General features: G+C 56.8%; 48 protein-coding genes and 1 tRNA gene. 36 read left to right on the top strand and 13 right to left on the bottom strand.

The features are described from left to right. From ABEV74_RS07525 to ABEV74_RS07515, 3 genes are all read left to right on the top strand, one after another. Positions 1-574: type 2 periplasmic-binding domain-containing protein (locus tag ABEV74_RS07525; RefSeq protein WP_488168581.1), on the top strand; the 574-nt coding region annotated here is incomplete at its 5' end. Positions 575-822: 248 nt separating this feature from the next. Beyond that, positions 823-1,815, top strand: coding sequence for a LacI family DNA-binding transcriptional regulator (locus ABEV74_RS07520; protein ID WP_062494588.1), 993 nt, complete (start codon positions 823-825; stop codon positions 1,813-1,815). Between the two features lie 403 nt (positions 1,816-2,218). Next, positions 2,219-4,012, top strand: a complete 1,794-nt coding sequence (locus ABEV74_RS07515; RefSeq protein WP_430144796.1) for an L-fucose isomerase — start codon at positions 2,219-2,221, stop codon at positions 4,010-4,012. A gap of 82 nt (positions 4,013-4,094) precedes the next feature. Here the strand turns inward: ABEV74_RS07515 and ABEV74_RS07510 are convergent, their stop codons facing one another. Then, a complete protein-coding gene (locus ABEV74_RS07510) occupies positions 4,095-5,027 on the bottom strand; it encodes a TauD/TfdA dioxygenase family protein (protein WP_430144793.1) in 933 nt (310 codons plus the stop codon). Between the two features lie 415 nt (positions 5,028-5,442). Between ABEV74_RS07510 and ABEV74_RS07505 the strand changes: the two genes are divergently transcribed. The 7 genes from ABEV74_RS07505 (at position 5,443) to ABEV74_RS07475 (ending at position 15,580) form a co-directional block, all read left to right on the top strand. Next, a complete protein-coding gene (locus ABEV74_RS07505; protein WP_430144790.1) occupies positions 5,443-6,345 on the top strand; it encodes an ABC transporter permease in 903 nt (300 codons plus the stop codon). Between the two features lie 13 nt (positions 6,346-6,358). After that, on the top strand, positions 6,359-7,225 hold the full coding sequence (locus ABEV74_RS07500) for a carbohydrate ABC transporter permease (protein ID WP_430144788.1): 867 nt from the start codon (positions 6,359-6,361) through the stop codon (positions 7,223-7,225). 46 nt (positions 7,226-7,271) lie between these two features. Continuing rightward, on the top strand, positions 7,272-7,820 hold the full coding sequence (locus tag ABEV74_RS07495) for an extracellular solute-binding protein (RefSeq protein WP_430144786.1): 549 nt from the start codon (positions 7,272-7,274) through the stop codon (positions 7,818-7,820). After that, entirely contained in the window at positions 7,730-8,785 is a 1,056-nt protein-coding gene (locus ABEV74_RS07490; RefSeq protein ID WP_430144808.1) for an extracellular solute-binding protein, read from the top strand. Before ABEV74_RS07495 ends, ABEV74_RS07490 begins: the two co-directional genes overlap by 91 nt. Positions 8,786-9,052: 267 nt before the next feature. Next, entirely contained in the window at positions 9,053-12,916 is a 3,864-nt protein-coding gene (locus ABEV74_RS07485; RefSeq protein ID WP_430144784.1) for an Ig-like domain-containing protein, read from the top strand. 165 nt (positions 12,917-13,081) lie between these two features. Further along, on the top strand, positions 13,082-14,170 hold the full coding sequence (locus ABEV74_RS07480) for a cation diffusion facilitator family transporter (protein ID WP_430144782.1): 1,089 nt from the start codon (positions 13,082-13,084) through the stop codon (positions 14,168-14,170). Between the two features lie 183 nt (positions 14,171-14,353). Then, entirely contained in the window at positions 14,354-15,580 is a 1,227-nt protein-coding gene (locus tag ABEV74_RS07475) for a sn-glycerol-1-phosphate dehydrogenase (RefSeq protein ID WP_430144780.1), read from the top strand. A gap of 18 nt (positions 15,581-15,598) precedes the next feature. Here the strand turns inward: ABEV74_RS07475 and ABEV74_RS07470 are convergent, their stop codons facing one another. Then, entirely contained in the window at positions 15,599-16,447 is an 849-nt protein-coding gene (locus ABEV74_RS07470) for an AraC family transcriptional regulator (protein ID WP_430144778.1), read from the bottom strand. A 198-nt stretch (positions 16,448-16,645) separates the two neighbouring features. Between ABEV74_RS07470 and ABEV74_RS07465 the strand changes: the two genes are divergently transcribed. The 18 genes from ABEV74_RS07465 (at position 16,646) to ABEV74_RS07380 (ending at position 37,132) form a co-directional block, all read left to right on the top strand. Then, complete coding sequence (locus ABEV74_RS07465) at positions 16,646-17,572, top strand: phytanoyl-CoA dioxygenase family protein (protein ID WP_430144775.1); 927 nt, start codon at positions 16,646-16,648, stop codon at positions 17,570-17,572. 59 nt (positions 17,573-17,631) lie between these two features. Further along, positions 17,632-18,516 (top strand): AraC family transcriptional regulator, encoded by an 885-nt coding sequence (locus ABEV74_RS07460; RefSeq protein ID WP_062494565.1) that lies wholly within the window; start codon positions 17,632-17,634, stop codon positions 18,514-18,516. A gap of 139 nt (positions 18,517-18,655) precedes the next feature. Next, a complete protein-coding gene (gene melA, locus ABEV74_RS07455; protein ID WP_430144773.1) occupies positions 18,656-20,161 on the top strand; it encodes an alpha-glucosidase/alpha-galactosidase in 1,506 nt (501 codons plus the stop codon). A 155-nt stretch (positions 20,162-20,316) separates the two neighbouring features. Then, the gene (locus ABEV74_RS07450) at positions 20,317-21,096 is read left to right on the top strand and encodes a helix-turn-helix domain-containing protein (protein ID WP_062494561.1); all 780 of its coding nucleotides are present in this window, start codon (positions 20,317-20,319) and stop codon (positions 21,094-21,096) included. A 179-nt stretch (positions 21,097-21,275) separates the two neighbouring features. Beyond that, positions 21,276-22,160 carry a phytanoyl-CoA dioxygenase family protein gene (locus ABEV74_RS07445; protein WP_430144770.1) on the top strand — a complete coding sequence of 295 codons (885 nt, stop codon included), beginning with the start codon at positions 21,276-21,278 and terminating at the stop codon, positions 22,158-22,160. A gap of 305 nt (positions 22,161-22,465) precedes the next feature. Then, positions 22,466-24,268: a sensor histidine kinase gene (locus ABEV74_RS07440; protein ID WP_430144806.1), complete on the top strand. Its 1,803-nt coding sequence runs from the start codon at positions 22,466-22,468 to the stop codon at positions 24,266-24,268. Further along, on the top strand, positions 24,265-25,893 hold the full coding sequence (locus ABEV74_RS07435; RefSeq protein WP_430144767.1) for a response regulator: 1,629 nt from the start codon (positions 24,265-24,267) through the stop codon (positions 25,891-25,893). Before ABEV74_RS07440 ends, ABEV74_RS07435 begins: the two co-directional genes overlap by 4 nt. Positions 25,894-25,982: 89 nt before the next feature. Further along, entirely contained in the window at positions 25,983-27,698 is a 1,716-nt protein-coding gene (locus ABEV74_RS07430) for an extracellular solute-binding protein (RefSeq protein ID WP_430144764.1), read from the top strand. A gap of 71 nt (positions 27,699-27,769) precedes the next feature. Next, positions 27,770-28,666: an ABC transporter permease gene (locus ABEV74_RS07425; RefSeq protein ID WP_213529257.1), complete on the top strand. Its 897-nt coding sequence runs from the start codon at positions 27,770-27,772 to the stop codon at positions 28,664-28,666. 17 nt (positions 28,667-28,683) lie between these two features. Next, positions 28,684-29,562 carry a carbohydrate ABC transporter permease gene (locus ABEV74_RS07420; RefSeq protein ID WP_430144762.1) on the top strand — a complete coding sequence of 293 codons (879 nt, stop codon included), beginning with the start codon at positions 28,684-28,686 and terminating at the stop codon, positions 29,560-29,562. A 57-nt stretch (positions 29,563-29,619) separates the two neighbouring features. Further along, entirely contained in the window at positions 29,620-30,678 is a 1,059-nt protein-coding gene (locus ABEV74_RS07415) for a glycoside hydrolase family 53 protein (protein ID WP_062494552.1), read from the top strand. A gap of 254 nt (positions 30,679-30,932) precedes the next feature. Continuing rightward, positions 30,933-32,132: a methyl-accepting chemotaxis protein gene (locus tag ABEV74_RS07410; protein WP_430144759.1), complete on the top strand. Its 1,200-nt coding sequence runs from the start codon at positions 30,933-30,935 to the stop codon at positions 32,130-32,132. A gap of 121 nt (positions 32,133-32,253) precedes the next feature. Further along, on the top strand, positions 32,254-33,252 hold the full coding sequence (locus tag ABEV74_RS07405; protein ID WP_430144803.1) for a PstS family phosphate ABC transporter substrate-binding protein: 999 nt from the start codon (positions 32,254-32,256) through the stop codon (positions 33,250-33,252). 214 nt (positions 33,253-33,466) lie between these two features. Continuing rightward, complete coding sequence (gene pstC / locus ABEV74_RS07400) at positions 33,467-34,318, top strand: phosphate ABC transporter permease subunit PstC (protein ID WP_430144801.1); 852 nt, start codon at positions 33,467-33,469, stop codon at positions 34,316-34,318. A 3-nt stretch (positions 34,319-34,321) separates the two neighbouring features. Next, on the top strand, positions 34,322-35,197 hold the full coding sequence (gene pstA, locus ABEV74_RS07395) for a phosphate ABC transporter permease PstA (RefSeq protein WP_062494548.1): 876 nt from the start codon (positions 34,322-34,324) through the stop codon (positions 35,195-35,197). A gap of 24 nt (positions 35,198-35,221) precedes the next feature. After that, positions 35,222-35,977, top strand: coding sequence for a phosphate ABC transporter ATP-binding protein PstB (gene pstB, locus ABEV74_RS07390; protein WP_062494546.1), 756 nt, complete (start codon positions 35,222-35,224; stop codon positions 35,975-35,977). Between the two features lie 31 nt (positions 35,978-36,008). Beyond that, positions 36,009-36,668, top strand: a complete 660-nt coding sequence (phoU, locus tag ABEV74_RS07385; protein WP_062494544.1) for a phosphate signaling complex protein PhoU — start codon at positions 36,009-36,011, stop codon at positions 36,666-36,668. A gap of 110 nt (positions 36,669-36,778) precedes the next feature. Then, positions 36,779-37,132: a hypothetical protein gene (locus ABEV74_RS07380; protein ID WP_213529253.1), complete on the top strand. Its 354-nt coding sequence runs from the start codon at positions 36,779-36,781 to the stop codon at positions 37,130-37,132. 8 nt (positions 37,133-37,140) lie between these two features. On the opposite strand, the gene ABEV74_RS07375 is transcribed toward ABEV74_RS07380, so the two are convergent. Next, positions 37,141-37,314: a hypothetical protein gene (locus ABEV74_RS07375; protein ID WP_430144812.1), complete on the bottom strand. Its 174-nt coding sequence runs from the start codon at positions 37,312-37,314 to the stop codon at positions 37,141-37,143. 35 nt (positions 37,315-37,349) lie between these two features. After that, a complete protein-coding gene (locus tag ABEV74_RS07370; protein ID WP_430144755.1) occupies positions 37,350-38,423 on the bottom strand; it encodes an AI-2E family transporter in 1,074 nt (357 codons plus the stop codon). A gap of 189 nt (positions 38,424-38,612) precedes the next feature. On the opposite strand from ABEV74_RS07370, the gene polA reads away from it, so the two are divergent. The 5 genes from polA (at position 38,613) to ABEV74_RS07345 (ending at position 44,312) form a co-directional block, all read left to right on the top strand. Next, positions 38,613-41,282 carry a DNA polymerase I gene (polA, locus tag ABEV74_RS07365; RefSeq protein WP_430144752.1) on the top strand — a complete coding sequence of 890 codons (2,670 nt, stop codon included), beginning with the start codon at positions 38,613-38,615 and terminating at the stop codon, positions 41,280-41,282. Positions 41,283-41,426: 144 nt separating this feature from the next. Continuing rightward, complete coding sequence (gene mutM / locus ABEV74_RS07360) at positions 41,427-42,296, top strand: DNA-formamidopyrimidine glycosylase (RefSeq protein ID WP_062494532.1); 870 nt, start codon at positions 41,427-41,429, stop codon at positions 42,294-42,296. Between the two features lie 116 nt (positions 42,297-42,412). Next, positions 42,413-43,111: a sporulation membrane protein YtaF gene (gene ytaF / locus ABEV74_RS07355; protein WP_430144749.1), complete on the top strand. Its 699-nt coding sequence runs from the start codon at positions 42,413-42,415 to the stop codon at positions 43,109-43,111. 38 nt (positions 43,112-43,149) lie between these two features. Beyond that, a complete protein-coding gene (gene coaE / locus ABEV74_RS07350; protein ID WP_430144799.1) occupies positions 43,150-43,746 on the top strand; it encodes a dephospho-CoA kinase in 597 nt (198 codons plus the stop codon). Further along, complete coding sequence (locus ABEV74_RS07345; protein WP_430144747.1) at positions 43,743-44,312, top strand: lytic transglycosylase domain-containing protein; 570 nt, start codon at positions 43,743-43,745, stop codon at positions 44,310-44,312. The genes coaE and ABEV74_RS07345 overlap by 4 nt, the downstream gene beginning before the upstream one ends. 81 nt (positions 44,313-44,393) lie before the next feature. On the opposite strand, the gene ABEV74_RS07340 is transcribed toward ABEV74_RS07345, so the two are convergent. After that, positions 44,394-44,612 (bottom strand): alpha/beta-type small acid-soluble spore protein, encoded by a 219-nt coding sequence (locus ABEV74_RS07340; RefSeq protein WP_062494525.1) that lies wholly within the window; start codon positions 44,610-44,612, stop codon positions 44,394-44,396. Positions 44,613-44,742: 130 nt separating this feature from the next. Between ABEV74_RS07340 and nrdR the strand changes: the two genes are divergently transcribed. Both nrdR and ABEV74_RS07330 read left to right on the top strand, forming a co-directional pair. After that, the gene (nrdR, locus tag ABEV74_RS07335) at positions 44,743-45,231 is read left to right on the top strand and encodes a transcriptional regulator NrdR (protein ID WP_062494522.1); all 489 of its coding nucleotides are present in this window, start codon (positions 44,743-44,745) and stop codon (positions 45,229-45,231) included. Positions 45,232-45,534: 303 nt separating this feature from the next. Continuing rightward, positions 45,535-45,610: transfer RNA gene (locus ABEV74_RS07330), tRNA-Ala, on the top strand. Between the two features lie 255 nt (positions 45,611-45,865). Here the strand turns inward: ABEV74_RS07330 and ABEV74_RS07325 are convergent. The 4 genes from ABEV74_RS07325 to ABEV74_RS07310 all read right to left on the bottom strand — a co-directional run bounded on the left by ABEV74_RS07325 (position 45,866) and on the right by ABEV74_RS07310 (position 48,270). Next, positions 45,866-46,993: a site-specific integrase gene (locus ABEV74_RS07325; protein ID WP_430144745.1), complete on the bottom strand. Its 1,128-nt coding sequence runs from the start codon at positions 46,991-46,993 to the stop codon at positions 45,866-45,868. A 78-nt stretch (positions 46,994-47,071) separates the two neighbouring features. Then, positions 47,072-47,293, bottom strand: coding sequence for a hypothetical protein (locus tag ABEV74_RS07320; protein WP_430144743.1), 222 nt, complete (start codon positions 47,291-47,293; stop codon positions 47,072-47,074). Between the two features lie 13 nt (positions 47,294-47,306). Further along, positions 47,307-47,504: a helix-turn-helix domain-containing protein gene (locus ABEV74_RS07315; protein WP_430144740.1), complete on the bottom strand. Its 198-nt coding sequence runs from the start codon at positions 47,502-47,504 to the stop codon at positions 47,307-47,309. A 1-nt stretch (position 47,505) separates the two neighbouring features. Further along, positions 47,506-48,270: a helix-turn-helix domain-containing protein gene (locus ABEV74_RS07310; protein WP_430144737.1), complete on the bottom strand. Its 765-nt coding sequence runs from the start codon at positions 48,268-48,270 to the stop codon at positions 47,506-47,508. A 173-nt stretch (positions 48,271-48,443) separates the two neighbouring features. On the opposite strand from ABEV74_RS07310, the gene ABEV74_RS07305 reads away from it, so the two are divergent. Beyond that, positions 48,444-49,418 (top strand): phage/plasmid replication domain-containing protein, encoded by a 975-nt coding sequence (locus tag ABEV74_RS07305; protein ID WP_430144734.1) that lies wholly within the window; start codon positions 48,444-48,446, stop codon positions 49,416-49,418. A gap of 417 nt (positions 49,419-49,835) precedes the next feature. Here the strand turns inward: ABEV74_RS07305 and ABEV74_RS07300 are convergent, their stop codons facing one another. The 4 genes from ABEV74_RS07300 to radC form a co-directional block, all read right to left on the bottom strand. After that, on the bottom strand, positions 49,836-50,150 hold the full coding sequence (locus ABEV74_RS07300; protein WP_430144732.1) for a hypothetical protein: 315 nt from the start codon (positions 50,148-50,150) through the stop codon (positions 49,836-49,838). Then, positions 50,131-50,631 (bottom strand): hypothetical protein, encoded by a 501-nt coding sequence (locus ABEV74_RS07295; RefSeq protein ID WP_430144730.1) that lies wholly within the window; start codon positions 50,629-50,631, stop codon positions 50,131-50,133. The genes ABEV74_RS07300 and ABEV74_RS07295 overlap by 20 nt, the downstream gene beginning before the upstream one ends. A 34-nt stretch (positions 50,632-50,665) precedes the next feature. Further along, positions 50,666-50,926 carry a hypothetical protein gene (locus tag ABEV74_RS07290; protein WP_430144728.1) on the bottom strand — a complete coding sequence of 87 codons (261 nt, stop codon included), beginning with the start codon at positions 50,924-50,926 and terminating at the stop codon, positions 50,666-50,668. A gap of 104 nt (positions 50,927-51,030) precedes the next feature. Next, a partial coding sequence (gene radC / locus ABEV74_RS07285; protein ID WP_430144725.1) for a RadC family protein occupies positions 51,031-51,648 on the bottom strand: 618 nt, incomplete at its 5' end.

Genomic DNA, 51,648 nt, shown 5'->3' with positions numbered 1-51,648 from the left:
CGCACTTTCGAAATTCAGGTTCATGATCACCGACAAAAACAAAAATCCGGAGCGGACGATCAAATGGATCGACTTCTGGTACGGGGAGGAAGGGGCGAACTTCGGATTTTTCGGCAAGGAAGGCGTAACCTACAATATCGTCGACGGCAAGCCGAAATATATCGATGAAATCGCCAATTACGAAGGCGGCCAGCAGCTCGGCGCGCTGCAGTACGTCGACAACGTGTACGGCGGCTATTACCCGTACCTGGAGCCGGATGCCGAAATGCGCCGCACCGTCAAAGGGATGACGATGATGGACGAATTCCGCCAGACGCCGGAGGACGCCGAGAAATACGCGACGGCCGAGCGCTGGCCGAGATTCATGCCGTCCGCCGAGGAAAGCGCGGAGCTGATCCCGATTTTGACGGACATCAACCAGTACATCTCGGAAGCCCGCGTCAAATTCGTCACCGGCGAATGGGATATCAACGGCGCGCAGTGGGACGATTATGTCAAGACGCTGAATCAGATGGGCGCCGAGCGCTATCTCGAAATCAAGAAAGGACAATACGAGCGTTACGCCAACTCGTAACGGGACGGACAGCCGCCGCGGTCGCGCACCGGGCGGCTTTCGTTTTCATGACCGCGAGAGACGGGCGTCGGTGAAATGACGGTTTGCGGATATATAACCGGAGCGCCGAGCATAGCGATATAACGGTTGCGGATTTATAACCGGAGCGCGTGGCACGGTGAAATGACGGTTGCGGAAATCGCGAAGGCGTGTTATTGTGAATGTGTAAACGTTATCCTACAGGCGACAGAACCGAAAGGCAGATTGTGATGCAATCGATAACGATCAAGGACGTAGCCCGCGAAGCCGGCGTGTCGACCGCCACCGTATCCCGGGTGCTGAACCGGAACGGTTACGTCAGCCATGAAGTGCGGCAGCAGGTATTGGCCGTCGTCAAGCGGCTCAATTATCAGCCGAACGCGCTGGCCCGCAGCCTGAAGCAGGAGCGGACAAGGACGGTCGGCATGGTGCTGCCGGACATGACCAATCCCTATTTTATGGCTGTGGCGCGTACGATTCAGCGGCGTCTGCTCGCGCACGGATACCGGCTGTTCTATATGGATTGCGACGAGGACGCCGAACGCGAGCGCGAGGCGATTCGCGTGCTGCAGGAAATGCGGACCGAAGCGGTCATTCTGGCGGGCACCGGCGGCAATGCCGACGCGGTCGCCCGGATGATCGAAGCCGGCCGAACGGTCGTGCTGATCGACCGGACGATCGACGGGATTCGCGCCGATGCCGTAACCGACGACAACGCGGGCGCCGCGGACGAAGCGGCGGCCCATCTGCTCGGCAAGTACGGCCCCCGCTTCGGGATCATTACCGGACCGCGAAGCACGAGCACGTCGCGCGAACGTGCGGCCGGCGTGAAGCGGGCGTTGGAACGGGCAGGCTGTCCGTCCGATCCCGCGCTGTGGTACGAAGGCGACTACACCCGGCGTGCGGGTATGGAAGCGGGGCATTATTTTCTCGGTATGAACGAGCCGCCGCTTGCCGTGTTCTCGTTCAATAACGAGATGACCTACGGCTTCTATCTCGCGATGAAGCAGCGCGGCCTGCCGCTTGACGCGCTTGAAGTCGTATCGTTCGGGGAGCTGGACGCCGCCCCGCTGTTCGAAAACCGGCTGTCGGTCATCCGCCAGCATCCCGACCAAATCGGCGAAGCGGCGGCGGACATCGTCGTCAGCCGTCTGGAAGGCGGAGCGGAGGGCGAGCCCGTGCAGCGGGTAATTATGCCGGCGCTCGAGACGGCTTCCCGCTGAAGAGCGGCATGATGCAACGAAAGGCCGAGTGGCTGAAAAGCCATTTGGCAGCGCTTTGATGTAAACGGTAACACAAGGCGGAGCGATTGCGGAGAAAGGTGCGGGGCGAAGCGTCATGCGGACGGCTTTTCGCGCCGTCTTCTACGCCGGCATCTGTGTCGGCTTCTGAGTCGGCAGTCCCGGCCCCGGCTACGACGCCGGCTTGTGCGCCGGCTGTCCTGGCCCCGGCTGCGACGCCGGCATCTGTGTCGACATCTGAGTCGGCTTTCCGCGCCGGCTTCTGCACCGGCTTCCAGGCCGGCATCTGTATCGGCAGTCCAGACCCGGTCGTTCGCCACTTCGCCATCCCTCTTGTGTAATCGTTAACATATCAATCCTAATCCATGGTTTGGAGGTTGCGACTATGATCAAGAAGCATATTGGCAATCGGCTTGTCGGCGACATGCCCAAGATCGGCATTCGTCCGATCGTGGACGGGCGCAGAGGCGGAATCCGGGAATCGCTGGAAGAGGTAACGATGAACATGGCGCGCGCCGTCGCGGAGCTGCTCTCTTCGCGGCTGCGCCACTCGAACGGCTTGCCGGTGGAATGCGTCGTGGCCGACACCTGCATCGGCGGCGTTGCGGAGGCGGCGCAGACGGCGGCCAAGTTCGAGCGGGAAGGCGTCGGCGTGTCCATCTCGGTAACGCCGTCCTGGTGTTACCCGCTGGAGACGATCGACACGCATCCGACGATGCCCAAAGCGATCTGGGGATTTAACGGCACGGAACGGCCCGGCGCCGTCTATCTGGCGGCCGCGAATTCGGCCCATAACCAGAAAGGGCTGCCAACCTTCAGCATCTACGGCCGCGATGTGCAGGATATGGGCGATACGACGATTCCGGCCGACGTGGAGGAGAAGCTGCTGCGCTTTGCCAAGGCGGCGCTTGCCGTCGCCACGATGAAGGGCAAATCTTACCTGTCCCTCGGCTCCGTGTCGATGGGCATCGCGGGATGCATCGCCGACGAACCGTTCTTCCAGCGGTACCTCGGCATGCGCAACGAATACGTCGACATGTCGGAGTTCGTCCGCCGCATCGAGCGCGGCATCTATGATGCCGAGGAATTCGAACGTGCGCTGGCATGGGCGAAAGCGAACTGCCAGCCGGGCCAGGACGTCAATTCGCCGCATCTGAAGCGGAGCGACGAGCAGAAAGAGCGGGATTGGGAAACGGTTGTCAAAATGGCGCTGATCGCCCGCGACCTGATGGTCGGCAACCCGAAGCTGGCCGAGATGGGCTACGGCGAGGAGGCGCTCGGCCGCAACGCGATCGCCGCAGGCTTCCAGGGACAGCGCCAGTGGACCGACCATTTCCCGACAGGCGACTTCATGGAAGCGATTCTGTCTTCCTCCTTCGACTGGAACGGCATTCGGGAGCCTTACATTTTATCTACCGAAAACGATACGTTGAACGCGGTTACGATGCTGTTCGGGCATCTGCTGACCGACGCGGCGCAAATTTTCGCCGACGTGCGCACATACTGGAGTCCTGAGGCGGTCAAGCGGGTAACGGGCAAACAGCTCGAAGGGCGCGCCGCCGGCGGCGTCATTCATCTGATCAACTCCGGACCGGCCGCGCTCGACGGCACCGGCTGCATGACGAAGAACGGCGAACCGGCGATGAAGCCGTTCTGGGAAATTGAGGAGCATGAAGTCGAGGCGTGTCTGAAGGCGACGAAATGGTGCCCGGCGGTCGATTTCTTCCGCGGAGGCGGCTTCTCCACCGATTTCCTGACCAAAGGCGGCATGCCGGTGACGATGGCCCGCATCAATCTGATTCACGGTCTGGGCCCTGTGCTGCAACTGGCCGAAGGCTATACGGTCGATCTGCCGGAGGACATCCATGATGCGCTCGACAAGCGGACCGATCCGACGTGGCCGACGACATGGTTCGTGCCGAACTTGACCGGAACAGGCGCGTTCCGCGACGTCTATTCCGTCATGGCGACCTGGGGCTCGAACCATTGTGCGCTCAGCTACGGGCATATCGGCGCGGATCTGATCACGCTCGCCGCCATGCTGCGCATTCCGGTCAGCATGCATAACGTATCCGCTGACCGCATCTTCCGCCCGAGCCTGTGGTCGGCCTTCGGCACGTCCGATCCCGAATCGGCCGACTATCGCGCCTGCGCCCAGCTCGGACCGCTGTACGGCTGAACCGGATACCTTCATCTCCGCATCCCGTTTCTCCGGCACAGGAGAAACGGGATGCTTTATCCTCGTACGAACCGGGGCGCCGTCAGGCGCCTTTTTCTTCGATAACATGCGGCTTCGGCGTGCGGCTTACGCTGCGCTTGCCGTCGATGCTGACGGGCACCTCGCCGACAATGGTGACTCTGCGCACGACGCGATGCTGGTTGCCGTAATCGTTGATCGCATAGTGCTGGGTGGCCCGATTGTCCCATATGACGACATCGCCGACTTCCCAATGCCAGCGGACCGTATTTTCCAATCGGGTAACATAATCCTGCAGAATGGCATAAAGCCGGGCCGAATCGGCTTGCGGCAAACCTAAAATCCGTTTTACAAAGTGGCCGAGCACCAATGTTCGTTCCCCGGTTTCCGGATGGACCCGCACCACCGGATGCTCGGTCTCGTATATCGTCGAAGCGAATACTTCCTTGTGCCGGCGCAGCGCATCTTCCGACGGCTGCAAATGGCGCGCCGCATAATCGTAATCGTTCGTGTGCAGCGCCCACAGTCCGTCGGCCAAGCTGCGCAGACTGGGAGGGAGATGCTCGTAGGCGGCTGCAGTATTGGCCCAGACGGTATCGCCGCCTGCTTCGGGAACGACAACCGCCCGGAGAATGGATGCCTTGGGGTAAGCGTCGATGAACGTGACATCCGTATGCCAGGAATCCGCGCGTCCTCCGCCATGAGACGAATCGAGCTCCATAATATAATCCGTTCCCTGTCTGACAGGCACTGTCGGGTGGGCGATCGGCTCGCCGAACAGCCGGGCGAATGCTTCCTGCGATGCGTCGTCCAGATGATGCTGTCCGCGGAAAAACAACACTTTATATTTCAGCAATGCTTCCCGAATCTTGTTCAATTCCGCAGCCGGCAAATCCGCCGAAAGACGGATGCCCCTGATTTCCGCGCCGATTCTGCCGGCCACAGGGTGAATGCTGAACGGTAATGCGCCTCGATCGTTCACAGCAGTTTCGCTCATAAAAAATACCTCCCATACAAAATTATAGTAAAGACCCGATTCCGGCGAACAAAGCGGACTAACGGGCCGTTTACCCGTACCCCGGACCGACCGCCAACGAAAAAACGCCATACTCGGCCGAAAGATTCCTGCCGGACATGGCGTCTCTAGTGGTCTAGTCAACACACGTTAAATCACATTAAACAACTCGGATATATAGAATTAATCACATCATACTTTTGCGAACTTTTGGCGTCAATACTTTTTTCAAAAAATTTTTGTGTTGACATTTGCCGCGGATGACGTAATATAATTCATTGTAATCAAATCGGATTAATAAAAAACTATCATATTCCGTCGACCGGTTTACTGGAGACACAGCCGCAGCTTGCCATGCTGCCTGTGTCTTTTTTTGTTTTAGGAGGGGAGCGAAACGATGTCCTGGTGGGGATATGTCTGGCGTCGCCGGTACTTGTATTTGATGATTGTGCCGGCGATCGCATACTATGCCATTTTTCATTATCTTCCGTTGTACGGGGCGATCATTGCGTTTAAAGATTTCAATATTACGAAAGGGATCATCGGAAGTTCGTGGGCGGGATTTCGGCATTTCGAATATTTATTTTCACTGGACAAGTTTTGGCAGGTGATCGGCAATACGATTATCATCAGCCTGAACCGGCTCGTTTTCGGGTTCCCTTTTCCGCTGATCGTCGCGCTGCTTCTGAATGAAGTACGGCTGGCGGTGTTCAAGAAAACCGTGCAAACCGTCATTTATCTCCCTCACTTCATCTCGTGGGTCATTCTCGGAGGCTTGATGGTCAACTTGTTGACGATCGACAACGGAGTCGTCAACAACGTGATTCGCGCCTTGGGCGGAACGCCCGTCGGATTTATGAGCGATGAATCGGTATTTCGCCAAACGCTCGTCTTTTCGATGATCTGGAAGGAGTTCGGCTGGAATTCCATCATCTATATGGCGGCATTGGCGGGCGTAAGTCCGCATTTGTACGAGGCCGCGATGATCGACGGGGCGAACCGATGGCGCCGCATGCTTCATATTACGCTGCCGTGTATTCGCAACACGATTATCATTTTGCTTATTCTCATGCTGGGCGGCATCATGGAAGCCGGCTTCGAGCAAATTTTCGTGCTGTACCACCCGGGCGTCTATTCGGTGGCGGACATCATCGATACGTACGTTTACCGGACAGGTCTGTCGGAAGGAAGATTCAGTCTGGCGGCGGCGGTCGGGCTGTTCAAGTCGATGATCAATTTCGCGCTGCTGCTTATCGCCAACAAGCTGGCCAGAATGATGGGCGAACAAGGTGTCTATTAGGAGGGATGCGCAGATGAGACCAAGAGGCGCTGCCAGTCTGGTGTTCGATACGGCCAACTATATCTTTCTCGCTCTTCTCGGCTTTCTCACCTTGTATCCGTTCTGGGATACGCTGATCGTGTCGATTATTCCGATGGGCGAATATTTGAAGTCGAGCGTTCATCTGTGGCCTGAAACCGTTACGTTCGAAGCTTACGCCTATTTGCTGTCCATGGGAGAGCTGTGGAAGTCGTACTCGGTCACGATTACGATAACCGCTGTCGGTACGCTTATCAATATGATTTTGACGATACTGGCCGCATATGCGCTGTCGAAAACCGAACTGAAGGGCCACCGGGTCATCATGTTTCTCATTTTGTTTACGATGCTGTTCAGCGGCGGCATCATCCCCACTTACATCATCATTAAAAATTTGGGCCTGATGAATTCGCTGTGGGCGCTCATGATCCCGAACGCTCTGAATACGTACAACCTGATCGTGATGAGAAGTTTTTTCGGCTCCATTCCCGCCGGTCTGGAAGATTCGGCCAAAATAGACGGGTGCAACGAACTGGGGGTGCTGTTCCGGATCGTGATCCCGCTGTCCATGCCCGGGATTGCGACGATCGCCCTGTTTTATGCCGTCGCCCACTGGAATGAGTTTTTTCACGCCGTATTCTATATCACCGACAAAAATTTGTGGCCGTTGCAGTTGTTTCTCAGAGGCATGCTGTTTGAAAATGAATCGGCTTATTCAGGCGGCGGGGACAGTCCTTTTCTGCTGGGTCCGGCCATTAAGATGGCCACGGTCATGATCGCGACGATCCCTGTCATGCTCGTCTATCCGTTCTTTCAAAAATATTTCGCCAAGGGCGCATTGCTCGGGGCTGTGAAAGAATGACAGCGGAGCGGCTTAAGGCCTAAACTTTTCGGGAGGCGATAATGAGATGAAAAAGTCGGTGTGGTGGATGATGGTTGCGGCGGCGATTTTGCTGGCGTCATGCTCGGGCAAAGGGGGCGGGATTTCGGGCGGGAACGAGGAGGGCATCGTCGAACTGACTTATTTGACGACAGGCGACCAGGCGGCCAAACCGCTGCAGCCGGGCGACCGGATTATTGCGGAAATCAACAATCGGCTCGGCATCCGATTGAACGTGCAGATCGTTCCGGAAGGAGCGGTGGACAAAATCAACGCGGCGTTTGCATCCGGCGATTTGCCCGACGTCGTGACGACGAAGTTTCCGGCCGAATCCGTCTCCCAATGGATCAGCGAAGGCATCATGATCCCGATTGATGATTATCTGGATGCGATGCCCACGGTGAAGCAAAAGCTGGAAAACGGACTGCAGTGGACGGCGATAGACGGCAAATATTACGGGTATCCGTTCATTAGTCAAACCGACAAATCCAATTATACGATCAATTCAGAGCGGATTGGCTGGAGAAGCTGGGCATTGAGCCTCCGACGACGCTGGACGAATTTTACGAAGCCTTGAAGGCGGTAACGACGCAGGACCCCGACGGCAACGGCAAGGACGATACATACGGATTTTCGACGAACAAACCGAATCCCGGAGAGACGTTCAATGCATTTCAATTCGTCTTCTTCGCGTACGGCTTGCCGTATGCCGACTGGGCGCTGGACGAGCAGGGCAAGGTCATTCCGATTTTCGAACATCCCGCCTTCCGGCAAGGGATGGCGTACTTGCGGAAATTGATGGAGGAGAAGCTGATCGAACCGGAGTTTATGGTGAACGACCGGCCGATGAAAGAACAGAAATTTTTCCAGGGGAAAATCGGATTTATGGAAGGGCCGCTTTTCAGACATGTGAGCAGAATCGAGGGCGGACTGCAGAAAGTGAACCCGGAAGGGAAATTGGGCTGGACGGCGCCGCCGGCCGGACCGGACGGCAAGCGGGGCATGCCGGTCAAGCCGAAAGGCGGACTGCTGACATCGATTACGAGCGCTTCGAAGCATCCCGAAAAAGCTGCCGAGCTGATCGAGTTTCTGCTCTCGAAGGAAGGCCGCGATCTGCTGCAGCTAGGTATCGAGGGCATTCACTACACCGGAGAAGGCGATCAAATCGTGTACAACGAGGCGGAGCGGGAAAAGGACGGATTCGCCGCCAACGGCTGGGCCCATCCGCTGGCTTGGGGAAACGTCACCTGGCCGATCGACGAAAATTATTTGCCGCTGATCGAGCCTCAGCGGGAGCGGGCGCAGCAATCCGTGCAGCTCGCTTCCCAATATATTATGCCGAATCTCGTCAACAAGAAGACCGAAGCGGAAATTCGGTACAGCTCCGTATTGAACGACATTTACAATCAATATTTCCTGGATATGCTGAGCGGGAAAAAAGATATCGATACGGGGATCGAAGAGCTGTCGCGCAAATGGCGGGAGCAAGGCGGAGACGAAATATTGAAGGAAGTGAGCGAAGCCTATGAAAGCGGGCAATAACGAGCAACGACAAGGCTGCCGGTCCAAGTGTGCCGGCAGCCTTGTCGTTTGCGCATTAAGACTAGCCAATGGAGCGGACGCACGCTATAATGGTTTTGTACATCTTAGAAACAGGTATGATACATGTTTATGTTTTTTCATTTCGTTCGGGGAGGTGACGGCAGGCACCCGCTCGTTTTCAAAGGTTTTGTAAAGCTGTGGCGAGCGCATCGAGAATCGACTCATGTTTCCGTTGCATCATCTATTCCATAACGGGAGGGAAGAATTGTGAGCTTATCGTTTCGACGTTCGCTTTGCATTGTGATCTGCTTTGTACTGACGGCCACCGTTCAACCGGCCGTATCGTCCGGGACCGCCTCGGCCGAGCTGCCGGGGGCGGACTTTACGATGCCGGACACGACGGTATACCGGTTCGGCAGCGTTCCCCCGGGCGAGCCTGCGGTTACGCTTGTCGGCGATCCGGACGCGGCTCCGCGGGTGACGAATGCCGCCAGCGGCGTCAAAATCGCATCGACGTTGACGGAGAATGCGCGAACCTTCGAATTTCACGTCCCCCGCGCAGGCACGTATATGCTCAAGCTCGGCGGCATGACCGCTACCGACGGCGGCACCGCCGAAGTGAGCGTCGACGGGGTGGCGGCCGGGCGGTACGGTTTTTACAGCGTGACGGGGCAATATCCGCGTCCCGATCAATATATCGGGCAGCTGCCCCTCGACGAAGGCGTCCATACGTTAACGCTGACGGTGAAACACGCGGGCAATGCCGCCGGCAACGGAACGGGGACGTCGATGTATCCGGCCCGGCTGACGCTGACCGATCTGGATGCGGTAACGAACAGCAAGCAGCGCCGGACGTTCTTTACCGACGAGAAGCTGGCTGCGGCCCGGCAGAACGTGCAGCAATACGATTGGGCGGCTGACATGCGGGACAGCGTGCTGGCCAAGGCGGACGAGTATGTCGCCCTCGGCTACGAAGGGCTGTGGCGCCTCGTGCCGACCCAGGCGATTCCGCGCAGCTACAATACGAACCAGCTGACCGGCAACTTCAGCCCGGTTTCCGGCGATCTGAAGAGCTACGGCAACTATCCGTGGCAGGCCGATCCGCTGAACGAGCCGTGGAAAATCGTTGATCCCGCCAGCGGCTACAAGTTCCCGACGAACGATTTTGCCGCCTATTACGAGAGCGGACTCGATGCGCACGGCAATTTCGATCCGGCGCTGGCCGACCGCAGCCTGCTGGTCAACACGCTGTATCCGGAGAAAGGTCCGACCTGGGGTGTGGACGACGGATACGGCTGGGTCGACCCGGAAACGAACAGGCGGTACACGTTCGTCGCCTATTACGCCCACTGGTTTTCCTGGTATGGCGGGACGGCCGTCATTTATTCGGCGCTGAACAGTCTGCAGAACGCTTATATTTATACCGGTGACGAGAAGTACGCCAAAGCGGGGGCCGTCTTGCTCGACCGCATTGCAGACGTCTATCCGTCGATGGATGTCGCCGAATTCAGCAACGCGATATACGTCAATTCCCACGGCGGAACGGGCGACGGCAAAATCGTCGGTTCGATATGGGAAACCTCGCTCGTCAAAATGTTTATTACCGCTTACGATGCCTTCTTTACCGCCTTCGACGATCCCGAGGTCATCGCGTTTTTGCAGGACAAAGGACAGCAATACGGCTTGCCGCTCAAGCAGAGCGGCGCCGGGATCCGCCGCAACATCGAAGACGGCATATTGCGGCAGGTCGCGCCGGGCATGTACTGGGACCAGATTCGCGGCAATAACGGGTTCCACCAGAGCGCCGTCGCGATGGCGGCCGTCGTCCACGATACGCTGCCGGAAACGAAATATTGGCTCGATTTCGTCTTTCAGCCGGGCTCGTTCGTGAACACGATTCCGCGCCGGGTCACCGGGGGGAATGTGCTGTTCAGCCTCGTGAACGACATCGACCGCGACGGTCACGGCAACGAGGCGGCGCCGGGCTACAACCGGCTCTGGATTGGCAGCTATCTGTCGGTGGCGGACGCGCTGGACGGCTATGACAAATACCCGGCAGCCGACCTGTACCGGAATGTGAAGTTCCGCAAAATGTTCCAGGCGATGTACCCGCTCATCATGCTCGGCAAATATACGCCTTCGATCGGGGACAGCGGAACGACCGGCCAGCCCGGCATGATGGTCGACAAAGCCCAGTCGATCAAAGCGTTCGAGAAGTTCGGAGATCCCGTCTTCGCGCAGCTTGCCTATATCCTCAACGGCAATACGGCGGAGGGCATCCATTCGGACGTGTACACCGCCGATCCGGACAAGGTCGCCCGCGATATCGAAGCGGTAATCGCGGAATACGGGCCGCTCGATCTGGACAGCGCCAATTTGACCGGTTACGGGCTCGCCGCGCTTCGGGACGGCGCAGCGGACGGCGGCTCGGATACGAGACGCGCCTTGTGGATGTATTACGGCCGCACCAGCGGCCACGGCCACCGCGACGCGCTCAATCTCGGCCTGTACGGCTTCGGTCTCGATCTGATGCCGGATCTCGGCTATCCCGAGCAAGCGAACGCCACCGACGTCAACCGCTTCGAATGGGTGCAAAATACGATCAGCCACAATACGGTCATAGTCGACAGGCAGAAGCAGTCGGCAGCGTGGGACGGCAAGCCGCTCCACTATGACGACGGCGGGATGGTGAAGCTGATCGACGTCGAAGCGCCCGGCGCTTACCCGCAGACGGAACGGTACAGGCGGACGTCGGCGCTTGTCAAGGCCGACGGCGAACATTCGTATGCGGTCGATTTCTTCCGCGTCAAAGGCGGCAGCGAGCATCACTTCAGCTTTCACGCGGCCGAAGGGGCCGTCACGACCGAAGGGCTCGATCTGACCGCGCAGCCGACGGGCACCTATGCCGGCCCCGATGTGCCGTTCGGGCAGCGCCCGGCGGACGACAGCGTCACCGGAAGCGGCTATACGGGACCGGGATTCCACTGGTTGAAAAACGTGCAGCGCGACGATCAGCCGGACGGCGCGTTCAGCGTCGATTACGATATCGTCGACACGTGGAACGCGACGCCGGGCGACGACGACGTGCACGTGCGCCTGACGATGCTCGGCGACGCCGACGAAGTCGCCCTCGCGGACGGCGTGCCCCCGCAGAACAAGCCCGGCAATCCGGAAAGCGTCAAGTACGTCATCGTGCGCCGCAGCGGCGACCAATTGGACAGCACGTTCACCTCGGTCATCGAGCCGTATAAAGACGCTCGTTTCGTCAGCGGCATCGAGGAAGCGGCCGTGACGACCGCGGAAGGCGCCCCCGTATCGGACGAAGACGGGGTGCGGGCGGTCAAGGTGCGGCTTGCGAACGGACGCGCCGACTATATCGTCAGCTCGCTCAATCCGGAAGCCGCATATGTGATCGACGGCAAAATCCGCTTCCAGGGCTCGTTCGGCGTCTATGCCGAGAAAGACGAAATACCCGCGTTCACTTATATTCACGACGGCGCATTCATCGGCAAGGAAGGCACGCCGTACGCCAGCGCCGGCACGGCCCGGCTGCAAGGAACGGTCGCCGATTTCACCCGGGAGCTTTCGGTCGACAACAAACTCCAGGTTCAGCTCGATTTGCAAGGCACGGACCCGAACGAGCTTGTCGGTCGGTTCGTCTATGTCCAAAACGACGGGGTGCGCAACGCGGCTTACGAGATCCGGGGCGTCGCACCGCTTGACGGCGGCCGGTACGAACTGGATCTCGGGGACTTGACGCTCATTCGGTCATACGCCAGCGCGACGGATCTGAACGAGGGCTTCGTCTACGACGTCGCCGCAGGCCAGCCGATCGTCATCCCGCTTTCCCGCGAGCAGCTCTATTTGGCGGACACGGCTATCATTTCCTCCAAGACGGTATTGCGCAAAAATGAAACCGTCCATCTGCAGGCGACAGGGACTTACGCGGACGGCAGCGACGCCGATTTGACCGGCGTCAAGATCAAGTGGAAAAGCGATCGTCCGAATATCGCCAACGTCGACGGCAAAGGCCGGCTGAAGGCGCATAACATAGGGACGGCGGTCATTTCCGCGACGGTCGAGGCGGGCGGCGTGTCCCGCACCTCGTCATTATCGATTGCGGTGGAATAAGTCCGCACAACGCCAATAGGGCGGCTCCATCCGCCTGCCCCGGTTTGCGCCGGGGCGGGCTTTTATGGTCGTTGCGGCACTTGACAAAAATACCGGATCAAGGAATAATTAATATATGAATAGTTGTTCATATATTAATATTCAATTCGAAAGGGGCGATCAACGATGCACGGAAGGGATCGTCATCTCCATACGCACGAAGGCAAGCATGCGCCGCATCAACATGCGCACAACGGCAAGCGCGCGCCGCATCTACATGCGCACGACAGTAAGCACGCGCCGCATCACCATGCGCATGACGGTAAGCGCGCGCCGCATCAGCAACACACGCCGCACCGCCATGGCCACGGCCATCACGATCATCACGATCATCACAGCCTTGCAAGGGCGGGGAACAAGAAGGGCCTGACGATCGCGCTGGCCATCACGTCCGTCATCATGCTGCTGGAATTCGTCGGCGGGCTCGTGACGAACAGCCTGGCACTGCTGTCGGACAGCGGACATATGCTGAGCGACGCCGGCTCGCTGGCGCTCAGTCTCGCAGCGATCGGAATGGCGGCCAAAGCCGCGTCGCCGGGCAAGACGTTCGGCTACCACCGGTTCGAAATATTGGCCGCGCTCTTGAACGGCGCGACGCTGTTTCTCGTCGCAGGCTTCATCATGTGGGAGGCATACGGCAGGTTGTTCGATCCGCCCGCGGTGGCAAGCGGCTCGATGGTGCTCGTCGCCGCCATCGGGCTTATGGCCAATCTGGCCAGCGCGTGGTTTCTGATGCGCCAAGGCGACGTCAAGGACAATCTGAACGTGAAAAGCGCCTATCTTCATGTGCTCGGCGACGCGCTCGGCTCGGTCGGGGCGATAGCGGCCGGATTGCTGATGTATGCGTTCGGATGGTATATCGCGGACCCGATCATATCGGCGGCGGTGTCGCTGCTGATCTTGAAGAGCGCTTGGGGGATGATGTCCCGTACCGTTCACGTCCTGATGGAAGGAGCGCCGGACTCGGCAGATCCCGAAGCCGTAAAGCGCGAGCTCGAACGGATCGACGGGGTTCAAGACGTCCACGACCTTCATATCTGGACGATTACGTCGGGGCTTGATTCGTTAACCTGCCATATGCGCATCGGGGAAGAAACGGACGGCCAGCGCGTGCTGCAGCAGGCGCTTGCGCTCGTGGAAGAGCGATTCGGCATCCGCCACTGCGCGATTCAGGTCGAAAGCACCGATATCTGTCATGCGGAGACGAATATTTAACGGCACATCCCATACGGTCGGCTATCGAATAACGGCGCTTCAATCCCCGGTTGTCGTTTCCGTTCCTTTCATCTATGATGAAGTAGAAAATGGACATAAAGGAATGCATTGGTTTAGCGTCGAAGCGAAAGAGACCGTTTTGAAAAAAAGAGAAGAAAGCTTGGGATGGAGGGGATCGGCAATATGGAACACCTGGTGCAAACCGTGATGGAAGCCGCGGCTCGCTGCAGCTGCGGGCGGCACGAGCCGGTCGTCATGAAGCCGATCGTCGTGGAAGCCGGGGCATTGCAGAAAATCGCGCCGTACCTTAAGGCCGAAGGATACCGGGACATCGTGCTTGTGGCCGACAGTCAGACATTCGAAGCGGCCGGACGCACGGTTGCAGAACGGCTGGAAGCGGCCGGCATCCGATGCCGCAACGTCCTTGTCCGGCCCGACGAACAAGGGGATGTCGTCGCCGACGAACGGTCCATCGTGCAGGTCTTGCTGGACGTGTCGCCCGAATCGACCGATCTGCTGATCGCAGCCGGCTCCGGCACCCTGCACGATATCGTCCGCTTCGTCGCGTACCATATGAACAAGCCGTTTCTGTCGGTGCCGACGGCGCCGTCGGTGGACGGTTTCACGTCGAAGGGCGCGCCGGTCATCGTCCGGGGCCGCAAAGTGACCGTTCCGGCGTCCGCCCCTGTGGCCATATTCGCCGATCTGACGGTGCTGGCGTCCGCGCCGCAGCCGATGGTCGCGGCCGGGTTCGGCGACATGCTCGGCAAGTACACGTCGCTGTTCGACTGGTCGTTCTCCGCCCGCATCGCGGGCGAGCCTTACTGCCCGGCGGCGGCGGAACTGACGGCCGGGGCGCTGCAAGCTTGCGTGGAGCATGCGGATGCGATTGCGCAGCGGACGGAGGAAGGCATTCGCACGCTGATGAATGCGCTCATTCAATCGGGGCTGGCGATGCTCATCTTCGGGCAGTCGCATCCGGCTTCGGGCGCGGAGCATCATCTGTCCCATTATTGGGAGATGGAATATTTGCGCCTGGGCCGCAAGCAACTGCTGCACGGCGCCAAAGTCGGCGTCGCCTGCGCGGAAATTTCCGGCCTGTACCATCGCATCGTGCGGGACAACCCGTTTGCGGCAGCGCTTCAGCGCAACGCCGACGAGCTGGGGAACGGAGACGGCGGCAAGCTGGCGGCGATCGGCGAACAGTGGGAGGCGATTCGCAAGCTGGCAGCGGATATTCCGCCGCCCGAACGTCTGCGCGAGCTGCTGCGCAAGGTCGGCGGACCGGCCGACCCGGCGCAGCTTGGCGTGGACGCCAGGCTGCTGGACGCCAGCCTGCGGGAAGCGCATCTTTTGCGCGACCGGTATACGATGCTGAAAGCGTACCATGAACTGGCGGCGCGGCCATAGCGTTCAGGCCGCGGCCGGTCAGGTGACCAGGGACGAGCAGAATTGGCTGATGCTCGTCCCCGTTTTATTTTTGAACATTCGCCCGAATGTATGAACGTCGCTGTACCCGACAAGCCGCGCGATTTCGCCGACGGACAGATTCGTCTGAACGGCCAGCTCCTTCGCTTTCTCGACCCGCACGAACGTCAAATATTCAAACGGCGTCATTCCGTAAATGTGCCGGAACTTCACGATCATGTAATTTCGGCTCAGTCCCGAAACCCGTTCAAGCTCCTCATGCCGGATATTCCGGCCGTAATGCCGGAGAATGTAGTTGCGGACGAGCACGATCTTCGCTTTCGTCTTCTCCTGCACCGGGGTTGCGTTCCGTCCCGAACGGGAGGCGTCAAGCTCGGCAATCGTCTGCAGCAGCAGTCCCTGGCACAGCATCCGGTTGTGGGCGCCTGGCTGATGGTAATGGGCGATCAGGCGCGACAGCCAGCCCTCGACGGGATGTCCCGCATAATTGCCGACGTATCCGCTGCTAAGGCCCAGCAACTCCGGAGAGATGCGCAAGGAGCCGAAATGAAAAAGGATCGAGATGCACAAATAAGGCTCTCCTTCTATCGTGCGGACGGCATGGGGGACATAGGGGGCATGGTATATAAGATCACCTTTTCTCGTCGTATAGCTTTTGCCGTCGACGACGTATTCCGCCGCGCCCTCTTTCACATATTGGAACTGGTGCATGGAGAGCGCCCGGGTGCGAATTTCCCATCCGGCCGGCGCGTTGAACAGATGGGCGAGCGTAATATACGGCGGGAACCCGCATTCTTCCGTCGTTTCGCCCGCTTCTTCGGAGCCGGGCAGGGGAAGACGGTCCGACATGCCTGTCACCCTCCTTCTTTATTTTTGCATACGCTTACAAATTAAAGGATAGCAAGTCGCCGCGTCAATCCGAAAAGTGATTTCGGCAACCGAATTGTTGGTTCATGCTAAATACATCGTGCTCGATAGCCCGTATACTGGATACGACAAGGCGGTACATTTGCGTTTTCGAATGCATTTTCGAAGGGAGAGAGGCTCATGACGGCGCGTCAGACGCATATGCTTGTCGCGGATGCCCGGCAGCAGGAGGTCATTACCGACGAACAGGCGCAATATTTTGTGGAGAACGGATTTCTGGTCATTCGAAATGTGCTGGCCGGCGAAGAGCTGAAGCTCGTGCAGGCGGACATGATGAAATTGTACGAGAAAGGGATGGCCGGCGTCGCGGACGATCCCGATTATATGTACGGCAAAGGCGGCAAGAGCGGCGGGCGCGTGTTGAGGCGGATCGAGTACGTCATCGACAAGAGCGATCCGATGAAGGCGCTGCTCGGACATCCGTTTATCCTTCGGTCGGTGGAGAAACTGCAGGGGCGCAACTTCATCCCGACCTGGGACTCGATGGTGCTGAAGGCGCCGGACGAAGGGATCGCGGTCGACTGGCATCGCGATGCGGCCGTGCCGGAAGGCTGCACCGACCCGCGTCCGATCTTCAACGTCGATTTTTATTTGGACGAAGCCGATCTCCGGACCTGTCTGTGGGTCATTCCCGGAAGCAACCGGTGGTCTGCGGACCGGGCGCGGGAGCGGTGCGCTAGACCCGGTTTTGATACGTCGGATGCAATTCCGGTGCCGATGAATCCGGGGGATGTCATTTTTCACAACATTGAAGTGCTGCACGGCTCGCCGGCGGGAGACGGCAATCCGTTGCGGCGAACGGTATATTGCGAGTTTCGTCCCGGTGAGATCGAGGCGGCGTTCGGACCGCACACGCTCGAATATTTGAGCTGCAAGCAGCAGGTGCTGCTCGCCTGCATCGAACGGCGCAAGCGGATGGCGTACAGCGCGGGGGAGAAACCGTACGAGTATCGCCCGGACGGCGCTTTCGCCATCGCAGAACCGAAGGAGCCGGCGACGTACCGGTATCCGCACGACCGGTATTGGCGGCGGCAGACGGGCGATTGAAGGATGCACGCCGCTCCGATAAGATGATAGCAACAAGTCGCAATCGGGGAGGATGGCCGATGAAGGCAGTAAGCCTGTACGATCCCGAATGGACGGACGGGGATTACCGGTTCCGAATCGACGCCTATTATTACAAGCAGTGGAACGGGTTCAAGATGCCGTTCCATTCGCATCCGACGGCGGAAATGATGTATGTCATATCCGGCCGCTGCACGGTGGAAACCGAGACGGAGAGCGGGACGGAGACGTTCCGGCTGCGCAAGGGCGATTTCATCCTGCTCGACGCGGAGGTTCGCCACCGGCTGCTCGTCGGCGACGATTCGCCGAGCCGGATGCTCAACGTGGAATTCGCGTTCGCGCCGCAGACCGGAGCGGTTCCGACGCTGCGGGCAGCGGCCGCTGCGGAACGGGCGCTCGGGGAGATGCTGGCCGGACGACGTCCGTATATCGTGCTTCGGGATACGAACGACGTGTACCATAATTTGAAAAGCCTCGTCCTGGAGCTTGACGAGACGGGGCGCGAGGACGGCTGGATGGTCCAGCTGCAGATGAGCGAGCTGCTCATTCGCGTGGCCAGGCTGGCCAGGCAGGCCGAGCATGACGGGAAATCGTACGATCCGTACGTTTCCCAAGCGATCCGCTTTATCCGCCAAAACTACGACCGCGACATTCAAATCCGGGATATTGCCGCCTTCGTCAGCTTGCATCCCGGATATTTGCAGCGCATTTTTCGGGAGCGGATGGGCAGGACGCTGACGGACTATTTGACGGAGCTGCGTATCGAGAAGGCGAAAATGCTGCTTAGCCGCACCGATCTGCCGGTGGCCGACATTCCGGAATATATCGGGATCAACAGCCGGGAATATTTCAGCGCGCTGTTCAAGAAGCGGGTCGGCCAGTCGCCGGCGGCGTTCCGGCAGTCCCGGGAAATGTTCGTGCGCTAGCAGGCGAGCGAAAAGTTCGGATTTCTTACGTGGCGGAACGGATAAAGTGACAATTTTGATGACGCTTCCAATCCTTGTGCTGCTACACTTCGGGTAGGGTACGAATCCGTACGATACAAGCGCAGGAGGCGATAAATGCATGTCTTTCAAGGTCGCGTTCATAGGGGCGGGAAGCATCGGTTTTACGCGGGGCCTGCTCCGGGATTTGCTGTCCGTTCCGGAATTCCGGAACATCCGCGTCGCGTTTACGGACATTAACGCGCATAATCTGGATATGGTGACCCAGCTGTGCCAGCGGGATATCCGGGAGAACGGGCTTGCCATCGAAATCGAGCCGACGCTCGACCGGCGCGAAGCGCTGCGGGACGCCAAATATATTTTTTGCGTCGTGCGCATCGGCGGACTTGAGGCGTTCCGCACCGATGTGGAAATCCCATTGAAATACGGCATCGACCAATGCGTCGGCGATACGCTGTGCGCCGGCGGCATTATGTACGGCCAGCGCGGCATCGCCGAAATGCTGAACATCTGCCGGGATATCCGCGAGGTGGCGGCGCCGGATTGCCTGCTGCTCAATTATGCGAATCCGATGGCGATGCTGACCTGGGCGTGCAACAAGTACGGCGGCGTCCGGACGGTCGGCCTCTGTCACGGCGTGCAGGGCGGCCATTGGCAAATCGCGGCGGCGCTAGGGCTGCCCAAGCAGGAGGTCGATATTATTTGCGCCGGTATCAACCACCAGACCTGGTATATCCAGGTGAAGCATAAAGGCGCGGATATGACCGGCAAGCTGCTGGAGGCGTTCGAAAACCATCCCGAATTCAGCAAAACGGAGAAGGTTCGCATCGATATGCTGCGCCGCTTCGGCTATTACAGCACGGAGTCGAACGGCCACTTGAGCGAGTACGTGCCATGGTACCGGAAGCGTCCGGAGGAAATCCGGGACTGGATCGATCTCGGCAGCTGGATCAACGGCGAAACCGGCGGTTATTTGCGCGTCTGCACCGAAGGGCGCAACTGGTTCGAAACGGATTTCCCGAACTGGATGAAAAGTCCGGCCATCGTCTACAAGCCGGAAAACCGCGGCGAAGAACACGGTTCGTACATTATCGAAGGCTTGGAAACCGGGCGGACGTATCGCGGACATTTCAACGTGGTGAACAACGGCATTATTTCCAATCTGCCGGACGATGCCGTCATCGAAGCGCCGGGCTATGTCGACCGCAACGGCATCAACATGCCGCATGTCGGCGATCTGCCGCTCGGCTGCGCGGCCGTCTGCAACGCCAGCATAGCGGTGCAGCGGCTGGCGGTGGAAGCGGCCGTTCGCGGCGACGACCGGCTGCTGCGCCAGGCGATGATGATGGACCCGCTGACCGGCGCGGTATGCAATCCGAAGGAAATATGGCAGATGGTCGACGAGATGCTCGTCGCCCAGGAGCAGTGGCTGCCGCAGTATAAGGACGCGATCGCGCAAGCGAAGGAGCGGCTTGCGTCGGGCAACCTCATCCCGACCCGCCAATACGAAGGCGCCGCAAGGCTGAAGGTGAAGACGATCGAGGAGATGCGTCTTGACCGTGAAGCGGCGTGCAGGAACGCCGGCGAATCGGACAAAGCGAAGGCGAGCGAACGCCGGGCGCAGTAGCGGGGATAAAGCCCGGCGGCGTAACGCTTGCCTGGCGCAAGAAAGGCAACTGCCAAGCCCCGGTTGAACCGGGGCTTGTATCTTCTTGCGTCCGGAGCGCGAAAAAGGCGGGAGGTGCGCAAGCTGACAAACGAAACGAGAGGAGGAAGAGGCGGATGCCTGTACGTGTCCATTCCGGTATAGCCGCCCATCCGGCAGGCTGGGAGATGGCGATGCACGAGCATGGCACGTTCGAAATGTCGGTCGTCCTGGAGGGAAGAGGCGTGTTTCAATGGGATGGCGAGGAAAGAGCGATCGGTCCCGGTCATGTCGTGCTGATTCCCGAACGGCTGCCCCATACTTACCGTTCGGAGACGGCCATTCGTTTCGGCGTGCTGGAGGTATCCGGGATGCCCCGTGAAACATCGCGGCTTGTCCGCCGGCTCGGATGCGGAGACCGCCCGGCGATCCGCCGGCTTCCGCCCGTTATGCTGGAGCAGTACGAAACGCTGTTCCGGCAGTGGCTGCGTACGATTTCCCGGCCGTTGATCGAGGAGGAGCGATTTCTCGCGACCTGGGTCGAGCTGCTTCTTCTCTTCATGCTTCAACAGCATCGGAACGGCGCGGACAACATGTCGGTAGCCGCTTCCGCCGATTATATCCGTTCCAATCTGGCAAGCGATCTTCCCATTGCCGCGCTGGCCCGCCAATGCGGCTTGTCGGAATCGGCCTATCGGGCGCTGTTCAAGGAGATGTTCGGCCTTGCGCCCAAGCCTTATCAGCAGCAATGCCGGCTGGAAGAAGCACGGTGGCTGCTGCGCGCCACCGACCGTTCGATCCAATCGATCGCGGCGCAAGTCGGCTTTGCGGGCGTCCATTCCTTCAGCGCCTGGTTCCAGAAGTTTGCCGGGATGGCCCCTTCCGATTGGCGGAGGAGGCAGCAGGGCAACGAGTAGCGGATTTTCGCGTCAAGCCGCAGGAACAGGACAACCCGGGCGGGCAACCTTTCTTCATGCCGGCATAAGCCGGGGCGTTTCGGTTAAAAGGCATAGCGATTTGAATAAAGACTTCGCCGCCGCTGTCCGGTACACTCGGATCAAGCAAGATCAAGTATGATCACCGGGAGGCGGAGCGAATGGCGAAAGTGAAGATCGGCGAAAGAGAATGGGATACGGACGGCCCGTACATGACGGAGCAGCGGGAGTCGAACGACATTTTGAACGATACGATAGCGCTGCGGGAAAGATTGAAAGAAGACGGGTATTTGTTCATCCGGGGATTTCACGAACGCGGCCATGTGCTCGCCGCCCGCGAGGCGTTCATCGGCAGGCTGGCGGAGCGGGGCAGACTTGCGCCCGGTACGCCGCCGGAGGAGGCGGTCATCGGGCCGGATAACAAGGGGACGTCGTTCCAGGGCAGCCACGATCAGCCGCAGCAGTTGCTCGATCTGGTCCATTCGCCGGGGACGTTCGCGTTCTTCGACCGGCTCCTGGGCGGTGAAACGATGACGTTCGATTACAAATGGGTGCGGGCGGTCGGACACGGCGACTTCACCGGAGCGCATTACGATATCGTTTATATGGGCCGGGGCACGAAAAATTTGTACACGATGTGGACGCCGCTCGGCGACATCCCGTATGAGATGGGCGGTCTCGCCATTCTGGCCGGTTCCGGCCATCTGAATCGGCTGCGCGAGACGTACGGTCAAATGGACGTCGATAAAGACAAGGTGACCGGGTGGTTCACCACCGATCCTCTGGAGCTGATCGAGACGTATGGAGGACGATGGGCGACAGCGGAATATCGGGCCGGAGATGCCGTCATATTCGGCATGTATACGATGCACGGCTCGCTCACCAATCAGACCAACCGCTTCCGTCTCAGCGTCGATACCCGATATCAGCTGCGGTCGGAGCCTGCGGACGAGCGCTGGGTCGGCAGCAATCCGAAAGGGCATTACGCCTGGACGAAAGGCAAGACGGTTACGATGGAAGAAGCCCGCAGGCAATGGGGCGTATGAGACTCCTGAACCGAAATGCATGGAACCAATCTTGCGAAACGCCGGAACGGTCAAACGGCTGTCCGGCTTATCGCCTCATGCTGGCTTGTCGCCAGACATGAGGCGATTTTTTTTACCACATTGCCAAAACTGCCGAAATGTTGCCATTGTGACGTTGTGCCGCCCGGGCGGCCATGTGACGATGAGAGGGGGAGGCCACACGCCGATGGCCGAAAAATGATAGCGCTTGCTTTTTCCGACGCATGCTCTTTACAATACGATTACGATCACGGCACTATTCGACAAATAAAGGTGGCGGCGGGATGATGCCGAGAATCAATTTGTTTACGAAAATGGTAACGCTCATCGTCGTCATGCTCGTACCGATCATGGCGCTTTATTACTATTCCAACAAGACAAGTACGCAAGTACTCGGAACGGAGCTGAACAAGTCGAACACGGAACAGCTGACCTTTTTCCAACATCAGGTGAACACGCAGATCGATCTTTTGACGCTGTGGCCGAATCTGCTCATGCACGATCCCGACATCTCCAGCTTCAAGGACGTATTTCTCGCCAGCGAGTATTTGAATCTCGATACGATTACGCTCGTCAAGCGAATCCAGACGAAACTGAGCATTCAGGAGAACTCGTCGAACTGGGACAGCGAGCTGTTCATCTATTCGCCCTCCTTAAACCGTGTCGTATCCGTCGCGGATGCCCGGCATTACGATACGTGGGAATTAAAGCGGAGGCTGAAGCCCGGCTGGCAAGTGAAGGAGCTGGAAGGAGAGACTGCGGGACGGTATCAGTTCTCCTGGTTCACGGTTTCGCCTTACGCGACCTACAAACGGCCGGAGGATGCCAATCTCATTATCGAGGTGCGATTCGACAGTACGAATATTGTCGATATGCTCGACCGGTTCAAAAGCGACGGACGGCGGGAGCCGGTTTACTATCGCCAGGGGATCGGCGCGATCTACAACCGGACGGCCGACCGCGATCTGGCCGACCGGATCATCGCGGAGCTGGAGCGCGGCGAGCTTCACGACATCGAGAGCCGGACGGTCGAGCTCGATGGCGAGAAATATCTTGTGAACGCGGTGAAGTCCCGCTCGACCGGCTGGCATCTGGTCGACTTCATGCCGCTCTCCGACATCGTACGCCCGATCCGCAAGTCGAACGAACTGTTCACCTTCTCCGTCGCCGGGCTGCTGCTTATGAGCTGTCTGGCCGCCTATTTGATGTACGCACAGGTGCAGGTGCCGTTGAAGCGGCTTGTCGTCGGCTTCCAGAAGCTGAAGAACGGCGACTATTCCGTTCGCATGGTGCCCAAGGGGCGCACCGAGTTCAGCTTCGTGTTCGACCGTTTCAATTCGATGGTGATGCAGATTCAGGAGCTGTTCCAGCATGTGTACTTGGAGAAGATCCATGTCCGGGAAGCTCGGCTGAAACAGCTGCAATCGCAGATCAATCCGCACTTCTTCTACAATTGCTTCTCCTTCATCTCCAGCATGGCGAAGCTGAACAACAACAAGGCTGTCGTGGAAATGTCGCAAAGGCTGGCCAAATATTACCGGTACACGACCCGGCAGGAGCGCGACCTGGTCAAGCTGTCGGAAGAGATCGGCTTCGTCACGAGCTATCTGGACATTCAGAACATGCGGATGCCGCGTCTGCGCTTCGAAGTGAATGTGCCGGAGCGTATGAAGAAGGCGGATATCCCGCCGCTTGTCATCCAGCCGCTCGTCGAGAACGCCGTGCTGCATGGCATAGAACCGCAAGCCGCCGCCGGTTTCATTCGGATTACGGGCCATTGCGGGGAAGACGGCATGCGAATCGTCGTGGAGGACAACGGCAAAGGGATGAGCGTGGAAGCGATGCTGGTATTGCAGTACAAGCTGTCGAAGCCGATGGACCGGGAGATGGGCTGCGGCGTCTGGAATGTCCATCAGCGGATGCAGCTTCGCTTCGGCGGACAGGCGGGACTTTCCTTCGCCGCCTCGCCGCTCGGCGGCTTGAAGGCGACGCTGTACTGGCCGTACGAAGCGAGAGAGGATGCGGCGACGAACGGCGAAACGAATTATCCGGCAAACGGTATGACGAACGTCGGGGAGGAGAAGAAATGATCGATATTATGCTGGTGGACGACGAAACCTACGTTACGGAAAGTCTGGCCAAGACGATTCCCTGGGCCGAGCTGGGCATTCGCCAAGTCATTCAGGCGTCTTCCGCTGCGGAAGCGCTGCTGCTGATGGAGCGGCAGCCGGTCGACATTCTGGTGACCGACATCCGCATGCCGGATATGAGCGGGCTGCAGCTGATCGAGAAGGTGGCGCAGCAGTGGCCTAACGTCCGCTGCATGCTGCTGACCGGCCACTCGGATTTCGAGTACGCGAAGAGGGCGATCCAGCTTCAAGCCTTCGATTATATTCTGAAACCGGTCGATGACGACGAATTCGTTGTCAGTCTGACGAATGCGATCGAATCGCTCAAGGACGAGTGGGAACAGGCAGAGAAGTTCAACAAGCTGGTCTATTACCGCAAAGCCGATATTGCCGTGCTGCGCTCAAGCCTGCTGCGCGACTTGCTGCTTGGCCGCCGTCTTTCCGCCAAGGCGTCTGGCGAAAAACTCGCCTTGTATGAGATTCCGCTGCGCATCGAGGATTCGGCGGTAATGATGCTCATTCAGCTTGGCCGCCGCTTCGCGGAGATGGATCATCATTCGATATCGTTGATGGAATATGCCGTCGGCAACATCGCCGAAGAGGTGTTCGGCGGGCAGTACGATGTATGGCATGGCAAGGCGCCGCACGATTGTCTCGTGCTGATCGCTTCGCTCAAGCCGGAAACGGAGAAGCGGCTCTTGCAGGAGCAGTCGTTCGAGAAGGCGCGCCGCGCGGAACTGGAGGAAGCGGTCAGACTGTTCAGGCGGCACGTCGAAAATTATTTGAAAGGCGACATTTCGCTTGTTATCACGGAATGGTTCACGTTCCCGGACGACGTCTCCGCCGCATATCGTGCCGGGCTCGGCGCCATCGGCACAACGGAGGGAGAGGGAACCGTCTTCCTGGAGGATGCGGCGCATGACCGGCGAACCGCCAGATCGCTCGATGCGCTCTACAAGCCGCCGACGCTCATTCATCTGCTCGAATCGAAGCAATGGGATGCGGCGGGACGGAAGATCGCGGAAGTATTCGACGAACTGGAGAAGAGCGGCGATTCGCGGGAGCATTTGTACGAAGTGTATTTTTCGGTAAGCAATGCCTTCATGTACGTCGTGCACAAGCAGGGACACTATATGCACCAGATCGATCATGCGGGACTTGATCTGCTGGCCGACCCGGGAATCGTGCTTTCCGTCGGCAAGCTGCGGGCATGGGCAGCCGGCATGCTGGAGAAGCTGAGGCGCGAACTGTCCGCAAGCGACAAGCATGCGCGCAGTTATATTGTGTCGAAAGTGCAGGAACTGGTGTCGAGGGACTTGGGCGGGGAGACCTCGGTGAAGACGATTGCCGATCGCGTCTATCTCCATCCCGTCTACTTGTCCAAAATATACAAGGCGGAAACGGGAGAGAGTCTGGGCGACTATATTATCCGGATGCGCATGGAACGCGCGCTTTATCTGCTCAAGCATACGAACAAAAAAATCTATGAAATTACCGCCGAGCTCGGCTACCAGAACCCGCAGTATTTCAGCAAAATGTTCAAAAAACATTACGGCCTTGCGCCCAACGAGTTCCGGGACCCGTAAATGATTATCAAAGGTGCAGAAATGTTCGATTTGTGTCCTATGATCACTAGGCCCCCCTTCCTATAATGAAATGGAAGCAACTAAACCTGATGAAAGGGGGAACACCCGTGAGTACGAAGAACAGAAAACGTTGGATAGCCGGACTTGCCCTTGCCGCAGCATTCGCGGCGGTCGTTGGCTGCTCCGGGAGCGGGAAGAGCGGCGAAGGCGAAACCCCGGCCGGCGCGGCCGGCGGTGAACCGGCCAAAGCAGACAACGAATACAAGGAGAAATACGATCCGCCGGTCACGATTTCTACCGTATGGGGCGTCGATCCGGCACTGACGTTCAAAAACAACGAGACGATCGAGAACAACGTGGCCACCAGATGGGCGCTTGACAAATTCGGAATCGAAATCAAGTCACTATGGTCGGTCACCGATACGAACGGCGCCTTTGCGACCAAATTGAGGCTCGCCATGTCTTCCGGCCAGGAAATGCCGGACATCGTCACGATCGGCGATGCGCTGCTGGCGCAGGACCTGATCGACTCGGGCATCTTCCAGGAGGTAGGGCCGCTGTTCGACAAGTACGCTTCCGAAACGTGGAAGCAGGCGATGGCGCTGGATGAGAATGTCTGGAATCCGTATACGCGGGACGGCAAAAGGATGGGCATTCCGGTGCTCGACTATGCTTACAACCACGATTATTTGCTCTGGATCCGCCAGGACTGGCTGGACGATTTGAAGCTGGAAGCCCCGAAGACGATCGAGGAGCTGGAGGCGGTCATGGAAGCGTTTAAGACGCGCAATCCGGACGGCTTGAAGCCGGGCGAGGTGATTCCGCTCAGCATCGGATTCAAGTCGTCGATGAATACATGGATGGGCGATCCGTCCTGGATCTTCGGCGCTTACGGCACAATCCCGCAGCAGTGGAACGTCGGCGCGGACGGCAAGCTGGAGTACGGATCAATCCATCCGGGCATGAAGCAAGGGCTGCAGAAGTTGAACGAATGGTACGACAAAGGCTACATTCCGAAGGAAGCGGCGCTGTGGGACGAGAACAAGACCTCCGAACCCGCCGTAGCCGGCAAAGCGGGCATCATTCCCGGACCTTACTGGATGAGCGGCTGGCCGTTGCTCGACACGGCCAAGAATGTCGAAGGCGCCGTATGGAAGCCGTATCCGATTCCATCCGGACCTGACGGCAAGGCGGGACGCCACGGCACACACTTCACGAACGGCGTCATTCTGATCAATAAAAACATGAAGCATCCGGAAGCGTTCTTCACCTATCAAAACTACTTGTTCGACAACTTCGCCAATCCGGAAAAGGGCAGCGAATACGATCTGGGGCTGTTCAAAGGCTACGATTACGATCTGGACGAAAACGGCAAACCGCTGCACCTCGACAACATTCCGGGCGGTTACGTCAATTCCATCCGTTATCTGCTCGTCCGCGACGGCGCGCGCATTCCGGACGCCCAGATGAAAGCACTGCTCAATCTGGCCGAAGGCAAAGAGCCGGAAACCCGTCTGGAGAAGGAAGTGAAGAACAACTACGGTCCGGAGACGCCGGCCGCCGCCAAGGTGCTGCTGGAGCAGGAAGACATCTCGATGAAGGATATGTTCACGGGACCGGCAACGAAGACGATGAAGACGAAGATGGACTATCTGAACAAGATTGAGAGTCAGACGTTCAATGAGATTATTTACGGCGAGCAGCCGCCCGAGGCGTTCGACAAATTCGTCGAAACGTGGAAAGCGTCGGGCGGAGAGCAAATCACGAATGAAGTGAACGAATGGTACGACAGCGTCAAGAAATAGGGGAAAAAGAGAAGGCGGCCGTGCGAAGGGCCGCCTTTGCCGGATTATTGGTCAACAGGAGGACCTTTTTCATGAAACAACGGATGCGAAACTGGCCGTTTCATATCATGATTTTGCCGTCGCTTCTTTTTCTGATCGTGTTCAGCTATATCCCGATGGCCGGCATCGTAATGGCATTCCAGGATTTTAAACCGTGGCTCGGCATCGCCGGCTCCGAATGGGTCGGGTGGGACAACTTCCGCTACCTGTTCGAACGGCAAGACAGTGTGCAGGTTATCCTCAATACGCTGATTATCGCCGTACTGAAAATCTTGTTCAACCTGATCGCGCCGTTCACGTTCGCAATCTTCCTTAACGAGTTGCGGCAAATGGCGGTGAAGCGGTTCGTCCAAACGCTCGTCTATTTGCCTCACTTCCTGTCCTGGGTCATTCTCGGGGGCATTCTGGTCGATATTCTCTCAACCGACGGCGGCATCGTCAATCGCGTGCTCGTCGAATGGTTCGGCATCGGACCCGTCTTCTTCCTGGGGGACGGTGACTGGTTCCGGGTAACGGTCATCGTCTCGGACGTCTGGAAAGAGTTCGGTTTCGGCACCGTCGTCTTTCTGGCGGCGCTGGCGAACGTCAATCCGTCGCTGTACGAGGCCGCGGAAACGGACGGAGCGGGCCGGTTCAAGCAGACGCTTCACATTACGATTCCGGCTATGATCCCGATTACGGTCGTCGTCGGCACGCTCGCGCTCGGCAACGTGTTGAATGCCGGGTTCGATCAAATCTTCAATCTGTACAATCCGCTCGTCTATGACAAGGGCGATATTATCGATACATTCGTCTATCGTACCGCAATTCTGAACGGCGAGATGGGCTTCGGCACCGCCATTGGATTGTTCAAGTCGGTCATCGGCATGATTCTGATTCTGATCTCCTACCGGCTGGCCTATAAGTGGGCAGGCTACCGCATATTCTGATCATGGGGTGAGCCACGATGTATTACAAAACGACGTCCTATCGGATATTCAATGCGTTTAATGTCACGTTTCTCGTGCTGCTAGCCGTGCTTTGCGTTATTCCGCTCATCCATGTGATGGCCGTCTCATTCAGTTCCAAGGCGGCGGCCGACGCCAATATGGTCGGGCTGTGGCCGGTGGAGTTTACGCTTGAGGCGTACAAGAAGACGGTCCGCAATCCCGTCTTTCTCCATTCCATATGGGTCTCGGTGCAGCGGACAGTGATCGGGACGGCGTTAACGCTGCTGCTCGCCTTTCTGGCGGCCTATCCGCTCTCGAAGGAGAGCGCGGTGTTCAAAAGCCGGACTTTCTATTCCTGGATCTTCGTTTTCACCATGATCTTCAACGGCGGTCTCGTCCCGTTCTACATCGTCATCCAGAAGCTCGGTCTGATGAACAGCTTCTGGGTGCTCGTCCTGCCGGGCGCGGTCAACGTCTGGCTGACGATTCTGCTGCTCAATTTTTTTCGCGGCGTGCCGAAGGAACTGGAGGAGGCCGCTTTGATCGATGGAGCCGGCCATTTTCGGACGTTGTTTCGAATCTATTTGCCGGTTTCGCTGCCGGCCATTGCCACGCTCGCGCTGTTCAGCATGGTGTTCCATTGGAATTCCTGGTTCGACGGGCTGCTCTATATCAGCGACGCGAAGAAGCAGCCGCTCGCAACCTTCTTGCAGACGGTCATCATTCAACGGGATATGAGCACGATGAGCATGAGCCCCAAGGAACTGGAGCTGTTGTCGCAAACGACGGTGAATGCCGCTCAGATCTTTATCGGAGCGCTCCCGATTCTGCTCGTCTACCCGTTCTTGCAGAAATATTTCGTAAAGGGACTCGTGCTCGGTTCGGTCAAAGGTTGAGGCGAAGACGCAGGCGTGTCAAGGCAAAACGTAAAGGATGAAAGGATGGGGTTACAGATGACGGCGGTATTTCTGAACGGCATGGATGTATCGTTTCTCGACGAAATCGAACAAGCGGGAGGAACGTTCCGCGACGGGGACGAGGTGCGGGATGCGCTGGCCATCCTGCGGGACAACGGAATCAACTCGATCCGGCTGCGCATCTGGAACGACCCGCCCGGCGGTTACTGCAATACGGAGCGCACGCTGGCCATGGCCGAGCGGATCAAGGCGCTGGGCTTGCATTTTCTGCTCGACTTTCACTATTCCGACAAATGGGCGGATCCGGCCAATCAGTGGAAGCCGAGGGCGTGGGAGAAGCTTGGCTTTGACGAGCTGCGGGAAGCGGTCCGGCTGTACACGAAGGAGACGCTGACAGCGCTGAAGGCGCGCGGCGCGCTGCCGGACATGGTGCAGATCGGCAATGAAATTACGCCCGGCATGCTGTGGGACGACGGTCGGGTAGGCGGCGACGATTGGGATACGGACGGGCAGTGGGGAAAATTTACGGAGCTCGTTAAAGCCGGTATCGACGGCGCGAAGGAGGCGGCACCCGATATTAACGTCATGATCCATATCGACCGGGGAGGCGACAATGCGGGGAGCCGCAAGTTTTACGACCGCTTCGAGCAATACGGCGTCCCGTTCGACACGATCGGCTTGTCCTATTATCCATGGTGGCACGGTTCGCTTGACGATTTGCGCTGCAATCTGGACGATCTGGCCGTCCGTTACCGGAAAGACATCATCGTTGTCGAGACGGCCTATCCGTGGACCATCGGCAAGCGGGAAGGACATCCGTTCATCGTCCAATCGGAAGAGCAACTGCACGAAGGCTATCCGGCGACGCCGGAAGGACAGGCCGCTTATATGCGAGATTTCGTCGAGCTGATCAAGCGGACGCCGGAAGGCCGCGGCGTCGGGTTTCATTATTGGGAGCCGTGCTGGATACCGGCGAAGACGGAGTGGTCGGTCGGGCATCCGAATAACTGGGCGAATTTGACGCTGTTCGATTTCACGGGGCGCAAGCTGCCTGCGCTCGAGATCTTTCGGTCCTCCGAAGTCCGTCCGGAGTAACAAAAATGTTATAGCGGCGGCCGGCGCCCACATCGTCGGGCAGTCGGAAGATAGAGGCTTTGGTCCTTGAGTTGTCAAGCGGCCGGAGCCTTTTTGTCGTTTTGAAGTGTTCTCCCCTCCCAGGCTGGCCTTCATTCGTTTGCAGGAATAGGCAAGTTTTACACTGCGCTAACATTTTTCCGGGTTCGCGTTGATACTGAAGACCTATATTTGTAGGAAACGATTGCTTTGACGCTACGGAAGGGGAGATGCGAATGACAGCCGGCGTAATGGACAACCGATCGGTCAACAGCGCTGACGGCGGAGGCGAACTGACCGCAGCGCCTGCGGACATGACAATTCGCGAAAAGGGTGACGGCGCCGAACGAACGCCGTCAGCCGTCCGTATACGCGACTACATCCGCCCGGCGGCGGCGCTTCCGCCTTCGGCATCGTGCCGCGACGCTTTGGCGGTTTTTCGCCGGGACGGGGAGCGGGAGTGCATCGTCGTTTGCACAGCGGAAGGCGAGCCGCTCGGACTGGTGATGCGGAACGGGTTCTTCACGCGGCTTGGCCAGCGGTTCGGGGCGGAGCTGTTCGATGACAAGCCGATCGAGCGGCTCATGAAAGCCGTTTTGCTTACGGCCGACGCCGATTCGCCGCCGCAGACGGTTATCGATGCGGCGCTGCGGCGCGAGGACGGCGCGTTCTATGATTGCGTGCCGGTGACGGAGAACGGACGGCTGGCCGGCGTCCTGTCGGTATCCGATCTTCTGCGCATGTCGCGCGATCTGCAGGAGGAAGCGATCCGCTCGCAAGCTGCGATCGCCCTTCAGGCGGCGAATGGAATGGAGCAAATTTCGGCATCGGTTGGCCGCGTTCTGGAATCCGCCCGGCTCGGCGACGAGCGGTCTGCCGCGATGCTGGAGCTGGCGCGCCAGGGGAAGGACAAGCTGAAGCGGCTGGCCGATATGCATCGGCTGATGGCCGAGCAGGCCGTGCAGCAGGAGAGCCGGATATCCGCTCTGCGCGAGGAAGCGCTGGCCATCGGGAACGTATCCGCCCTTATTCGCGAGCTGACGGAGCACAGCCAGCTGCTCGCTCTTAATGCATCGATCGAAGCAGCCCGCGCGGGAGAGCACGGCAAAGGGTTCGCCGTCGTCGCCGAAGAGATGATGAACTTGGCGAACCGGACGAAGCGTTATGCCGATGAAATCGCGAAGCTGACCGGCGGCATCTCGGCTGCGGTGCGCGACCATGTCGGCTTTTTGCAATCGGAACGGGCCGAAACCGAGGGCAGCGGGAAGCTTGTCCGCGAGGCGGAGGCGCTGTTCGGGCAGCTGTTTCAATCCGCGGAAACGAATCGCGCAAGCACGGGCGAGATCGGGCGGCTCGCCGAATCGTCCCGCTCGGCGGCGGAACGGGCAGGCGAAGGCATGCGGCGGCTGCTTGCGAATTGGTCCGGAAAAGCGTGAAAACAAATTAACAGTAATTTTACATAACCTGAACACTCGATTTACAAACGGCTTGTAATATAGAAGACGTAAGAGCAAGAATAGACAAATCCGGGGAGTGGTAGAGTTGTTGAATCGGAAAATGAGCAAGGGGATCTTGATGCTGGCGATGGCCATGCTGCTCGTGTTCGCTGCGGCGTGCGGAAACGGCGGTTCGGGCGGCGAAACGGGCAATGCGCCGGCCGAATCGGCGAACGGCGCGCAGGAGAACGGCGGAAGCAAGCCGGCCGAAGAGGAAGCGAAATTGTCCGGCGATATTGTAATCGATGGCTCCAGCACGGTCTATCCGCTGACGGAAGCGGCTGCCGAAGAGTTCAACAAAGAGCATCCCGACGTTCGCGTTACGGTCGGCGTATCCGGCACGGGCGGCGGCTTCGAGAAATTCGCGGCCGGCGAAATCGCGATTGCCGACGCATCCCGTCCGATCAAGGACGAAGAAGCGCAAAAAGCGAAAGACGGCGGAGTGGACTTCATCGAGCTGAGCGTCGCCTATGACGGCTTGTCGGTCGTCATCAACAAGGAGAACGACTGGGTCGACCATCTGACGGTCGAGGAACTGAACAAAATTTTCGCCGCGGGCAGCACGGTGAAAACGTGGGCCGATGTGCGCGAAGGGTTCCCGGCCGAGCCGATTACGCTGTTCTCGCCCGGCGCGGATTCCGGCACTTACGATTACTTCAACGAAGCGATTCTGGACAAAAAAGGCATCCGCAACGACGATCTGATCAGCTTCAGCGAAGACGACAACACGCTCGTTCAAGGCGTGGCAGGCAACAAAGGCGGCATCGGCTACTTCGGCTTCGCCTATTTCGAAGAAAATGCCGACAAGCTGAAAGTGGTGCCGATCGAAGCCGGCAACGGTCCGGTCGAACCGACCCTTGAAACGATCAAGAACGGCTCTTATTCGCCGCTTTCCCGCCCGCTCTACATCTATGTCAACAAAGCCGAACTGGAACGTCCGGAAGTGAAAGCCTTCGTACAGTACTATATCGACAATATCGGCAGCATGGCCGCCGAGGTCGGATACGTGCCGCTTCCGGATGAACAATACGCGAAGGAAGCCGCCAAAATCGAAGGCTGACATTCCCGCAGAAAACAGCAAGCTCTTGGAAAATGTGGTGTCTTGCAGGCATCACATTTTTCACGCAACCGATGTTAACGAATTGTAAAGGCAAGGAGTGAGCGACGAAATGTCTATGCCGACTCTTCCGGCAAGCAAGGCGAAGCGGGGCAGGACGGACGCCGGATCGACTTACAGCTTCAAAAACGAAAAGAAAAGCTTGGCCGACACCGTCATGCCCTTGCTCCTTTTTCTCTGTGCAGCCGTGTCGATTTTGACGACGATCGGCATTGTCGTCACGCTGCTTACGGAAACCTACCACTTCTTTCGTGAAATACCGATATTCGAATTTTTGACGGGACGCAAATGGTCGCCGCTCATTCCGCCGGTCAGCTACGGCATTTTGCCGCTGCTGTCGGGTACGCTGCTCATTACGGTGATCGCTTGCGTCGTCGCGATTCCGATCGGCCTCGCGAGCGCCATCTACCTGTCGGAATACGCGCCGTCAAGCGTGCGCCGCGTCGTGAAGCCGATTCTGGAAGTGCTGGCGGGCGTTCCGACGATCGTATACGGATACTTCGCGCTGACGCTCGTCACGCCGCTTCTGCGCGAAATCTTTCCGCAAATGGGCGTGTTCAACGCGCTTAGCGCCGGCATCGTCGTAGGCATCATGATCATCCCGATGGTCTGCTCGCTGAGCGAGGACGCGATGTCGGCCGTTCCGCGCAGCCTTCGCGACGGCGCCTACGCCCTCGGCGCGACGCGTCTTGAAGTGGCGCTGCGCATCGTCGTGCCGGCCGCCTTCTCCGGTATCGTCGCATCCGCCGTGCTTGCGTTCTCGCGCGCTATCGGGGAGACGATGATCGTCACCGTGGCGGCCGGATCGACGCCGAAGCTGACGGCGAATCCGCTCGAAAGCATCCAGACGATGACGGCCTATATCGTGCAGGTCAGCCTGGGCGATACGCCGCGCGGCAGTCTGGAGTACGGGTCGATCTTCGCCGTCGGCATGACGCTGTTCGTCATTACGTTTCTGCTCAATATTCTTGCCCAATACGTGGCAAGACGATTCCGGGAGGAGTATTAAGCCATGGGTGTACTACAGGATGCCAACCGCAAGCAGATCGCCGGGCGGCGCCGGCTCGATTTCGCGCTCCATCTGCTGTTCGTGGCCGCTACCTCGGTCGGCGTCGTCGTGCTGATGGCGCTGCTCGTCGACATTCTGATCGACGGCGCCTCGCGTCTCCAGCCGGATCTGTTCAACCAATATCCGTCGCGGCGGGCTAGCCAGGCCGGAATGAAGTCGGCGATCGTCGGTTCGCTGTACATGCTTGTCATTATGGCGCCGCTGTCGTTCGTGCTCGGCGTCGGGGCGGCGATCTATCTCGAGGAATATGCGCCCAAAAACCGGCTGACCCGTCTCATTCAGCTGAACATCAGCACGCTGGCCGGCGTGCCGTCCATCGTATACGGCATACTGGGGCTCGCCATCTTCGTCCGCGCCATGCAACTGGATCGAAGCCTGCTGGCCGGCGCTCTGACGATGACGCTGCTCGTCCTGCCGATCATTATCGTTTCGTCCCAGGAGGCGATTCGGGCGGTTCCGAGATCGCGCCGCGAGGCCTCGTTCGCGCTCGGCGCCAACAAATGGCAGACCGTCGCCCGCGCCGTGCTGCCATCGGCCTTCCCGGGAATTTTGACCGGGGTCATCCTGGCGATGTCCCGGGCGATCGGGGAGACGGCGCCGCTCGTCATGATCGGCGCGATGACGTACGTCGCGTTTCTGCCGAACGATCTGCTCGATTCGTTTACCGTTATGCCGATTCAAATCTACAACTGGATCGCCCGTCCGCAAGCGGAATTCCGGGAACTGGCCGCCGCAGGCATCGTCGTCCTGCTGGCCGTATTGCTGCTGATGAACTTCGCGGCTATTCTTCTGCGCAACAAGTACAACAAGAAAGTGTGACGGAGCGATGAAAGGAGAAGCCCTATGCAAACGTTGATCGAGATCAGCAACCTGAATTTGTACTATTCTTCCGTTCACGCGCTCAAGAACGTGTCGCTGAGCATTCCGGAGAAGGCGATCACGGCGTTCATCGGGCCGTCGGGCTGCGGCAAATCGACGCTGCTGCGCACGATGAACCGGATGAACGATATGATTCCGGGGACGAGAATCGAGGGGAAGCTGACTATCGGCGGAACGGACATTTACTCCAACGAGGTGGACGTCGAGACGCTCCGCAAAAAAGTCGGCATGGTGTTCCAGCAGCCGAACCCGTTTCCCAAATCGATCTATGACAATATCGCTTACGGCCCGCGTCTGCACGGCATTCGCAACAAGAAGCAGCTGGACGAGATCGTCGAGAGCAGCCTGCGCGCCGCTGCGCTTTGGGACGAAGTGAAGGATCATCTGAAGCGGTCCGCGCTCAGCATCTCCGGCGGGCAGCAGCAGCGGCTGTGCATCGCGCGGGCGCTCGCGGTCAATCCGGATATTCTGCTGATGGACGAAGCGACGTCGGCGCTCGACCCGATCTCCACGCTGAAGATCGAAGAGCTGACGCAGGAACTGAAAAACCGTTATACGATCGTCATGGTAACGCATAACATGCATCAGGCGGCGCGGGTATCCGATCAGACGGCCTTCTTCCTGAACGGGGAAGTCGTCGAGCACGCCGATACCGAAAAGTTGTTCTCCAATCCGTCCGATCAACGGACAGAAGACTATATCAGCGGACGTTTCGGCTAACAAGCGGCCGTACGAGGAGGAAACCACATTGATGACGACACGCAAGGAGTTCGATTCCGGGCTGGAAGAGCTGCACCGTTTGATCGTGGACATGGGAGAGCGGGTGGAGCAGACGCTCGCCCTGTCGATGGACGCGCTCGTCCATCTGAACGCGGATCTGGCCAAACGCATTATCGCCGAGGACGCCGAGCTCAATCTGATCGAGGAGAAAATAACCGATCTCGGCACGAAACTGATCGCTACGCAGCAGCCGGTCGCCAAAGATTTGCGCCGCATTCTGGTCGCTTTCAAAATATCGAACGATCTGGAGCGGATGGGCGACCTGTCCGTCGACATCGCCAAAGTCGTGCTGCGCCTCGAAGGACAGCAGTTCATCAAGCCGCTTGTCGATCTGCCGCGCATGGCGGAAATCGTGCAGACGATGATCTTCGAGTCGACCCAGTCGTTCATTCAGGAAAACGTCGATTTGTCGTACAAGATGGCCGCGGACGACGACCGGGTCGACGCGCTGTACAGCCAGATTTTGCAGGAAATGTACACGCTGATGGCGGATAATCCGAAAATCGTATCCCAGGCGATGCTGCTCAGCTTCGTCGGCCGCTATATCGAACGGATTGCCGATCATGCGACCAATATCGGGGAAAGCGTCGTCTACCTGGTGACGGGCAAACGGCCCGATTTGAACCAGTAAGGTCCGGACTCGCTATAATTAGGACGCAAAATGCGCATCCTGTCTTTGTAGGCGTCAAATTCCGGCTTTGCCAGGCCGGCTGAGACCAAGACAAAGAAGGAGCGATACCTTTGCAAGGACAACAGCCTTCCAACTTGAACATGACATACGAGCAGTTTCAGGAACAGGTGCGCCTGCGCGAATTGCAGGAGCAGGAGCAGGCGCGGATCGCGCTGCAGAGAGCGGGCGCCGACAGCGGCTCCGGCCTGATACGTCAGCTCATTCAGGAATTGCAGAATATCCAGCAGGAAGTCCAATTGTCGGCCAATCAACTGCAGGTTCAGATGGATGCGCAGAAGCGGCAGACCGAGCGGCTGGTGCAGCGCATTCAGCAGGCGGAGCAGCTCGTCCGCAGCAGCCTCGGCGCGCCGGGCGCGGCCGGGAACACGGTTCAGCAGCCTCCCGTCCAAGGCTATACGCAATAGCCGATTCGTCACGTCAAAACCTCCGGAATCCGGATCAGCAGGATTTCGGAGGTTTTTCGCCATTTTCTTGTGTTCATTCCGCCGCACGCGCGCGAGACACCGATCAGTCCGACCATGTTGTCATAGCCGGCCCGGAACGCTACGGCAACCATCAGACAGCCGATCAGCGCATCATTCCCCATAACGAACTCATGTACGAATCTTCCTCCTAAACCTTTCAGCTGTACTGGCTCTCTGCGGCGTAATGGCGGAAAAGGCGGGATGCCACGATTTTTAAAATCAGATAGGCCGGAATGGCGAACATAATGCCGATGATGCCGAACGCGCTTCCGCCCGCCAGCAGGATCAGGATTGTCGTCAGCGGATGAATGTCCAGCTTTCTGCCGTAAATATGCGGCGAAAGCAGGTTGCCTTCGATCTGCTGGGCGGTCACGTTGACGATCAGAACGCCGATAACCGTCGAAGGGCCATCAATAAACGCGATGATCAAACACGGAATAAGGCCGATAATTTGCCCGACGTACGGAATCATGTTCAGCGCGGCCAGCAGCAGCGCCAGCATAAGCGAATAGGGCAGCCCGATCAACAGGAAGCCGATATAGATCATAATGCCCAGCAGGAAACTGAGTATAATACGGCCGAGTATAAATTCGCTCATGACCTTGTCCATATCCCGCAGCGTTTCCACGACGGCGGCGCGGTATTTTCCGGGAAGCCGTTTTTTCAAGGCGTCGTAAGCTTTCCGGTCTTCTTTGAGCATGTAATAGGCGAGTACGGGCACGGTGGAGACGATCAGCACGACATTCGTCAGAACGGACACGGCGTTCGTGATATAACTGGTCACCTGGTTGAAAGCGCGGCCGATATATTCCGTCAAGTTGGAGCTGAGATCGAGCTTGCCCGGGTCGGCCGCCCGGAACCAGGCATGCTCGCGCAGCCGTTCCAGCTGGGTCTGCAGATCGGTCAGCAAGACCGGCAAATTGTTCGTAAAGCTGGTGAATTGCGCCTGCAGCGTCGGCCAGGCCAAAGTCGAGATCAGAGCCGTCAATCCCCCGAACACGAGGTACAGCAGCAAGATCGCGGCAGACTTGTTCAGCTTCCTTCGATGCAGCCATCTGACCGAGGGCCGGAGCAAATAATAGAGAAAGACGGAAAACAATAGCGGCAGCATAACGATGTTGAATGCGGCAACGAGCGGACGGAACACGAATCCGACCTTGTCGAGCAAGTAGATGATGACGAGCACCAGAATAATGCTGATGCAAACCTGATAGAACCTCCCGATTTTCATCCGTTCACCTCGTATCGAAAAGGCATGCAATACGTGACAATACCCTTTTTCGCCGCCGAGCAATCAGGGTCCTTCCTTATATAAATAATGGAAATACGCGCCGATCGCGGACAGGTTTCGGCAAATCGGGAAAGGAAGCGGCTTTTATGTTAAAATAGTGGGCAGGACTAAGGTGAGTGAGGTGCCGGGATGAACAAATGGGTTTTGATAGACGGCAACAGTATCGCGAACAGAGCTTTTTACGCCATTAAACCGCTGACGACTTCGGCCGGCCTGAACACGAATGCGGTGTTCGGCTTTACGACGATGCTGCTGCGCCTGCTGGAAGAAGAGAAGCCTTCCCATATGCTCGTTGCGTTCGACGCCGGCAAAGTGACGTTCCGTCACAAAGACTACGGCGATTACAAGGGCGGGCGGGCCAAGACGCCTCCCGAGCTGTCCGAGCAGTTCCCGGTGATGAAGGAGCTGCTGCGTTCGTTCGGCATCTCCCAATACGAGCTGGAAGGCTACGAGGCGGACGACATTATCGGGACGCTGTCGCGCATTGCGGAGGAGCGCGGCGACGAGGTCGTCATCGTCACCGGCGACAAAGATATGCTGCAGCTTGCGACGGATCGCGTTACGGTGCTGCTGACCCGCAAGGGCGTCAGCGAGGTGGAGCGATTCTCGCCGGCTGCCATCAAGGAGAAGTACGGGCTCGAACCGTTGCAAATTATCGACCTGAAGGGGCTGATGGGCGATCCGTCCGACAATATTCCGGGCATCCCCGGAGTCGGCGAGAAGACGGCGCTGAAGCTGCTGCACGAATACGGTTCGGTGGAAGAAGTGCTGGCGCATTCGGACGAATTGAAAGGCAAAATGAAAGAGAAGGTCGAGCAGCATAAGGATGACGCCATCATGAGCAAGGAGCTGGCGACGATTTTCCGGGATGTGCCGCTGGAGCGGGAACCGGACGAGCTGGCTTACCGCGGGTACGATCCCGCCGAGCTGGCGGAAGCGTTCCACAAGCTGGAGTTTCGTTCGCTGATCGAGCGGCTCGGACTGCCCGGGGAAGGCGGAGCCGCCGCCGATGCGTCCGCCGACGCGGCGGAGCTCGATATCGTCGCGATCGCATCGGAGGACGAGACGGACAAGCTGTCCGCGATGGCCGATGCGCTGGCGCAGTCGCAAGGCGTGTATATCGAGGCGATCGGCGAAAACCCCCATCATGCGGTCGTGCTCGGTCTGGCGGTTGCGGCTGGCGGCCGCGTATATGCGGCCGCTCTCGAAGCGCTGCAAGGCGAAGCGGGCGCTCCGATCCGCAGCTGGCTGGCCGATGCCGGGGCGCCGAAAGTCGGCTACGATCTGCACAAGGCGGAGCTGGCGCTGCATTGGCTCGGCTGGGAGCTGCGCGGAACGGCGTTCGATGTGCAGCTTGCCGGCTATTTGCTCGATCCGACGGATACGTCCCAGACGATCAGCGGGCTGGCGCAGCGGTACGGTCTGCCGGCCGTTCCGACCGACGAGTCGGTCTACGGCAAGGGAGCCAAATTTAAAGTGCCGGATACGGAAACGATGCTGCGCCATCTCGCCGTCAAGGCCGACGCCATCGTAAGGATTGCGGTTCGGCAGAAGGAGGACCTGGAGCGGGACGGAATGCACCGGCTCTATTACGAGCTCGAGCAGCCGCTGTCCGCGGTGCTGGCCGGAATGGAGAAGCAGGGCATCGTGGTCAATGCCGAAGCGCTGGAGCAGCTCGGCCGCGAGCTGGAACGGGATATCGCGGCGACGATGACGGAAATTTACCGGCTTGCCGGCACCGAATTCAACATCAATTCGCCGAAGCAGCTCGGCGACATTCTGTTCGACAAGCTGGGACTGCCCGTGATCAAGAAAACGAAGACCGGCTACTCGACCGACGCCGACGTGCTGGAGAAGCTGGAGCCGTATCATGAAATTGTGCCGCTCATTTTGCATTTCCGCCAATTGTCGAAGCTGCAGTCGACGTATGTGGAAGGCTTGCTGAAGGAGATTCGCCGGGATACGGGCAAGGTCCATACGTATTTCCGCCAGACGATTGCGGCGACCGGCCGGCTCAGCAGCCAGTTTCCGAATTTGCAAAATATCCCGATCCGGCTGGAGGAGGGACGCAAAATCCGCAAGGCGTTCGTGCCCTCGGAAGAAGGCTGGTATATTCTGGCCGCCGACTACTCGCAGATCGAGCTGCGGGTGCTGGCCCATATATCGGGAGACGAGAGGTTGAAGGAAGCGTTCATCAACGATCTGGACATTCATACGAAAACGGCGATGGACGTGTTCGGCGTCAAGGCCGAGGAGGTGGACGCGAACATGCGGCGGCAGGCGAAAGCCGTCAATTTCGGCATCGTCTACGGCATCAGCGATTTCGGCCTGTCGCAAAACCTGAATATTACGCGGAAGGAAGCGGCGGCGTTTATCGACCAGTATTTCGCCGCGTTCACGGGCGTTCGCGCCTATATGGACAATATCGTCGCGCAAGCGCGCGCCGACGGTTATGTGACGACGCTGTTGGAACGGCGGCGGTATTTGCCGGAAATCAAGGCGTCGAACTTCAATCTGCGCTCGTTCGCCGAGCGGACGGCGATGAATACGCCGATCCAGGGGACGGCCGCCGATATTATCAAGCTGGCGATGGTTCGCATGCACGAACGGTTGAAGGAACAGGGGCTGCGCAGCCGCATGCTGCTTCAGGTGCATGACGAGCTCGTGTTCGAGGTGCCCGAAGACGAACTGGAGACGATGAAAACGCTCGTGCCCGAAGTGATGGAGAACGCGATCGAGCTCGACGTTCCGCTCAAGGCCGACGTTCATTACGGCGTCAATTGGTATGAAGCGAAGTAAACCGGCGTTAACCGACAACGCTTGAAAATAAGGAAGGGCTCGTAGGCGCCCAGAGGTTGAATTGGAGACAGGGTTCGAAATCGCCCGAGGTTTGGAAAGGAAACAGGGGTTCGAAATCGCCCGAAGTGTTGGGAGGGAGAGAACATGCCGGAACTGCCTGAGGTGGAGACGGTCCGGAGGACGCTCAATCAGCTTGTGGCCGGCAAGCGAATCGAATCGGTCACCGTAAGTCTCCCCCGGATTATTCAGCGGCCGGCGGAGCCGGAAGCTTTCGCCGCCGCGCTGGCGGGCCGGACGATCGAGACCGTGGAGCGCAGCGGCAAATTTTTGCGAATTGTATTGGACGGGCTCGTCCTGGTGTCGCATCTGCGGATGGAAGGCCGGTACGGCGTCTACGCGCAGGACGAGCCTGTGGAGAAGCATACGCATGTCATTTTCCATTTCGACGACGGTACGGAGCTGCGCTATAAAGATGTGCGGCAGTTCGGCACGATGCATCTGTTCGCCCCCGGGGAAGAGCTGAAGCAGCCTCCGCTGAGCAGGCTGGGGCTCGAACCGCTCAGCGATTCCTTCACGCCGGATGCGCTGCGAAAGATGCTCGCCCATCGTCCGACAAAGATCAAGCCGCTGCTGCTCAATCAGACATATGTGGCCGGTCTGGGCAATATTTATGTAGACGAGGCGCTGTTTCAAGCGGGCATCCATCCGGAGCGAAGCGCCGATTCGCTTAAAGCTGCGGAATGGCGCCGGCTTTACGAGTCGATTCGCGCAACGCTCGAACGCGCGGTCGAAGCGGGAGGCTCCTCGATCAAATCGTATGTAAACGGTCAAGGCGAAATGGGCATGTTTCAGCATCAACTGCTTGTCTACGGCCGCAAAGGCGAACCGTGCTCCCGCTGCGGAGGCCCCATTACGAAGACAGTCGTCGGCGGCAGAGGAACGCATATTTGCCTTCGCTGCCAGCCGCTGCGCCGCAAGCGCCGGGCGGCGACCGCCGGCGAACTGTCGAATTAGGCGGGCCGCCAGCGGCTGAACGGTCGATGCCAGCCAGGCACGCCGAACTTTTCCCCCACATATGATATACGAAATAAATGGGCGGCCGCATGCCGCCCGACGGGGAGGGTTCGGGAATGCTGGCGCATTACGTATCCTTGCTGCTGCTTGCATTTGCAGTAAGCGTGGACGGGTTCGGTGTCGGGATCGCATACGGCTTGCGCAAAATTCGTATACCGCTTCTTTCGGTTCTCATTATCGCCGGCTGTTCCGGCCTTGTCATCGGCTTGTCCATGCGGGCCGGGGAGTGGATATCCGCGATGCTGCCGCCTGCCGTTGCGCAATTGATCGGCGCCGTCGTCCTGATCGGAATCGGAGGCTGGGCCTTGTTTCAATACGGCCGCAACCGGGCCGGCCGCAGCGCCGTCCAGCCTGACCCGGCTGGCGACGACCGGCTTCCGGCGTCTCCGGTCCGGCAGCGGCAGCGGACAGCGGCTACCGTGCTCGTGCTGGAGCTGAAGCGGCTCGGCCTTGTCATCCAAATTTTGCGTACGCCGCAGGCGGCGGACGTCGACCGTTCGGGCGTCATTTCGGCATCGGAAGCGGTGCTGCTCGGCTGCGCGCTGTCGCTGGATGCGTTCGGAGCGGGACTCGGGGCGGCGATGATCGGGTTGCCGGCTTTGCTGACGGCTATCGTTGTCGCCGTCTCAAGCGCAGTCTTTTTGCTTGGCGGCATGCATGTCGGATTCCGGTTTGCCGGATGGAGAGGCATTCAGACCTTGTCTTTATTGCCGGGAATCGTATTGATGGCGATGGGCATTATGAAACTGTTATAATGATCGAATGATTACGGGTGAACGTCGAGGTGAAGGGAATGATCATCGGATTGACGGGAGGAATCGCATGCGGCAAAAGCACGGTTGCGGCCATGCTTGTCGCGCGCGGCGCCTTCCTGGTTGATGCCGACGCGGTGGCGCGAGAAGTGGTGGAGCCGGGGGAACCCGCCCTGGAAGCCATCGCTTCCGCGTTCGGACAAGCCGTGAAGAAGGCCGATGGCACGCTTGACCGGAAAAAGCTGGGCGCCATCGTTTTTGAGGACCGGGACAAGCTGCGGCAGCTGGAGGCCATTCTCCATCCGGCGATCCGCGCCCGCATGAAGGCGCGCATTTACGCATATGCGCAAGCGAATCCGGGCAAGCTGGCGGTAGCGGACGTTCCGCTTCTCTTTGAGACGGGACAAGCCTCCGCTTACGAGGGCGTGCTCGTCGTTTATGTGCCGCGCGCCGTACAAATCGAAAGGCTGATGCGGCGGGACGGAATCGACGAGGAGAAGGCGAAGCAGCGCATTGCGCTGCAAATGGACATTGAAGAAAAACGGAAGCGGGCGACTTGGGTCATAGACAACAGCGGAACGGTCGAACAGACGGAACAACAGGTGGAACGCTTCTGGCGCAGCTTGGGTATGACATGAAGAGACGGAGCAAAAAAAGATATTTCCTCCTTCTGTTCATTTTGGTGATCGGCCTGTTGTTCGTCAAATCGGACTGGATGGGACGCTGGATGTATCCGATCCGGTATATGGAGGATATTCGGGCGAGCGCATCCAATTACAATGTCGACCCTCACCTCGTAGCAGCGATCATACGCGCGGAAACCAACTTTTCGACCGGGGCGGAGTCCGCGAAAGGCGCGCTCGGCCTGATGCAGATTATGCCGGAGACGGCGGACTGGATTATGGAGAAGGCCGGTTTTACGGGGATTACCAAAGAAATGCTTCGCCATCGGGCAGACGTCAGCATCGAGCTTGGAAGCTGGTATCTCGGATCGCTTCACAAGCAATTCAACGGCAATTCGGTTGCCGTTGTCGCGGCCTACAACGCCGGGCCGGGAAATGTCAGCAAGTGGCTGAACAACGGACAGTGGGACGGCAAGCTGGAGAACATCTCCCAGGTACCGTTCGGCGAGACGCGCCACTATGTACAACGCGTTTTTTATTACTATAATAAGTACAAAGACTTTTATCCGAAATTCGAATGAAAAACGTGCGAAAACGAACGAAACTTTGGCAAGCTTGCCGATCGGGCAAGCTGCCAAAGCTCCGGTTATTAAGCCTTTGGATTATTTGAATTGACCAGCAAGAGATTGCTCAGCGATTTGTACCAGGCGGCGGGTAATGTAACCACCCAGAGAGCCTGCGTCGCGAGTAGCCATGTTTCCGTAGTATCCGTCTTGCGGAATGGCAATACCCAGCTCTTGCGCTACCTCGAATTTCATTTGGTCGAGGGCTGCATTCGCTTGCGGTACAACCAGTTGGTTGCTGCTGCGTCCTTGTGCCATTGTTGTTCACCTCCTCGCGGGTTGGTATTTGTATTATGTACGATATAAGCGAGTTCATTACGGCATTTGATTGGTAAATTATAGCGACCGGCGAACGGGACAGCCGGGGCGGAATGGAGGGAGCATCGTTATGAAATGTCCTTATTGCGATTATTCGGGTACGAAAGTGCTTGATTCGCGGCCTGCCAACGAGAATAAATCGATCCGCCGCCGCCGTGAATGCGAGAAATGCAACCGCAGATTCACTACGTTCGAGATGGTCGAAGAAACGCCGCTCATCGTCATCAAAAAGGACGGCAGCAGGGAAGAATTCAGCCGCGACAAGATGCTCCGCGGCCTGATCCGGGCGTGCGAGAAGCGGCCGGTATCGGTGGAGCAGCTCGAAGTGATCGTGTCCATGGTCGAGAAGGAACTGCGCACAACCGCAAAAGCGGAAGTGGAAAGCCGCGAAATCGGCGAGCTGGTCATGCAGCAGCTTTATCCGGTCGACGAAGTTGCTTACGTTCGGTTCGCTTCCGTTTACCGTCAGTTCAAGGACATCGACATGTTTATGAAGGAACTGAGCAGCCTGCTCTCCAAACAATCTAACATCGGACGGTCGTCCGAGTCCCGGGATTGAAGCGGCGATACCGTAGCCGGATTGAACGTTTGACCGGGCAACGAATATGGAGCTTGCCGCTCTCATTCAGGGCAAGCTCTTGCCGATTCGGCGCGAAGCATCGGCGGCGGTTATAGTTTGCCGCATTCGCTTCAAAAGCAAACGATGTTTGCGAAAAAAATATTGACAACCTTTTCTGGACTATGATATGATCTATTATGTCGCCGCAAACGCGAGACCTCAGATTAACACAAAATGAAAAACGGGGAATTAGCTCAGCTGGGAGAGCGCATCGCTGGCAGAGTTGGGGTCACAACAGAATACGGGGCATTAGCTCAGTTGGGAGAGCGTTGCACTGGCAGTGCAAAGGTCAGCGGTTCGAACCCGCTATGCTCCACCAAAACGCCTGAGAACCCTTGATACATAAGGGTTTTTTCTTTTTGTCTGTCAGGCTTCTGAGGCTATCGACGTGTGAGGAGATGACTTTCCGATTCTTGATGGCCGCTTCAGAGTTCGCTCATAAAGTGGCCGTGGTCACATCTGTGGTCACAAAACAATTTTATTGGTTGATGTGGTCACAATGGTCACAAACCCGCGAAAACGACAAAAAGTTTCGTTCCGCATGACACTTGCCATACTGTACAAAACTTTTTGGTCAAAGCATATTTTCTTTTCCGAACAACATGTCGCCATACTTCTGAGCGGTTTCTTTGTGGATGCTTGGTAATACATGACTGTAAGTATCGAGGGTAACTCTGATATCGGAGTGTCCTAGAATTTCCTTTACGATCTTGGGGTTTATCCCTTCCTTTAACATCAGCGTTGCAACCGTATGCCGGAGGTCATGAAACCTGATCTTCGGCACTTCAGCTTTTTTGATGATCGCATAAAAGCTTCTTAGAAGATTTCTCGGAATGACGGGCGTACCGTTGCTCGTACACACTACAAGATTCAAATCTTTATACAACGGCCCGCAAGCCAGCTTTTCTTTAGTAACAATCCGCTTATGTTTTTTCAACTCGGCAACCGTCTTATTGTTGAGGCTGATATTGCGTGTGCTGGTTTTTGTTTTGGTCTGTGCCGACAACTCCTTTCCGTCATGGCTTAACGTCTGTCTTACCGTCAACGTGCCATTTTCAAGGTCGATGTCCTTCCATGTCAACCCGAGGATTTCGCTTTGTCTCATTCCGGTGGTAAGTGCCAGCAGAAAGGCAATATACAAGCGATTATCGCGTGCGGCGTTCAAGAATGCCGATGTCTCTTGCAAGTCCCATACCCTCATTTCCTTCTGAGATACTTTCGGCGTCTCGGCATCTTTGACCGGATTAAAGGAAACGTATTTCCGTTTGACTGCGGCTTCAAATGAGCTTTTCAGTACCTTGTGAACATCAAGGATGCTCCGTTCGGATAGCCCCTTTTCCGTTCTCAGCTTGATGTAGAATTTCTCAATCATGGCGGTGGTGATTTTAATGATCTCGTGATGCCCGAGTTCGGGAATTATGTGATGCTCGACCCGCTGGGTGTAGGCCTGCAAGGTGATTTTGCGAAGCTTGACCGACTTGCTCTGAAGCCATTCCTTCAAAAATTCCGCGAACAACATTTTGGACGGCTTGATATAGGTGTTATTGTCCAACTGCTGTTGCAACTTCCGCATTTCACGCTTGGCTTCCTTTTCGGTGCGGAAACCCCGCCGCTTAATCTGCTTTCTTTTGCCATGCTCATCTTTCCCGGCGTCGATTACAAAATAAAAAGTTCCTCGTTTTTCATCTTTCTTTACACTCATGCAAATAACCTCCAGTATCCTTGAATATGAAATAAAAAAGGTGGGCTTCATCAGCACACCGGAACTCAGAAGCTCAATTTAACCACCCCCTTTCTTGGGATGCTTGATGAGGTATTCATAATCCTCGCGTGAGATGAGACCTAGATCGATGCATTCAAGCAAGAAACATCTTTCTTCCCATTTGCACCTGCATTTTTTCTTCGGCTTAGTTACTGGTATTATCTTTTCCTCAGGCTCAATGATCGGAGCCGCAAATTCAACCCACTTTTCGCCTTGTCTGACCCTTCCGGTACTAATCATTGGTTCGCCTCCATCATGATTGATTTGCTGAACCTTTCAGCCATGCCAGAAATACGGTCTTTGACACCATGATTCTCCGGCCCGCCCGGGCAACATGAAAGCTCCCTGAGTTGACTAGCTCATACGCTTGGCGGCGGCCTATGCCCAAAATTGCTTGGATATCAGATACGCTAAGGACGGATGGGTAGTCCTTCAGTTTTTTCTTTTCCATGTTAATCATGCTCCTTCTTTGTTATTTTGTTGACTGCGGCTCTCTCAAGAAGCTTACTCGTATACTCACGGCCTGCTTTCTCAAGTGTCATTAGAGTATCGTTGTACAGCTTTTGAGGAATCCAGACATATAGCTCCGGGTTATCCCTGAGTTCAATGTGTTGTAGTGCTTGGTAGGCGGGAGAAGGCGTTTTGTCGCTTGGACGATAGCCGGGATTGATAAACCGATCTATTTCATCCATTGCATGAATCATACTTGCAACAACGCTCTGTACGTGTGTCCGTTGATACAATTCCTTTGAATGACTATTAAAGATCATCCTTCTGTCGCCATTCGAGGCTTCCAAATAAGCGACTACAACGAATGTATAGCTATCTTCATCGGCTGGATTCATTTTAGTTGCTGTTCCGACATCTGAGTATCGATTTGCAATGACGGCAGGCTCGATTTTTTCATCAAAGGACAGCGGTTTAATAATGATCGTCTTAGGCTCTCCTTCGTAAAAGTCATCGAAGAAAACATCCATCGCAACATTGAAATCCTTGCTGATCGCACGAAGAATCTTTGAAGGTATGTCGTTTGCCTTATTCTCCAGATAGGTATAATTCGATTGCGATACACCAATCCGATTCGCCAAACTTTTGCCGCTATACTTGTTGCCGTATTCCTTTTGTAAAAATTCCCTTATGTATCTCACCCTCCCTCCCAAATCTAACGTCCTCAACTGAGCGTAATCCATCGAACTTAAAACCATTTCTTTGTTCACGGTTGTGTCCTCCTGATTCTTGGTATGGTTTTTATTATACTAAGGGTATAACTAATATTCAATAGTCTATTTAATTTTTGATAGTTTTTGTGTATGATAGGAATCAGAATTCGTCAAAACGTCTGTTATACGTGTGACAACTACGTCATGGATGACGCAACGGAGGTAATAAAATGTTCGATACAGTCTGGTTGAGTATTCCGTTTAAGTTGACGGACAGTGAAATGAAGCGAGTGTTTACCAAAACCAACAGTACGAAGCCAAATGCAGACTCGGGTACGACATATTTCCTGCCGCTTGTAGGCAAAGCAGAGGGCGATCCGCATCTTACATATGTGCATAATGATGAAACGGGCAGATCGTACTTGAAGGTTCAGGTTTCGATTCCCAAGTTTCTGCGGGGGAGTAACGTATACGAGATTAACGAGCAGGACATAAGGAATTTCTTTATTCTTCTGCGGAAAGTCCTATCGAAGAAACTCAAACTTCCATTAAACCGCATTCCCCGAATTGAGGATTGGACGGTCACTAAGCTGGATGTTTGCAAAAACTTTCATACGGGCAATCAAGTGCAACAATATCTCAGAGTGTTGGCCAGCGTGTATATACCCAAATATCAAACACACCCCATCCATGCGAAGGGGAGTGCTGATGTAGAGACAATATATTGGGAAGCGAGCCGCCGCCGATTGAAGTTTTACGACAAAGAAGCAGAAATGTTAAAGAGCAAGAAATCCAAGAAGAAACATAGAAGGCAGGCCAAAGGAATATTGAGATTCGAGGTCACGCTATTGCGTACAGAACTTCGACGGTTAGGCATAAGAAAAGCAGAGGACATCCTTACATCGAGATTCGCATCGAAAATACTTCAAAAAGAATTGGCTAAGTTGGGTGTTACGAATCTTCGCCCGATATCCGGTTTGACTGCCGCGATAAATAAAATCAATAGGAGCAATTTAAGCAAACAGCAAAAAGCTTCGCTGATAGCATTTATATCGGAACAGTATTTCTGTGGAAAAGGTAGTCGCTCTGCGAGGACAATTCAAAGGAACAGAAGATTGCTAAAGCAGATTTTTGGCTCAAGCAATATAATCATTTCCGAAGTGAGCCTTCCACCGTTAGAGGTTAGCAAGAATGATCAACAATGACGGCAATAATGTGATTGGGCCGCGAGCGAAGCGAGCGGCCCTCTTTCCATCGCAAACATGGTAGTCACTTTACTTGCAGAGCCGACTGGCGGTAATGAGTCGCATTAAGTCATCAAGGCCGAGCGAAGCGAGCTTTGTACCAGCCTTGATGACGGTGCCACAAGCAGACACTTTTGACTGCCCTTAGCGTCAGCTAAGGGACGCCTCACGGCGAGTGACGGGATTGCAAAGGGTGGTAATCCTTTGCGTTTCCCCCGATTGCTTTTGTCGGGGGACGGAAGGGGGCGATCTTTTTGTTTTGAGTATCGCTACTTTATCCCGGTACATCGCTATGTAGTAATGGGGGGGGCGGGCGGCGAGCGAATGCGAGCCGCCCAACTTCCCAATGCTGGCATGTCTGAAGATTTTCTTGCAGAATCAATCGGCAAGCATTTCAAACCACAACTCTGCTTCCAGCCCGCCTAATGTTTGCAATACATCGGGAGGAACAGCGACCAAATATGCGTCATTCTCAACGGTGACGGGTGTTTTATAGGCGTGGAATGGCATCGCTACCGCAGACCGATGAATCCATCGGCGGCGGCCCGCAGAGACGATTAGTTCGGTGTCAGTAATTGCTATTCGCATCATCTGCTCTTCGGCACTTAAAACAAATCCGTGCGGGAACAGCAACCCTTTCTCGCTCACTATGAGGCTGATACAGGCGTTCTCACTAGCCGATATTAATACCATTCGGCCCACCACCTCCCTTAACGGTCGATTTCACGCCCTTATAGACGTTGGCGATCATCTCCGGTAGTCTGCTAAGAAGGTTTACCATAGAACGGTACGGCATCCGCAACACCGCGTCCGTATTGATTAGCAATATTCTTCCTGCACGATCAAGCATCATGCTTGCAGAGCCAAATGATTTGAAGAAACGTACTCGCCATCCGCCGCCGCACAGATTTTCAATGAGCCGCCGTAAGAACTTCAACTTTCGTTGCACGCCGCCATCTGCAATGTCGTCAGCCAGCAAAGTTATTTCAAATCGTTTCTTATCAGCTTCAGTGAAGCACACAATGGTCTGTACAGTACCTGCGGGGGCATTGAGACTTGAATCTTCATCAATGTGTACGATGATAATAATTTGCGGATGAAGCCCGACAACGCTATCCGTATCTGCTTGTTGCACCGCCGCCGGTAAAAACTGCTGTTCGTCATTTTTGTTCATGTAGATCGTCCTCCAATGTGTGATTTGATGATGCTTAATGAAATGGATGAAGCCCATCGATAAACCGGGCGAGAATCGCTTTTTGTAGTCGGAGGCGACAATACCTCTGCATCACGTCGGCCTGAATCTCCGCCAACACTTGAATCAAAATGCGGGCCTCATGGTCATCATGCTCGCCGCGATATACATCAACCAGCAGTTTATCAATCAGCCGTCCGCACGAATCCATGCGATGATGCAGATCATCGGCGGCGACCACCAAACGCTCGTACTCTTCCAACCATTGTTTACGCATATCTGTTGCCTCACTTTCATTGTGAAATGAAAACAGCGGCCCGCCGATAAGAGCGAACCGCTGTTGATAATGCGGATGATGAAAAATGACGATGAATTGTTTCGTTACAGAAGGCCGCGTTCCTTAAGACTTGTATAATCTGAACCGCTGACAATGACGTGATCCAGAAGTTCGATACCGATGATTTCACCAGCTTCAGCAAGTCGTTTGGTTAGCTGAATATCTTCTGGGCTAGGAAGCGTACATATTTGAGAAGGGTGATTATGCGAAACGATGATGGAACATGCAGAACGGCGAATGGCCGCTTTATAGACCTCTCTAGGATGGACAATTGCACTATTCAAGCTTCCAATGCTGATCGTCTCTTTTCCAATGATGTGATTCTTAGTCGAAAGAAAGATCACGATGAAGTGTTCTTTCTGCTCATAACCGATTTCCCAACGGAGGTACTCGAAAACATCCCGAGGACTGCGAATGATTGTCGGCTCTGTTTTCGGTACATTCATCATCTTGGCAAGTTGGATGGCGGCAACGATCTGCTTCGCTTTCACTTTGCCGATACCACGAATGCTCAACAATTCTTGCTCGGTTACGTCCAGTAGTTGTTGCGGAGAATTAAAATGAGAAACGATTTTTTCTACCAGATAGCTGTTGGCGGATTCACGAAGCGTCTCAGCAAGAAGAGATTTGAATGTATTATTAACATGAAATCGGAAAGTAAC

This window comes from Paenibacillus cisolokensis, from assembly GCF_050481165.1.
GTDB lineage: Bacteria > Bacillota > Bacilli > Paenibacillales > Paenibacillaceae > Paenibacillus_AH > Paenibacillus_AH cisolokensis.
This window is presented reverse-complemented; position numbering and strand designations above follow the sequence as displayed.

What these genes read in the sequence shown, in the direction of transcription:
- ABEV74_RS07475 (WP_430144780.1), top strand. Translation starts at nt 14,354, where the DNA reads ATGGAACACCTGGTGCAAACCGTGATGGAAGCCGCGGCTCGCTGCAGC.
- phoU (WP_062494544.1), top strand. Translation starts at nt 36,009, where the DNA reads ATGACGACACGCAAGGAGTTCGATTCCGGGCTGGAAGAGCTGCACCGT.
- ABEV74_RS07290 (WP_430144728.1), bottom strand. Translation starts at nt 50,926, where the DNA reads ATGCGTAAACAATGGTTGGAAGAGTACGAGCGTTTGGTGGTCGCCGCC.
- ABEV74_RS07440 (WP_430144806.1), top strand. Translation starts at nt 22,466, where the DNA reads ATGCCGAGAATCAATTTGTTTACGAAAATGGTAACGCTCATCGTCGTC.
- ABEV74_RS07315 (WP_430144740.1), bottom strand. Translation starts at nt 47,504, where the DNA reads ATGGAAAAGAAAAAACTGAAGGACTACCCATCCGTCCTTAGCGTATCT.
- ABEV74_RS07465 (WP_430144775.1), top strand. Translation starts at nt 16,646, where the DNA reads ATGACGGCGCGTCAGACGCATATGCTTGTCGCGGATGCCCGGCAGCAG.
- ABEV74_RS07320 (WP_430144743.1), bottom strand. Translation starts at nt 47,293, where the DNA reads ATGATTAGTACCGGAAGGGTCAGACAAGGCGAAAAGTGGGTTGAATTT.
- ABEV74_RS07420 (WP_430144762.1), top strand. Translation starts at nt 28,684, where the DNA reads ATGTATTACAAAACGACGTCCTATCGGATATTCAATGCGTTTAATGTC.
- ABEV74_RS07450 (WP_062494561.1), top strand. Translation starts at nt 20,317, where the DNA reads ATGCCTGTACGTGTCCATTCCGGTATAGCCGCCCATCCGGCAGGCTGG.
- ABEV74_RS07340 (WP_062494525.1), bottom strand. Translation starts at nt 44,612, where the DNA reads ATGGCACAAGGACGCAGCAGCAACCAACTGGTTGTACCGCAAGCGAAT.
- ABEV74_RS07505 (WP_430144790.1), top strand. Translation starts at nt 5,443, where the DNA reads ATGTCCTGGTGGGGATATGTCTGGCGTCGCCGGTACTTGTATTTGATG.
- ABEV74_RS07460 (WP_062494565.1), top strand. Translation starts at nt 17,632, where the DNA reads ATGAAGGCAGTAAGCCTGTACGATCCCGAATGGACGGACGGGGATTAC.
- ABEV74_RS07305 (WP_430144734.1), top strand. Translation starts at nt 48,444, where the DNA reads ATGTTCGATACAGTCTGGTTGAGTATTCCGTTTAAGTTGACGGACAGT.
- ABEV74_RS07495 (WP_430144786.1), top strand. Translation starts at nt 7,272, where the DNA reads ATGAAAAAGTCGGTGTGGTGGATGATGGTTGCGGCGGCGATTTTGCTG.
- ABEV74_RS07435 (WP_430144767.1), top strand. Translation starts at nt 24,265, where the DNA reads ATGATCGATATTATGCTGGTGGACGACGAAACCTACGTTACGGAAAGT.
- pstC (WP_430144801.1), top strand. Translation starts at nt 33,467, where the DNA reads ATGCCCTTGCTCCTTTTTCTCTGTGCAGCCGTGTCGATTTTGACGACG.
- ABEV74_RS07295 (WP_430144730.1), bottom strand. Translation starts at nt 50,631, where the DNA reads ATGAACAAAAATGACGAACAGCAGTTTTTACCGGCGGCGGTGCAACAA.
- ABEV74_RS07415 (WP_062494552.1), top strand. Translation starts at nt 29,620, where the DNA reads ATGACGGCGGTATTTCTGAACGGCATGGATGTATCGTTTCTCGACGAA.
- ABEV74_RS07370 (WP_430144755.1), bottom strand. Translation starts at nt 38,423, where the DNA reads ATGAAAATCGGGAGGTTCTATCAGGTTTGCATCAGCATTATTCTGGTG.
- coaE (WP_430144799.1), top strand. Translation starts at nt 43,150, where the DNA reads ATGATCATCGGATTGACGGGAGGAATCGCATGCGGCAAAAGCACGGTT.
- ABEV74_RS07425 (WP_213529257.1), top strand. Translation starts at nt 27,770, where the DNA reads ATGAAACAACGGATGCGAAACTGGCCGTTTCATATCATGATTTTGCCG.
- ABEV74_RS07405 (WP_430144803.1), top strand. Translation starts at nt 32,254, where the DNA reads ATGAGCAAGGGGATCTTGATGCTGGCGATGGCCATGCTGCTCGTGTTC.
- ABEV74_RS07410 (WP_430144759.1), top strand. Translation starts at nt 30,933, where the DNA reads ATGACAGCCGGCGTAATGGACAACCGATCGGTCAACAGCGCTGACGGC.
- ABEV74_RS07430 (WP_430144764.1), top strand. Translation starts at nt 25,983, where the DNA reads ATGAAAGGGGGAACACCCGTGAGTACGAAGAACAGAAAACGTTGGATA.
- ABEV74_RS07515 (WP_430144796.1), top strand. Translation starts at nt 2,219, where the DNA reads ATGATCAAGAAGCATATTGGCAATCGGCTTGTCGGCGACATGCCCAAG.
- ABEV74_RS07480 (WP_430144782.1), top strand. Translation starts at nt 13,082, where the DNA reads ATGCACGGAAGGGATCGTCATCTCCATACGCACGAAGGCAAGCATGCG.
- ABEV74_RS07470 (WP_430144778.1), bottom strand. Translation starts at nt 16,447, where the DNA reads ATGTCGGACCGTCTTCCCCTGCCCGGCTCCGAAGAAGCGGGCGAAACG.
- ABEV74_RS07510 (WP_430144793.1), bottom strand. Translation starts at nt 5,027, where the DNA reads ATGAGCGAAACTGCTGTGAACGATCGAGGCGCATTACCGTTCAGCATT.
- ytaF (WP_430144749.1), top strand. Translation starts at nt 42,413, where the DNA reads ATGCTGGCGCATTACGTATCCTTGCTGCTGCTTGCATTTGCAGTAAGC.
- ABEV74_RS07345 (WP_430144747.1), top strand. Translation starts at nt 43,743, where the DNA reads ATGAAGAGACGGAGCAAAAAAAGATATTTCCTCCTTCTGTTCATTTTG.
- ABEV74_RS07500 (WP_430144788.1), top strand. Translation starts at nt 6,359, where the DNA reads ATGAGACCAAGAGGCGCTGCCAGTCTGGTGTTCGATACGGCCAACTAT.
- nrdR (WP_062494522.1), top strand. Translation starts at nt 44,743, where the DNA reads ATGAAATGTCCTTATTGCGATTATTCGGGTACGAAAGTGCTTGATTCG.
- ABEV74_RS07520 (WP_062494588.1), top strand. Translation starts at nt 823, where the DNA reads ATGCAATCGATAACGATCAAGGACGTAGCCCGCGAAGCCGGCGTGTCG.
- ABEV74_RS07325 (WP_430144745.1), bottom strand. Translation starts at nt 46,993, where the DNA reads ATGAGTGTAAAGAAAGATGAAAAACGAGGAACTTTTTATTTTGTAATC.
- ABEV74_RS07375 (WP_430144812.1), bottom strand. Translation starts at nt 37,314, where the DNA reads ATGGGGAATGATGCGCTGATCGGCTGTCTGATGGTTGCCGTAGCGTTC.
- pstB (WP_062494546.1), top strand. Translation starts at nt 35,222, where the DNA reads ATGCAAACGTTGATCGAGATCAGCAACCTGAATTTGTACTATTCTTCC.
- ABEV74_RS07300 (WP_430144732.1), bottom strand. Translation starts at nt 50,150, where the DNA reads ATGGTATTAATATCGGCTAGTGAGAACGCCTGTATCAGCCTCATAGTG.
- ABEV74_RS07445 (WP_430144770.1), top strand. Translation starts at nt 21,276, where the DNA reads ATGGCGAAAGTGAAGATCGGCGAAAGAGAATGGGATACGGACGGCCCG.
- melA (WP_430144773.1), top strand. Translation starts at nt 18,656, where the DNA reads ATGTCTTTCAAGGTCGCGTTCATAGGGGCGGGAAGCATCGGTTTTACG.
- mutM (WP_062494532.1), top strand. Translation starts at nt 41,427, where the DNA reads ATGCCGGAACTGCCTGAGGTGGAGACGGTCCGGAGGACGCTCAATCAG.
- polA (WP_430144752.1), top strand. Translation starts at nt 38,613, where the DNA reads ATGAACAAATGGGTTTTGATAGACGGCAACAGTATCGCGAACAGAGCT.
- pstA (WP_062494548.1), top strand. Translation starts at nt 34,322, where the DNA reads ATGGGTGTACTACAGGATGCCAACCGCAAGCAGATCGCCGGGCGGCGC.